General features: G+C 61.6%; 40 protein-coding genes. 14 read left to right on the top strand and 26 right to left on the bottom strand.

The annotated features are described in order from the left end of the window. Positions 1 to 1,013: 1,013 nt before the first annotated feature. The 3 genes from AB4Z38_RS21885 to AB4Z38_RS21895 all read left to right on the top strand — a co-directional run bounded on the left by AB4Z38_RS21885 (position 1,014) and on the right by AB4Z38_RS21895 (position 5,647). Positions 1,014 to 1,673 carry a response regulator transcription factor gene (locus AB4Z38_RS21885; protein WP_441431643.1) on the top strand — a complete coding sequence of 220 codons (660 nt, stop codon included), beginning with the start codon at positions 1,014 to 1,016 and terminating at the stop codon, positions 1,671 to 1,673. Further along, complete coding sequence (locus AB4Z38_RS21890; RefSeq protein ID WP_441431644.1) at positions 1,670 to 3,457, top strand: hypothetical protein; 1,788 nt, start codon at positions 1,670 to 1,672, stop codon at positions 3,455 to 3,457. Before AB4Z38_RS21885 ends, AB4Z38_RS21890 begins: the two co-directional genes overlap by 4 nt. A gap of 393 nt (positions 3,458 to 3,850) precedes the next feature. After that, positions 3,851 to 5,647 (top strand): hypothetical protein, encoded by a 1,797-nt coding sequence (locus AB4Z38_RS21895; protein WP_441431645.1) that lies wholly within the window; start codon positions 3,851 to 3,853, stop codon positions 5,645 to 5,647. A 258-nt stretch (positions 5,648 to 5,905) separates the two neighbouring features. Here AB4Z38_RS21895 and AB4Z38_RS21900 read toward each other — a convergent pair whose 3' ends face one another. The 3 genes from AB4Z38_RS21900 to pdhA are packed head-to-tail and all read right to left on the bottom strand — an operon-like array spanning position 5,906 to position 9,707. Then, complete coding sequence (locus tag AB4Z38_RS21900) at positions 5,906 to 7,348, bottom strand: dihydrolipoamide acetyltransferase family protein (protein WP_441431646.1); 1,443 nt, start codon at positions 7,346 to 7,348, stop codon at positions 5,906 to 5,908. Between the two features lie 2 nt (positions 7,349 to 7,350). Next, positions 7,351 to 8,478, bottom strand: a complete 1,128-nt coding sequence (locus AB4Z38_RS21905; RefSeq protein WP_441431647.1) for an alpha-ketoacid dehydrogenase subunit beta — start codon at positions 8,476 to 8,478, stop codon at positions 7,351 to 7,353. Further along, positions 8,475 to 9,707, bottom strand: coding sequence for a pyruvate dehydrogenase (acetyl-transferring) E1 component subunit alpha (gene pdhA / locus AB4Z38_RS21910; RefSeq protein WP_441431648.1), 1,233 nt, complete (start codon positions 9,705 to 9,707; stop codon positions 8,475 to 8,477). Before pdhA ends, AB4Z38_RS21905 begins: the two co-directional genes overlap by 4 nt. 171 nt (positions 9,708 to 9,878) lie before the next feature. Between pdhA and AB4Z38_RS21915 the strand changes: the two genes are divergently transcribed. Further along, positions 9,879 to 10,343 (top strand): Lrp/AsnC family transcriptional regulator, encoded by a 465-nt coding sequence (locus AB4Z38_RS21915; protein WP_441431649.1) that lies wholly within the window; start codon positions 9,879 to 9,881, stop codon positions 10,341 to 10,343. A 972-nt stretch (positions 10,344 to 11,315) separates the two neighbouring features. Here AB4Z38_RS21915 and AB4Z38_RS21920 read toward each other — a convergent pair. The 8 genes from AB4Z38_RS21920 to AB4Z38_RS21955 form a co-directional block, all read right to left on the bottom strand. Then, entirely contained in the window at positions 11,316 to 12,203 is an 888-nt protein-coding gene (locus tag AB4Z38_RS21920) for a glycosyltransferase (RefSeq protein ID WP_441431650.1), read from the bottom strand. Between the two features lie 10 nt (positions 12,204 to 12,213). After that, on the bottom strand, positions 12,214 to 13,383 hold the full coding sequence (locus AB4Z38_RS21925; protein WP_441431651.1) for a polysaccharide pyruvyl transferase family protein: 1,170 nt from the start codon (positions 13,381 to 13,383) through the stop codon (positions 12,214 to 12,216). Between the two features lie 49 nt (positions 13,384 to 13,432). Further along, complete coding sequence (locus AB4Z38_RS21930) at positions 13,433 to 14,620, bottom strand: Coenzyme F420 hydrogenase/dehydrogenase, beta subunit C-terminal domain (protein ID WP_441431652.1); 1,188 nt, start codon at positions 14,618 to 14,620, stop codon at positions 13,433 to 13,435. Positions 14,621 to 14,852: 232 nt separating this feature from the next. After that, positions 14,853 to 16,343, bottom strand: a complete 1,491-nt coding sequence (locus AB4Z38_RS21935) for a lipopolysaccharide biosynthesis protein (RefSeq protein ID WP_441431653.1) — start codon at positions 16,341 to 16,343, stop codon at positions 14,853 to 14,855. After that, positions 16,340 to 17,491 carry a glycosyltransferase family 2 protein gene (locus AB4Z38_RS21940; RefSeq protein ID WP_441431654.1) on the bottom strand — a complete coding sequence of 384 codons (1,152 nt, stop codon included), beginning with the start codon at positions 17,489 to 17,491 and terminating at the stop codon, positions 16,340 to 16,342. Before AB4Z38_RS21940 ends, AB4Z38_RS21935 begins: the two co-directional genes overlap by 4 nt. Then, on the bottom strand, positions 17,469 to 18,437 hold the full coding sequence (locus AB4Z38_RS21945) for an EpsG family protein (protein ID WP_441431655.1): 969 nt from the start codon (positions 18,435 to 18,437) through the stop codon (positions 17,469 to 17,471). The genes AB4Z38_RS21940 and AB4Z38_RS21945 overlap by 23 nt, the downstream gene beginning before the upstream one ends. 165 nt (positions 18,438 to 18,602) lie before the next feature. Continuing rightward, on the bottom strand, positions 18,603 to 19,574 hold the full coding sequence (locus AB4Z38_RS21950; protein WP_441431656.1) for a glycosyltransferase family 2 protein: 972 nt from the start codon (positions 19,572 to 19,574) through the stop codon (positions 18,603 to 18,605). A 256-nt stretch (positions 19,575 to 19,830) separates the two neighbouring features. Beyond that, entirely contained in the window at positions 19,831 to 21,306 is a 1,476-nt protein-coding gene (locus AB4Z38_RS21955) for a polysaccharide biosynthesis tyrosine autokinase (RefSeq protein WP_441431657.1), read from the bottom strand. Between the two features lie 272 nt (positions 21,307 to 21,578). Here AB4Z38_RS21955 and AB4Z38_RS21960 point away from each other — a divergent pair, with 272 nt between their 5' ends. The 6 genes from AB4Z38_RS21960 (at position 21,579) to AB4Z38_RS21985 (ending at position 27,942) form a co-directional block, all read left to right on the top strand. Beyond that, positions 21,579 to 21,737 (top strand): hypothetical protein, encoded by a 159-nt coding sequence (locus tag AB4Z38_RS21960; protein WP_441431658.1) that lies wholly within the window; start codon positions 21,579 to 21,581, stop codon positions 21,735 to 21,737. A gap of 315 nt (positions 21,738 to 22,052) precedes the next feature. Next, positions 22,053 to 23,495 carry a sugar transferase gene (locus AB4Z38_RS21965; RefSeq protein WP_441431659.1) on the top strand — a complete coding sequence of 481 codons (1,443 nt, stop codon included), beginning with the start codon at positions 22,053 to 22,055 and terminating at the stop codon, positions 23,493 to 23,495. 385 nt (positions 23,496 to 23,880) lie between these two features. Then, the gene (locus tag AB4Z38_RS21970; RefSeq protein ID WP_441431660.1) at positions 23,881 to 25,767 is read left to right on the top strand and encodes a DUF4012 domain-containing protein; all 1,887 of its coding nucleotides are present in this window, start codon (positions 23,881 to 23,883) and stop codon (positions 25,765 to 25,767) included. A gap of 185 nt (positions 25,768 to 25,952) precedes the next feature. Then, the gene (locus AB4Z38_RS21975) at positions 25,953 to 26,564 is read left to right on the top strand and encodes an LPXTG cell wall anchor domain-containing protein (protein WP_441431661.1); all 612 of its coding nucleotides are present in this window, start codon (positions 25,953 to 25,955) and stop codon (positions 26,562 to 26,564) included. Positions 26,565 to 26,806: 242 nt separating this feature from the next. Further along, positions 26,807 to 27,259 (top strand): VanZ family protein, encoded by a 453-nt coding sequence (locus AB4Z38_RS21980; protein WP_441431662.1) that lies wholly within the window; start codon positions 26,807 to 26,809, stop codon positions 27,257 to 27,259. Positions 27,260 to 27,339: 80 nt separating this feature from the next. Next, on the top strand, positions 27,340 to 27,942 hold the full coding sequence (locus AB4Z38_RS21985) for an arsenate reductase/protein-tyrosine-phosphatase family protein (RefSeq protein ID WP_441431663.1): 603 nt from the start codon (positions 27,340 to 27,342) through the stop codon (positions 27,940 to 27,942). On the opposite strand, the gene galU is transcribed toward AB4Z38_RS21985, so the two are convergent. From galU to AB4Z38_RS22015, 6 genes are all read right to left on the bottom strand, one after another. After that, a complete protein-coding gene (gene galU / locus AB4Z38_RS21990) occupies positions 27,939 to 28,829 on the bottom strand; it encodes a UTP--glucose-1-phosphate uridylyltransferase GalU (protein WP_441431664.1) in 891 nt (296 codons plus the stop codon). The genes AB4Z38_RS21985 and galU overlap by 4 nt on opposite strands. Next, complete coding sequence (locus AB4Z38_RS21995; protein ID WP_441431665.1) at positions 28,804 to 29,046, bottom strand: hypothetical protein; 243 nt, start codon at positions 29,044 to 29,046, stop codon at positions 28,804 to 28,806. Before AB4Z38_RS21995 ends, galU begins: the two co-directional genes overlap by 26 nt. Positions 29,047 to 29,609: 563 nt before the next feature. Beyond that, positions 29,610 to 30,092, bottom strand: a complete 483-nt coding sequence (locus AB4Z38_RS22000) for a carboxymuconolactone decarboxylase family protein (RefSeq protein WP_441431666.1) — start codon at positions 30,090 to 30,092, stop codon at positions 29,610 to 29,612. A gap of 117 nt (positions 30,093 to 30,209) precedes the next feature. Next, a complete protein-coding gene (locus tag AB4Z38_RS22005) occupies positions 30,210 to 30,680 on the bottom strand; it encodes a hypothetical protein (protein ID WP_441431667.1) in 471 nt (156 codons plus the stop codon). 262 nt (positions 30,681 to 30,942) lie between these two features. Further along, positions 30,943 to 32,313: an LCP family protein gene (locus AB4Z38_RS22010; RefSeq protein ID WP_441431668.1), complete on the bottom strand. Its 1,371-nt coding sequence runs from the start codon at positions 32,311 to 32,313 to the stop codon at positions 30,943 to 30,945. A 138-nt stretch (positions 32,314 to 32,451) separates the two neighbouring features. Then, positions 32,452 to 33,183 (bottom strand): hypothetical protein, encoded by a 732-nt coding sequence (locus AB4Z38_RS22015; RefSeq protein WP_441431669.1) that lies wholly within the window; start codon positions 33,181 to 33,183, stop codon positions 32,452 to 32,454. A gap of 88 nt (positions 33,184 to 33,271) precedes the next feature. Here AB4Z38_RS22015 and AB4Z38_RS22020 point away from each other — a divergent pair, with 88 nt between their 5' ends. After that, positions 33,272 to 33,775, top strand: coding sequence for a DUF2127 domain-containing protein (locus AB4Z38_RS22020; RefSeq protein WP_441431670.1), 504 nt, complete (start codon positions 33,272 to 33,274; stop codon positions 33,773 to 33,775). A 37-nt stretch (positions 33,776 to 33,812) separates the two neighbouring features. On the opposite strand, the gene AB4Z38_RS22025 is transcribed toward AB4Z38_RS22020, so the two are convergent. From AB4Z38_RS22025 to AB4Z38_RS22035, 3 genes are all read right to left on the bottom strand, one after another. Further along, positions 33,813 to 34,034: a hypothetical protein gene (locus AB4Z38_RS22025; protein WP_441431671.1), complete on the bottom strand. Its 222-nt coding sequence runs from the start codon at positions 34,032 to 34,034 to the stop codon at positions 33,813 to 33,815. Positions 34,035 to 34,558: 524 nt separating this feature from the next. Continuing rightward, complete coding sequence (locus AB4Z38_RS22030; protein ID WP_441431672.1) at positions 34,559 to 34,717, bottom strand: hypothetical protein; 159 nt, start codon at positions 34,715 to 34,717, stop codon at positions 34,559 to 34,561. 258 nt (positions 34,718 to 34,975) lie between these two features. Beyond that, positions 34,976 to 35,626: a cation diffusion facilitator family transporter gene (locus AB4Z38_RS22035; RefSeq protein ID WP_441431673.1), complete on the bottom strand. Its 651-nt coding sequence runs from the start codon at positions 35,624 to 35,626 to the stop codon at positions 34,976 to 34,978. A gap of 389 nt (positions 35,627 to 36,015) precedes the next feature. On the opposite strand from AB4Z38_RS22035, the gene AB4Z38_RS22040 reads away from it, so the two are divergent. The 3 genes from AB4Z38_RS22040 to AB4Z38_RS22050 all read left to right on the top strand — a co-directional run bounded on the left by AB4Z38_RS22040 (position 36,016) and on the right by AB4Z38_RS22050 (position 38,699). After that, entirely contained in the window at positions 36,016 to 36,435 is a 420-nt protein-coding gene (locus tag AB4Z38_RS22040) for a hypothetical protein (protein ID WP_441431674.1), read from the top strand. A 349-nt stretch (positions 36,436 to 36,784) separates the two neighbouring features. Continuing rightward, positions 36,785 to 37,087 carry a hypothetical protein gene (locus AB4Z38_RS22045; protein WP_441431675.1) on the top strand — a complete coding sequence of 101 codons (303 nt, stop codon included), beginning with the start codon at positions 36,785 to 36,787 and terminating at the stop codon, positions 37,085 to 37,087. A gap of 37 nt (positions 37,088 to 37,124) precedes the next feature. Beyond that, entirely contained in the window at positions 37,125 to 38,699 is a 1,575-nt protein-coding gene (locus AB4Z38_RS22050; protein WP_441431676.1) for an HNH endonuclease, read from the top strand. Positions 38,700 to 38,741: 42 nt separating this feature from the next. Here the strand turns inward: AB4Z38_RS22050 and AB4Z38_RS22055 are convergent, their stop codons facing one another. The 6 genes from AB4Z38_RS22055 to paaA are packed head-to-tail and all read right to left on the bottom strand — an operon-like array spanning position 38,742 to position 43,607. Beyond that, positions 38,742 to 39,521, bottom strand: coding sequence for an enoyl-CoA hydratase/isomerase family protein (locus AB4Z38_RS22055; RefSeq protein ID WP_441431677.1), 780 nt, complete (start codon positions 39,519 to 39,521; stop codon positions 38,742 to 38,744). Between the two features lie 11 nt (positions 39,522 to 39,532). After that, entirely contained in the window at positions 39,533 to 40,768 is a 1,236-nt protein-coding gene (gene paaE / locus AB4Z38_RS22060; RefSeq protein WP_441431678.1) for a 1,2-phenylacetyl-CoA epoxidase subunit PaaE, read from the bottom strand. A gap of 10 nt (positions 40,769 to 40,778) precedes the next feature. Further along, the gene (gene paaD, locus AB4Z38_RS22065; RefSeq protein ID WP_441431681.1) at positions 40,779 to 41,318 is read right to left on the bottom strand and encodes a 1,2-phenylacetyl-CoA epoxidase subunit PaaD; all 540 of its coding nucleotides are present in this window, start codon (positions 41,316 to 41,318) and stop codon (positions 40,779 to 40,781) included. An 8-nt stretch (positions 41,319 to 41,326) separates the two neighbouring features. After that, the gene (paaC, locus tag AB4Z38_RS22070) at positions 41,327 to 42,229 is read right to left on the bottom strand and encodes a 1,2-phenylacetyl-CoA epoxidase subunit PaaC (RefSeq protein WP_441431682.1); all 903 of its coding nucleotides are present in this window, start codon (positions 42,227 to 42,229) and stop codon (positions 41,327 to 41,329) included. 56 nt (positions 42,230 to 42,285) lie between these two features. Continuing rightward, positions 42,286 to 42,615, bottom strand: a complete 330-nt coding sequence (gene paaB / locus AB4Z38_RS22075) for a 1,2-phenylacetyl-CoA epoxidase subunit PaaB (RefSeq protein ID WP_441431679.1) — start codon at positions 42,613 to 42,615, stop codon at positions 42,286 to 42,288. Continuing rightward, complete coding sequence (gene paaA, locus AB4Z38_RS22080; protein WP_441431680.1) at positions 42,612 to 43,607, bottom strand: 1,2-phenylacetyl-CoA epoxidase subunit PaaA; 996 nt, start codon at positions 43,605 to 43,607, stop codon at positions 42,612 to 42,614. Before paaA ends, paaB begins: the two co-directional genes overlap by 4 nt. Between the last annotated feature and the right edge of the window lie 134 nt (positions 43,608 to 43,741).

The following is a 43,741-nucleotide window of genomic DNA, read 5'->3' on the forward strand; positions in this document are numbered from 1 at the left end:
CCGGCCACCGGAAACGCAACCAGGCAAAATAAGCACTCCCCGGTCACCTGCACCCCGTGATGCAGGGTATGGGGCATCCACCAAACGGCGGATGCCCCATACCGCTCCCGCCCATCAAAGCAAGAGGCCCCAATGACCCAAACCCTCAAAGAAATCATGGAGGGTCCCGGCATTGAACCAGTCGATCTCTGATTCAGCGGGCATCCAAATCATCGTCATGGCATTGCTAGTCACGGCAACAGGTGTCGTCGCCCTGGCCGGGGTCGTCATTATGTTGCTGATCGCTCCACTCGCTACGGTCGCAATCCGGTGCCGGCGCATCAAGAGAGCGCAAAGCAGATATCGGCTGCGACGGACTCCCGGAAGTTCCACGCGAAATGCGCAACACGATTCGTCCCCCAGCGACACATAGTTAGTGTCCGGCATGCGAGGAAAGAGACTCCTGGCGGACCCATTGGGAGGCCGCTAGGAGGCGTCCGTCCCCCACGGATCGTATGCCAGACCGTGCCCCTTGCAGTTGCGTGCCCCCACGCGACCGGCAGGCCGGGGCACGTGCAGGGACCAAAGGATTCCTGCCCGGCGTGCGGCTGGGCGTGAGACCCCCGGCCGTACGCCACTTCCTTACCTCAGCGAGCCGAACCGCCCCCGCGAAACATGTCAAGGACGAATCCGGTCGCAATACCCGAACCCCGGGACCCCAACGGAAATTCAGCGACGATATCCTCCCGGCATGGGGAACTTCAGAACGGGATATCTGGCCAGGGATGAACGACGCGAGCGTCGAAGAAGTATTCAGCGGAAGCTGTCTTACGTCGGATTAGGGGTGTTGGCTGCCGCCACGATTTTCATTGTCACGATTGCCCTCCGCCACTGAGGCCGACTCCTGAGGCAAGCACCCCAGCAGGCGGCGTCGCGAAACCCACCGCGAGCGCGCCGCCGTCGTAATCCATCCTGAGTCGTAACCAACAGGCGCCGCTGGTGAATCAAAGGGCGTGCTCGGATAGCCTTCAACCATGGGGGACATGGGGTGGGTTCGGCGGGTGCTGGTTGTCGAAGACCAACCATTCATGCGCGGGCTTGTCGCCGAGGCCTTGAGGGGCGCGGAATTCGACGTGCATGCCTGCGCGTCCGCGTCCGAGGCCGTATCCATGTTCGCCGCCGTCGATCCCGATGTTCTTGTGACTGACATCGACCTGGGAACCCGGCCCAACGGCGTCGAACTGGCGCATGTCGTGAAGTCGCTCTCACCGGGGTGCGCCATCGTTTTCCTCACCAACTATCCGTCGGAAGCTCCCTTTTCCGAGTTGCCGGCGGGATCAACCTTCGTCAATAAGTCGTCCCTTGACTCCGTGGACGGCCTCATCAGTGCAGTGAACTCGACCCTCGTGGAGCTTCCCGTCACCGTGGCTCCCCCTGTAGCGTCGGACGCGGCGAAGATCGGCGCGCTGACCCGCGTACAGCTGGATATCCTGCGCATGATCGCGGAGGGCTGGTCGAACGCTGAAATCGCCAAACAACGGGGAAGCAGCATGCGCTCCGTGGAGAAAGCCGTTTCGCGCACGTTCGAGGCCCTTGGCCTGAACCGCAGTCCGAGCGTCAATCCGCGGGTTGCCGCAGCAACGCTGTACACGCGCACGTTCGGGTGGCCGGACCCTGCCGATAGCGAAGAATGAGCGGACGCTCCCCTGCGCTCTGGGCCCGGGGTATCGGCGGAAGCAATGCCCTGAGCCTCTGGTCGTGGCTTCTGACCTTGCCCTTGGCGCTGACGGTCATGAACATGTTCGCCGGGTCGATCACGCTGGCTGGGACGGGATCGGTCACGCTGGCTGCCGAAAGTTCCGGCACGGCGATCGTGTTTCTGGTGCACGTCGTGCTTGGCCTTTTGGGGATGTTCCTTCGCCCCTTGATCACGGCACGGACGGGCCTCAAAGGCAGAATCACGACGGCGTTCGGCACCTTCGCGTTCCTGGGCGCCTGCCGCCCCCTCCTCGTGGCGTGGTCCGCGCAGGCCTTGAATATCGCGGACTTGAGCGAAGATCTCTGGGCCCGCGTCCTCATCAACATCGGGGCGGCCCTGGTCTTCCTCTCGGCGATCGCGATGCTGGCAGACTCCATCCGCGGGCACGCCGTGCTCGAACCCCGGCTCCGCGCTGCTCAGGCCGCGATCGAGGCGCAGCTTGGATTCGATGAGCACCGCTTGCGATCGATCCGTTCCGACTATGTCGCCGAACTCTCCAAGCGTCTTGACACGGTCCTCGCTGTCCGGATGACGACAACCCTCGACAGATCCGAGGCCTCACGCCTGCTGCGGACGATCTCCGAGGACGTCGTCCGCCCGATGAGCCACCAACTCTTCCACGACCACACCCCTTGGCCGTATGAGACAGCCCCTCCGCGGCCACCTTCCCGCACAGAACGCATCCCGGGACTCGCGCATTTGATCCAGGCTGCGCCGATCGGATTGCCTGTCCTGCTCTTTTTATCATTCATCGCAGTCCGTCTGCTGACGGAATATGGCGTCGTCTTCCTGTTGGTTCAGTGGGTTGTCGGCGGGGCCATCTTGCTCCTCGGGAACGCCGCGACGGCCCGGACCGTGCGGAGGGTTACCAGTCCCCCTCGGCGAATTTCAGCCATGGCCCTCTGCTACGCGGGCACGGCCGCAGTTTCCGCGTCGGTGACCTGCCTGCTGCAGGGCGCGTTCGGCTATGCCCCGTTCTTCTACTGGTCCGCCGTCTGGGCCTATCCGCTGACCGCGCTCACTGTGGCGGTTCTTCGAGCTGCCGAATGCCAACGACGGCGGCATGAAGTCAGGCTGGCACGCTCGCTCAACGAGCAACTCAAGCTAGCCGACCGCGCGCACCAAAAGCTGCTCCACACCCGCCGGCGGGTCGCCAGGATTCTGCACACCAGCCTCCAGGGAAACCTGGTTTCGAGCGCCCTTGCTTTGGCTGGCTCCGGAGGGAATCGCCCAGAAGAGGATCTTTCCCCGCACAACGTCACCGACATCCTCGCGCGTGCCGTGGCTACTGCGCAGAATGAGATCTTGGACGAGTCGCCCGGGCAAGCAGGGAGCGCAGCATCGAGCATCCGGGACCTGCTGCGTACTTGGGGGCGCGTGCTGAAGCTTGCATGCGACATTGAGCCCGGAGTGTGGGGGTTGTGCGACGAGGACCCCGCCAGGGCTGAGGCAGTCATCGAAGTGCTCTCAGAAGGCTTTACCAACGCCATCCGCCACGGTGAGCGAAACAATGTCCGGGTCACTGTTTCGGCCCACGAGCCGCGCCCGGCGCGAACGGCGGCGGACACCGGAGCAATTCACATAACCATCAGTTCCCCTGGCCGGCTCCGAGCCCAGATCCGTCCCGGCCTCGGGATGACGACGCTTCAGGCCCTGTGCAAGGAAGTGACACTCAGCGAGGAAGGCGAAAACGTCGTCCTCCGGGTGGTCCTTGCGTGAGCCTTGCGTGAGCCAGCGCTGCAGCGTCCCGACTTGAAACAATGGAGAGAATCCTGCCGCGCCTTCGGGTCCTTGGCCTGTCCCCCACAGTCAGATGGTTTGGCCGGCCACAGACTTGCGTGGGCCGGTTCCCAGATCAAAGTCTAACGCCCGACACGATGCGCCCATTTTGCACGGCCCCGCAATGACCCCCGAGCTTAGGAGCAATAAGTCGCCGGCCGAGCCCGCGGCTCTCTTCCCGGAGTAGCACCGCCAGCCACAGACTACCAGTCAGTTTCGCCGATCTGGAGGCGAATACCTGAGTAACGGGGTCTTTGAATCGAGTACTCAGTAGCCAAAAGCGCGTAGCCTCCACGGTAGTTAACGCATCTCTCGAGGAAATAGCTTCTAGTCATGGTTAGCGAGATTGGAAAGAAGGATGAGCCGGCGTCCAAAAACGACGCCGGCGTAGAGCGGCGCCGGCTCCTCAGATTGGGAACACTAATAACTGCGTTTACTGGTGCTTCCGCAATATCCGCTCTGGGTGCCAGCAGCGCCAAAGCCGCATCGGTGGACAAATACGTTCCCGAGGCGGAAAAGGGCGCTCCATCGGGAGTGGCAGCCTTGGACGTCACGGCGAAGATCCCGCCAACCCAGATTCCTGACCTCTCTGCGACTTACGCCCCCGCGTCCGGGTCTGCCACATACGCCACTAAGACTGAACTGCCCGCAACCGTTGGCACGCAGATCAGCACCGCCGGCAGCCCAGCGAACGTTGCCCTGGCAAAGCGCAGCACCCTCAACATCCTCGACTTCGGCGTTGTGACCGGCACGGCGTCATCGCAGACCGCAGCCATCACGGCCGCGCTTTACGGCAACCCTGGAAAGGCATTCTATTTCCCGCCCGGTGATTACCGGCTCGACACGGGATTGATCATCTCCCAGGCGAACAGCCTGCGCCTCGACGATGATGCCCGCCTCTACGCCGGAGCGGCCATGACGACCATGATCACCTACCTCCAGAGCGCTGCTGGCTATGCCGAAGACAAGGCCCTCACCGGCGGCCTCCTCGACGGCAATCTCAAAGCACAACGCATCCTCTCCATTGGCAAGGTCATCCGGTTCACCCTCACTCGGACCAACTTCAAGGACGGCATCAATCGGGGCCTCGTCACCGAGGCGGGTCTCGGGGCGGAGGTTTTCGCATACGACCTCCGGTTCTACAACAGCGGCATCAGCAACGTCACGGACAATATCGCCATCGAGGCGAACATGGGAGATTCCCACTTCCGTGACATCGTGATCCGCGACTGGACGACCGCGGTGAAGGACACCTCAGCGAACCGCTGGGACCGGGTTCACCCGTGGATCAGTCAGGACTCGGGCGCGGTCACGCAGATGGCCAGCCGTTACCCCACGTCAATCGGTTTCGACCTGACCGGTTCGTCGGACCTTCAGGCGTGTGTGGCCGACACCTACCGCTATGCCTACAAGTTCCGCACCAACGGAACCGGCTACACCCCGCCCCCTCGGCTGCTGAACTGCCGTGCTATGTGGGCAAACGACCCGATTCTCCCAACCGCGCTTGCCACGGCGAATCCCGCCTACGTCTTGGACAACACGGACGGCATTGGAGTCATTAGTGATCGGCTCACCACTACAGGCCACACCACCGCCCCCGGCAACTTCCTGACCGGCCCGACAACGAACCTCATCACCCGTCGCACCCATTCCTACGGTTACATCAAGGGCAATACGGGCTCAACCTCGGACCCACTGGACTACATTAACGGCATCCTGAACGGGACCTTCAGTTTCACCCCCACGATTTATGGCTCCAGCAACGCCGGGACGCATACGTACAATTCCCGCTCCGGCCGCATGGTTGTCAACGGCGATGAGGTCACATACTACATTCGCATCAACGCCACACTGGATGCTACAACCGCATTCGCGGGGGCGTTCCGTGTCGGCGGCATTCCACTCCCGCCTGGCGCGACCAATGTGCGTGACGGGGCCGGCGTGGTCGGGTACTGCACCAACGTCCAAGCCGCCACCGTGGCCATGTTCGCCGGGACCGCCCCCTACGTCACCATCCTGGCCCCTGCGACCGCTACTGGCACCGCAGAGGTTGATATTCCAGGGCAGTCGCTTCGGGGCAAGACTGTCGACGTTATACTCGCCGTGACCGTGACCCACTTCAAACCGTAGGGCAAATAGGATCGGCTAGTGACCCAAAACGGACCGCCGCCCTCGCATCTCGGATCTGGTAATCAGTCGAACGCCTCGACCGATGCTTGACAGGCCGGCGGAAGCCGGCTCCTTAAATCGCCGCCCAATCTTTGTAACCAACATGACACTCACTCTCGGACGCTGCCCCGCTAAAGGCCTATCCGCCGACCGGGGTGAGTCCGGCGGACGATGCAGGTTCCGCGGTGTGCTGAGAGCAGGCAACTCGCATTGCCGAGCCTACAAATCCGCCAGTACCGTCCCGGGGTTCTCGATCGCGTCCGCAACGTACCTCAGGAACCCGGCAGCCGTTTCCCCATCGCAGACCCGGTGATCGAACGCGAGCGTCAGCTCGGTGACCTTGCGAACGGCGAGCTGGCCATCCACCACCCAGGGCTTGTCGATGATGCGGCCCACGCCGAGCATTGCTACCTCGGGATAGTTGATGATCGCGGCTGAACCGTCCACGCCGAATACGCCGTAGTTATTCAACGTAAATGTGCCACTGGCCAACTCAGCCGGGGTTGCTTTGCCGTCACGCGCAACGGCGGTGAGCCGGCGGATTTCGGCATCGAGTTCGCGGGCGCTCAACAGGTGGGCGTTGCGCACAGAAGGAACCACGAGTCCACGGTCCGTCTGTGCAGCGAAGCCAAGATTGATGCCATCGAAAGCAATGATCTCCTGCATTTCACCGCCGGACGTGTCCTCCGCCGTGACAAACCTGGTGTTCAACTCGGGGAATTTTTTTAGCCCGGCTGTGACAAAACGAGCGATGAAAGCGAGCAGTCCGGGAGCGCCCTGCGGATCCCGCTTCTTGAGTTCTGCACGCGTCTCGAGGAGGGCAGTGGCGTCGACATCCACCCAGACAGTCGCTTCCGGGATCTCGGACCGGCTGCGGGTCATGTTCGCCGCAACAGCCTTCCGTATCCCTCGGACCGGAGTGCGCGAAGCCACGGACAACCCGGTGCGGGCATCCTGGACACCGGTGGAAGGCTGGACAGTAGCGGGCGTCTCAACGGGCGCGGTCTCGCGCGTGGCCCCTCCGATGGCGGCCTCAATGTCGCGGCGCAGGATGAGCCCGCTCTCCCCCGAACCAGGCACGGCGTCCAGCGAGACCCCATGGTCCCGGGCCATTTTCCTCACCAATGGGGAAATCACGGCGGAGAGCTTCCCTGGAATCCGGGTACGGGACAACGAGAGTTCGGCAAAGTCGGGGGCCGAGGTCACAGCAACAGCGGAAGCGGGAACCTTCCGCGGTCGAGTACGACGGGCCTCGCCAGCACCAGACGTGCCGTAACCAATGAGGACGTTCCCGGATCCGGCCTTTTCCTCAGTCCGGTAGGCCTCGGCAGCTGCGGACACAGCGGGTGCCTCGGAAACAACTTCCGCGGGAGCGGCCTCTTCCACAACCGCCAGCTCGGAAGCAACCGAAGCACCAACAGGAGCAACCGAGATCAGGGGCTTCCCGACGTCGAGCGTCTGGCCGGCCTCGCCGTGCAGCACGGCGACGATGCCCGCGTACGGCGAGGGCACCTCCACCATGGACTTGGCGGTCTCAACCTCGGCGATCGGCTGGTCCACGCGGATCTCGTCGCCGACGGCCACTAGCCAATTGACGAGTTCAGCCTCAGTGAGGCCCTCGCCCAGGTCCGGAAGTAGGAACACCTGCATTTCTGCGCTCATGGTCAGTTCTCCCATTGAAGGTCGTCAACGGCGTCGAGGATACGGTCGACGCTTGGCAAGTAGTAGTGCTCCAGCTTCGGAGCCGGGTACGGGACGTCAAAACCCGTCACCCGGCGGATGGGCGCGGCCAGATAGTGGAAGCAGCGTTCCTGCACCCGGGCGACAATCTCGGAGGACACGGAGGCGAATCCGTGAGCCTCGGCGATCACAACAGCTCGTCCCGTCTTGCGCACCGACGCGCAAACGGTTTCGTCATCGAAGGGCACGATCGAACGGACATCGATCACTTCAAGGGAGCGGCCCTCTTCAGCGGCCGCGGCCGCGGCGGCAAGCGCGGTCGGGACCGAGGGGCCGTAGGCGATGAGCGTTGCATCGGTGCCGGGACGCGCGACGGCGGCGCGCCCCTCGCTGCTGGATCCTGTCGCAGCGTTCGTGGCGTGTTCGGCGCGCAGGTCGCCCAGGTCCACCTGGTCTTTCGACCAGTAGAGCTTTTTGGGTTCCATGAACATGACGGGATCGTCGGAATCGATGGCCTCGCGGAGCATGCGGTAGCCGTCCGCGACGGTCGCCGGTGTGAAGACCTTCAGGCCGGCGGTGTGGGCGTAGTAGGACTCGGACGAGTCGCAGTGGTGCTCTACACCGCCGATCCCGCCGGCATACGGGACGCGGATGACCATGGGCAGCTTCACGGCACCCTTGGTCCGGTTGTGCATCTTGGCGACGTGGCTGACGATCTGTTCGAAGGCCGGGTATGCGAAGGCGTCGAACTGCATCTCAATCACAGGACGCATTCCGTTCATGGCCATACCCACGGCCATGCCCACGATGCCGGACTCGGCCAGGGGGGTGTCGAAGCATCGTTGTTCTCCGAAGGTGGCCATGAGGCCATCGGTGATCCGGAAGACGCCACCCAGGCGGCCAACGTCTTCGCCGAATACCAGAACGGAGGAGTCGGCCTCCATGGAGTCTGCCATCGCGGTGTTGAGCGCTTTGGCCATGGTGATGGTCTGCGGACCGGAGGCTTCAGCGACTGCTGCCGCGCTGGCTGCCGCGCTGGCGGTGGCGGAGCTGACGTCGCCAGTTGCGGCGCGCTCGGCGGCGTCAGAGGATGTGGTGACGGCGGGGCTCATTTGCCTGCCTCCTTCTGGCTGGATGCCTCACGGGCGAGTTCATCGGCGAGCAGGGCGGACTGCTCCTTCAGTTGGGGGGTGGGTGTGGAGAAGACGTAGCGGAAGAGATTCTGCGGGTCTACCGGAACGTCCTCCCCCAGTCCTTCGCGAAGCTGGGATGCAACGGCTTCTGCCTTCGCGGCGATTCGGGTGGAACCTTCGTCGTCGAGGAGTCCACGGCCCGTGAGGTACGCCGTCATGCGGCTGATGGGGTCCTTGGCGGTCCATTCGGCCACTTCGCTGTCCTCGCGGTACCGGGTGGCGTCGTCGGCGTTGGTGTGGGCCTGCATGCGGTAGGTGTGGGCCTCGATCAGGAGCGGTCCGGAGCCTTCGCGGGCAAGTTTCACGGCGCGGTCCAGCACTGCGAGCAAAGCGACCAGGTCGTTGCCGTCGACGCGCTCACCGGCCATGCCGTAACCGACGGCCTTGTGCGCCAACGACGGCGCCACGGACTGTTGACTCAAGGGCACCGAGATCGCGTACTTGTTGTTCTGTACGAAGAAGATGACGGGCAGGTGGAAGACGGCGGCGAAGTTGAGGGCTTCGTGGAAGTCCCCTTCGCTCGTGGCACCGTCGCCGCACATCGCCAACACCACGGTGTCTTCGCCTCGTAGTTTGGCGGCATGGGCAACCCCCACGGCGTGCAGCAACTGAGTGGTCAGCGGCGTGCACTGGATGCCCACCTTGTGCTTGGTGGGGTCGTACCCGCCGTGCCAGTCACCGCGGAAGATGGTCATGGTCTCCACAGGGTCCACTCCGCGGGACATGACGGCGACGGCGTCTCGGTATGTAGGGAACAGCCAGTCGTCTTCACTCAGGCACAGGGCTGCGGCCACCTGGCAAGCTTCTTGGCCGTGGCTGGAGGGGTACACAGCCATGCGGCCCTGCCGGACGAGGGCGGAGTTCTGGTCATTGACGCGGCGCCCCACGACGAGTTGTTCGTAGGCTGCCATGAGTTCGGCATCGCCCGGGATGGGATATTCATGGCCGGGTTCCGTGCCCTGTTCAGCTTCGGGCTTGAGCACACCAGAAGGATCGACCATCTGGATCTGGTGGCGGGCAGGCAGCATGTAGTCTTCGACGCTGATGCCGAACTTGCGTCGCACTTCGGAAGCTTGGTCGTTTGCCTCTGTGTCGTCCGGCCGAGCGTCAGCCAGACCCTGGGTCTCATGGTCCGCGGAGATCGTCATTGGTCCGTCCTTCTGTATCCACTATTTGTCACCAGTATGTTCCCTGGAGAAGTTTCGTATCCAGCTCTGGCCAGAATCGTGGAAAAGCTTGCCGGAAACCTCTAGTCTGGAAGACAAATCGCAAATGTGAGCTGGCTAACTGGCCCACGCTGAAGACGAATTGGAGAGGCGATGGCCGAAGTCGAAGCGGATAAGGCAGAGGTTCCCCTTGACCAAGTGGACAGGGACATCATTGCCGAGCTGACGCGGGACGGCCGTATGTCGGTGACCCAGGTGGCGGAGAACGTCCATATCAGCAGGGCACACGCGTATTCGAGAATTTCGCGGCTGACGGGCGAAGGGGTGCTCACGAAGTTCACGGCGCTGGTGGACCCCATCAAGGCCGGCCTGAAGTCATCGGCATACGTCACGCTCAAGGTGCAGCAGCATTCCTGGCGCGAACTCCGTGAAGAGCTTCGGCTCATTCCGGAGGTGCAGCACATTGCGCTGGTGGGTGGCGATTTCGACGTCATTCTGCTGGTACGCGCCACCGATAATATTCATTTGCGCAGGGTCATTTTCGACCAGCTGCAATCGATGCCAGGCGTGCAGGATACGCAAACTTTCCTAGTGTTCGAGGATCTGGATACGCGGTAGGACCCTGAGTGCTCGACCCGGTTGCGGGGTCATTACGTGTGAGTCCCGCGGGCGTTCACCCGACGTCGTCGGACGGACGCACATCATCGAGGGAGCGCAACAAGCAGGACGAGTCGGCTTGTACTTTCTCCGCATCCGAAGGGCGAGGATCAGCATGCAAACTGCTCCTAGGACGCCCAGAGTGCCCAGCATCGTAGCCAGGCCTTCGACGTAGTGCTCAGGGGACATCGAGCGCTACCGAGACAAGGCCAAATAGGCAACCGCTGCAGTGGCCAGCAGCAAAACGATCAAACCACCGAAATTGAACCGTTTACGGGTGGTCTTTCGGTAAGGGTTGATGTCCACATAGTCGGGCAAAGCGTCCTCCGTTTTGACGTTCCTGAATGTCCCCTTTACAAGTATCGGCCGGGCGTCAAGTCACCTAAGCGGAAGGCCGAAGTTCGAATTCAGACGGAAAGCGTCGAAGTCGAGTCCGTCTCGAAGGAAACGGACTCGACGAAGAACTGCGAGGCGGACGTGAAGTCGATTGCACGGTGATGAACCCCGGACAGCATAGCGGCTCCAAGGAGCTCCGGAGCGCTGAAGGAGGATATATGGGTCGCTCGTAAAGGCCGCGTGAGAACGGTTGGACGAGTTCGTTCGAAGAAGTCAGCCGGTATTCGGTGTGACCAGCGCGATCGAGCGCCAGGATGCCAGGTAGGGGCGCGCCGCGAACCCACGAGTCAATTGTCCGACTGCGCTGGCTGCGCCAAGCACCTTGGTCTCGCCACCTGATCCTCGATTCGTCCGGTGCCGGAGACCCGATCGAGAATGGTCTGGAATTCCGCTTTAGACGCCTTCGCCACCAGTTCAAGCGACCGATTTCTATCCCAGTACTCCTTAAAACACGCCGGATGCACCGATCAGGAGGTTGCCGCAGGACAAGCTAGGGAGCCGAGTCGGCTACGTTGATGGTGCCTGTGCGCGCCAGCTCTAGGTTAGAGGAACCCTGAGCCCGTCACGGATTCCGCGTACAAAGCCCTTCAGTTTGGCAAGGCGTTGACGCTCGAACATGAGTGTCAACGCGATTTGCTGCGGAATCTGCCAAACGCCCTCGTGTGTGAGTCCCAGCTTGCGCCCGTGCTTCCGAGTGAAGATAACGCGATTGCGGGCCTTGTAGTAGCATCGGAAGGGGCTGTGCCCAAAGGCGAAGAACCGTTCGATACGCCAACGACCGGAGAGGTCTTTGCGTGGAACCCGTAGCCAAGTGAGTGTTGCTCGTCCCACTTCGTGGAGCAGAGGAGCAGCATTAACGCGAAGGATCGCGTAGCCGGCGTCCATCAGACGCTGATTGAAGTCGTAGTCGACGTAGTCGATGAAGAATAGTTCGTCGAACCCACCAACGCGCCTCCACGCCGTGAGATCGACGATAGCACCCGAGGTGATGGCGCCCCTCCGCGCCGGTTGCCGGTACCGCTCGACGCGGGGCAGATTGAGACGATGGTAATCCTCGAGGGTTTGTTTGTTCCGATCAATTATGTACGGCGTGACCATACCGATACCTTCGCCGAGCTCCGTGGCGAGTTTTGAGACCATCGTGGGGAAGCAGACGCTGTCTTGGTCGAGGGTGAGAAGGAAATTCGCGCCGTGGTCGAGCGCGGCCTCGGCGAGGCGGTTAAGCGCCGCGGCAATGCCATCGTTGGTTTTGTTATAAATGACCGAGACGTTGGTTGAAGCATCGGCCAGATTCGAGATCGCTTCGCTGTTGGTCGACCCGTTGTCAAAGATGAACACGTGAGGTACTTGCTGGGAGACCGCTACTAGATTCTCCTGGAGTCTGTCGATGTCTGGCTCGAACGTAACGATGCCTGCAATGATCATTCGGGTGCTCTCAGTTGGTGGGTGAGTTGCGGTCAAGAACGCGTGTGCGGTGTATTCCATGGCGGGTCAGGTACGCCCAATACTCATTGCGGTACCGACTAAGCGCTCCCATGCCTGTGGCGTAGTCGTGGTCCAGGGCGTCATCGATGGTGAGGCGGTTCATGTATCGGCTGGTCAGATCGAGGCGTTCGGTGAGGGTCCGGGTCCTGGTATTCATCGCGCCGGCGAAACCGTGGCGTTCAAGTAGGACCAGGGGCTTGTCGAAAAGGAATGCGAATATCGCACCGTGGTAGGAGTCGGTGACTACGCATGAGGCCGTCTGAATCATGCCGAGAAAATCGGCGGCGTTCGTCTCCCACTCGGCTCCGGCAACCGTGTCCGACAGATGCAGGATATCGAGCGAATGGTGTTGGGCGAGCTTCGACACGTATTCGGCGTGCTGCGGCAGTAGTTCTCCGAGGTGGTAGAGCAGGATCTTCCCCTCCGCGTCGCCAGACGTAGTTGCAATCGACGTCCAGAATTCACGGTCGAACATCAGTGTGGGGTCGACGAGCAAAGTGAAGCGGGGCGCGCCCGGTCGGGATTTCAGCGAAGCGGTCCACTCTATTTCCCGAGTTCCGACCTCGTTAAATCCGGAGAGCCACCTCTGGTAGGAACTTAGCCATTCAGAGGGGATGCTCTCGTGCCCGACGCTGGGAGAGAGCGTGACAACGTTGCTCGGAGGCGTGAAGTCAGCGAAAAGGCTCCCGCTGATGCCGTAGTCGTAGTTCCAGATCTGATCGCTCCCAATGCCGATGCGAGAATATTTGTCCATCAGGCCTGAAATAGACCGCCGATCTATGTACAAAGGCCGCAAGTAGGTGTGATCGAATGTCGCGAAGCGTTCCCGCCGTCTCATTGCGGAGGCTGCGTTCGGTGATGATAGTGGTCTCGCCGTCGTCCGGCGTCGCACGCGACCGAGCAGACGCGTGGCTGCCCCGCGTAGGCCAAGCCGGAGGAGCTTGCGGGGCAGCCGCCTAAGAGCGGCGAGCCGCGTCGTCTCATGCCCTTCGACGACGACGAGGTCGACCTCGTAACCGCACTCCTCAAGGATGTTTCGGGTGGCGTAATTCACTAGATGATTGCCGTAGTTTGTCGTGCTGTGGTGGATAACGACGCCGATGCGTTTATCAAGTGTCATGAAGCGCCTCTCGTTCTCAAATAGGGTGTCTATAGTGTGCGGTGGGCGGTTAGCGTCCGCGGCGGCCAATCTTTTTCCCGCTCAACCGATCGAGGAGTCTCCGACCTGAGCGCTTGACGCCGTGCACAATGCGCTGTGGAAGGGGCACGTCGATGCGACGGTAACGTGCAGCTTCTCGCCGATAGGAGCGCAGATAGATATCCAGATCATTGCTCTCGAGAGCCTCGCGGAATGAGTCATGGCTCAGGGCGGCCATTTGACGTCGTTGGCGAATAAGCTCGGCCCGTTTCGCCGATACCTCGACAGCCTGAGCGGGGGAAACGCGCTTGGCCGGGACCGAGAGCCCGATTGCTATGTCATCTGCGAGTCGAACGGCAAGCCCCTCACGGCGATGACGGAACCCGCCTGCCTGCGAGGCTGCGACCCTCTCCGGGGAGGCGTCAAATACTGTGATGGCCTGTTCTGCTGCACCGGCGTCAAAGATTCTGTCGATGATGCGGTTGCGGCTAACGACCACGTTCGTCCCATAGGGGTAGGAGATAAACTCGGGCAGCCAGGCGTCGCCGAAACTCACATCTGCGGTCTCGCCAACAACATCGTCGCAGAAATTGCAAGCCTCCGGTTGGAAGGCGCTGTGGCCCCAGTTGCCCCCCTCAAGGGTGCGCATCGGGGCACTAACCGAGTTTCCGGTACGAGCTGAACGGGCCGAAAAGTCGTAATCGTTCGCGGTCCGATCGCCGTCCTTGACACGGAAATCGACCGCGGCGAGGTCGTGCGGATGAACGCCAAGCTGCCACGCAAGGGAGTCCGCGAATGCGTGCGTTTTATAATGACCGCAGACGAGGGCAACGAAGAAGGTCAAACGTTCTTTGAAGAGGGGGTTCTCCCGGCAGAGCGCCCGGGCTGCGCGAATGAAGCAGGGGACGCCGACGACTATATAGCGCTGCGGCAGGTCTGCAACCATGCGGAGCGCGTCGGCCATAGTCGTGGCGTAGTATTGCGACTTGCGCCGGATGCTCGCGTTGTCGCTATTCGAGATCTCCTGTCGAAACAACTCGCCGTTCACGCCGGTGGACGCTCCGACGTGAATGACGGCATCGGCGTGCCCTTCGGCGATAAGCCTGTCGACGAGCCACGACGCCATTCCGCCAGAACTTGATCCCATCAGGTAGGCTTCATCGGCGACACGTCCAGCGAACGTTCGGGAATGAACGCCAAGGCGGGTGTCGGTAATCATCGCAGGGTCGGCGTGAGGTGCGCGGAGCTCGTCTTCATTCGGCGACTCGTCCGAGAACGGACATACCCGGCTCGCCGCCCGAATTTGGGGTTCCGGCACGTCATCAAGGACGGCTTCGTAAAGGCGGGTCCGTCCCAGCTGAACACGCACAGCGCCGCCGGTCGCGGCGGAACACGCTCCGCAGCCTATGCATATGCCTCGTGCGACAGTCTCTTCAATCCGGTGCATTAGCTCAACTAACCTTTCTTAGGGGAAGGAGTGAGGATCGCATCAGGCGCATCCACTCGATGAGAAGTGGTCGGCTACCAGGCAGCGCAAAGAGCACGGCGGCCATCGCGGCCGTGCCAGCCAGAGTACCCACAGTGACGCCAACCAGCGGAGGGACAGGCGCAAGCAGGTTGTAAGCAATGAAGGACGCCGCGCCTCCGAAAGCTCCACCAAGCAGGATCCGACAGCCATTGGCGAGAAAGCGCCAACCTGGAAGATCCGCGGTGCGAGCGAGCCAGAGCAGGTTCAGCGGCCACGAGAACCCCATAGCTACTGCATAACCCCAGGCAACCCCGACCAGCCCGAATTGGGAACCGATGTAGATGCTCGCGATTGCGAGGGGTTTCGAGACAAGGTTGTACGAGAGTAGCGCGTTCGGCTTCTCCTTGACGATGAAAGCCCAGTAGCTGACGTGACTGAAGACCCATACAGACCCGCCGGCCGCTAGAACTTGGAAAATAGGAACCGCCGGTCCCCATTGATCGCCAAGGACGAGCGGGATGAGGATAGGGGCGGTGCCTGCGGTCACGGCGAACAGCCACACGATTAGGGTCCCTACGCCAAACTGGATCTTGTATAGGAGTGCATCCGGGTCTCGCTGTGTGGCCTTCGCTTTATTCAAGGTGGTGACCACGACCTGCGTCAGCGGATCGAGGAATCGGCCTGCGGGCGCGGTCAGCAGTTGGTAGGCGCGATTGTAGTAGCCAAGCTGAGTGGCGCCTAGCTGGGCGCCGACTAGCAGGGTATCAACGTTGCTTTGCGCGAACGTTAGCATCTGAGCCGTGCCGTATGTCGCGCCGGTCTTCAAGAGTCTCAGCGCGTCATGTCCTCTTCTGGGCGCCAATGGCATCCATCGGCTGGCAACCCAACGGTGTATAAAGGTCAGCAACGCCGCGGCGAGGCTTTGAGCGACCAGCGCCCAGTAGCCGGTCCCGGCGATCGCCAATGCGATCGCGACAGCGAGTCCGACAAGCTGCCCGACAAGGTCGCTGGCAACCAGTGCACCGAACCGCATGCCGCGGGCCAAGTGCACCTGAAGCTGAGAAGACACACCGCCAATGAACACCACGATGGCGAGAGACGGCACAATCATGGTCAGGCGTGGCTCGTGGAACAGTGCGACCAGTACCGGCGTTGATACGGCCAGCAGGATCGAGCAGACGGCGGCGATTGCCGAGCTCATCCAGAACAGGTTCGAAGCCTGCTGTCGGCTGAGAGACTGTTCTTGCAGACCAGCGAGCGGTAGCCCAAAGTCGCGGAGGAGGTTACCGAGCGCGACGAAGATTGTGACCATCGCCACCACTCCAAAGTCGGAAGGCGACAGGAGCCTGGAGAGGATCAGCAGGGATGCGAGTTGGATCGCGAAGCTTGCCCCACTCCCCAGGAGGATCAATCCGCCTCCCCGTGCTCCCCGGACGGAAAGACTGACGTCTACTTGCGCGGACCCGTTAGTCATTGTCGTGCTTTCCTTTCACGTGGGCTTCTGCTGGTGCGCTCGACCGACATCTGAAATCCGCCGCGTGTGCGCGCCCACAACCATCCGAGGAGCAGCAACAGGTCGATTTGGCCATGGCGGGCCGCAGAGGCAAAGATTTGTCCCTGCCACCCTGTCTGTGTTGCGCGCGCGGTCGCCGCGATGACGGACGGTTCCGAGAGTAGTTGACGCAGCTGCATTCGATTCGTCCGCCGCCGGCCCACCGCAGCCATCACGCCGCTCAGGATCTTGAGGTAATTGAGGACACCATCTGCAGCAGCCTGTGCGATGCGGCCGTGAGCATCGTCGGGAAGTTCAGACTGTGGGCCAATCGCTCCACCAACTCCAGCGAATTCGCGAACGGTGCGAGCGAGTGCTGTCACCGTTCGAGTCGTCGCGCGGCGAGTCGCGCCCTGATCGTGCGTCGCGTCGTACGCATACCAGACATCAGAGCAAAACACCACGGAGGCGGCGCCGAGAAGGACGTGTACGTTGTGCAACCGGTCCTCAGCGTGGGAGACCCCCTCGATAAAGGGGTGACGTCGGGCGATATCCGCTCTATATAAGCAGGACACCACGTTCGTAACCGACAGAAGAAGTGTTGGGTGAAGTGGAGACGGCGAATCCGAGAGTGCACGAACGCAGGCGCTTACGATCGTGTCCGGCGTCCCAACCAGCGGTTCCTTCGCGGACGGGCCACCGGTCCGCCACTCCACGGCGCCGCCTCTGTGAAGGACGCGTATGCCCCCAAACACAACATCTGCGGCCGTGGTCTGTGCGGCTGCCAATGCAGCCGCGAGGAATTCGGCCTCCAGATAGTCGTCCGCGTCGAGATAGGCAATGAAATCTCCGAGCGCGTACTCGACCCCGGTGTTTCTCGCTGCGGAAACCCCGCCATTCGGCTGATGCACGACACGGATCCGCGAGTCTCGTTCGGCGAAACGGTCGAGGAACTCCCCGATGTCCTCGGTAGAGCCGTCATCCACGATCAGAAGCTCTAGATACGAATGCGTCTGGTCGAGCGCACTGACAACCGCGCGTTCGACGAGTTCCGGAGCGGTGTTGAACACGGGAACGATAACGGTGACGAGGATGTCACCGTGGGGCTCAGCGGGAGAAAATCGAGTCATAGGGAAGGACACCATGAGCATTCCAAACTAAGAATTGGAAGACGAAACTCGTCATGTAGGCGGACATGAAGGCAACGATGAGTAAGTGACGGGCAAGCCGTCCCCGGACAAGAGATAGAGCCAAGGGAACAGCGAGCAGCTCAGTGGGAGCGAAGTAGTAGACAAGCCGTGAGAAAAGGTAAGCGATAGTGGTAGTGGCCACCAGAACCGCAGTGCTCACTGCGAGTACGTTCACCAGTGCGTCCGCGTATCGATCCCCGCGTCCTGCTTTGCCGACCTTGATCACGGTGAAGACGAAAGCGGCAACGGAGACAGCGACAACGGCGGGATGTATGCTCCGCGTCACCCCGTAGTTCGAGTCAAAATACCATCCGTACTGCGGTGCGACCTGCTCCACGAGCCGCGACACGATCTGCGGGACCAGTAGGACAACTCCGATCATCGCCAGCGCGATCGCAATGCGAGTGGCGCGACTGACCCGGATCCACATGAGCGGCCAGACCGCGAACCACACGAGAGCACTCTCATGGAACGACGCGGCGAGCAGCGTGGCGAGCACAAAAGCTAGATGCTTCTTGCGGAGGGCGAACTCAAACGTGTTCACCAGGATCGCGATCGCAAGTCCCTGCTTGACGAGGTTAAAGTCCTCGAGGTAGAACCCGCCGAAGGCGTAAATGAACACCGACAGTGCGGGATTGATCGACATCCGCAGGAAAAACCGATAAAACAGAGCGATAGTGAGGAAAGATGTGACGACGAAAATCCACTGATAGTCGTCTGTTATCAGCCCCACTGCTTTGTTGAGCAGAACATAGCCGATCTCCTGTCCCTCGACGTCTCCCTGCTGGATTTGCTCGAAGAGTGGAGCGTAGCGAGGCCAGTAATCGGTGCCAACGCCATATCGCAATGCGGCGATGAGAAATAGGACAGCAAAGCTTACGGTCACCCCGAAGTAGCTCGCGATCCTGTCTCCCGTCGGCTTCAACCTCGACGTGACGGTGGAGGATCCGAGAGTAACTGCCCAGAGCGGGCTTGTTCGGGGCGGAGGTCTGCGGTATAGAAGCATCGCGGCGCTCGCGACTAAACCGCCGAACAGGTAAATCACTGCAAATCACGCTCGCAACATCTGGTAGGCGCGCCGACCGACAGTCTGTTTCAGGGTCCCGTGCTTCAGAATTAGCCGAATACGCTCGAACTTGTTGCGATCGTGGAGTGAAGCGAATGCACCCATCTCCTCACGAACGGTGGGATCGAGCAGATCACTGTAGGTTCCAAGGAACGCAGCGGCCTGCGCGTATGTTTTGAGCGCAGCCGAGCGATCCCCTCGGAGCAGTTTTGAGAGGACGAATGCGAATCCCGATCTTTCCACACTTCCGAGAGTGTTCGTCGCGTGCTGGCGGTAATTTACGAGCGCAGTCGAGACATATGAGATATGTCCGATGGTTGCCGCGAGGAGCGCGATCCACCAGTCGTGCATGATCGCTCCTGTTTCATCGAACTCGCGGGCGCGGAACACATCGGCGAGTGCCGCATTGAACAGCATTGCGCACCCAGGGATCGCGTTCTCCGCGAGGAGAGTCTTATAAGTGATGTCATGGGGACGGGCACGTACCTGGTCCATGAAAGAAGGGTTTAGGAGGCCGAGATCCGCGTCGACGACCGTAAGGTCTGAGTAGACCAAGCACGGTTTCTCGTGATGCAGAGCCTCGATCTGCCGGCATCGATGCACGAGATGCTCGAGCTTGTCAACGCTCCATACATCGTCCTGGTCGCAGAACGCATAATACGGTGCGGGTTCTGCGACGCGCAGGAGGCGGAAGAAGTTGTCACGTGCCGACCCGACAGGGCCTCCTCGCACCATGGTGACCCTGTCCGGATGGAGTTCCGAGAAACTCTGGACAATCTTGAGCGTGTCGTCCGCAGAACCATCGTCGGCGACGACGAGTCGCCAGTGCCGGTGGCTCTGCGCGGCGATTGAGTCCAGCTGTTGCCGGAGATAGCGCGAACCGTCGAAGGTCGCTAGAAGCACGACGACCATGTGAGCCGCAGCGGTGTGCGTAGTGGCCTTCACTGGGTCATTCAAGGGCTTTCCATTTCTGTACGGCGTGTCCTCAGGACTTCGCGGGGCTTTTTGATGCCGCTGTAGATGTGAGCGGTGGGTATAGTCATAACCAGTATCGTGACCGTGCCACCAGCAATGTCAGTCGGAGATCTAGACTTGGGTCTCGTCTAGCCCGACGCCGCCACAAGAACGCTCACGTAGTTAGAATCACCGGTGGCGCGTCCAGAGGCGCTAAGTCGAATAATCTGAGCTCACTTTCGGGACGCCCATCGTAGATCTATTTACCTCTGCGGAAATGACCTTCAACTCGCATTGGCGCTTCATTAAGGTCTTCGACAAAACGCGAGTTCTGAGCTTCCATGTTTTGCGAGAAGCTGCGATTCTGCTCTTGCGGAGGGGAGACAGATTCATAGGAGTAATAGTTGTATGCGTAAGCATCCGGCCCTTTTGTAGGCAGCCGATTCAGAACAACCCCGAGTACTTTCGCATCGACGAGCTCTAGAGCGCTCAGTGCTCGCTCCAAGTCGTGGCGTTTCGTTCTCTCGGATCCGACGACGACTACTACGCCTCCCACATATTGACTCAGGACCGCCGCGTCCGTCACTGGAAGTAGCGGAGGTGCGTCTATGACAATGGTGTCAAACACCTTTTCGAGCCGACTCAGCAAATCGCGCATCGTTTCTGAGCCGAGAAGTTCGCTGGGATTTGGTGGGATCTGACCAGAGGTCAGAACGAATAGATTGTCATCGCCCCAGGGCTGAAGGAGATCGTTGATGTCCGCTGAGCCCACGAGTGCTGTGGTGAGCCCGGAATTTCGCTCTAGCCCCAGATATTCATCCAACATCGGCCTGCGGAGGTCCGCGTCAATTAGGCAGACGGCCTGACCTGCCTGCGCAAGTGTAATTGCCAAGTTTGCCGCCGTTGTGGTTTTGCCTTCACCGGGCAGTGAGGACGTAAGCAAGACGGTCTTGGCAAGGCCACCCACATTAGCAAATTGAAGATTAGTCCGCAGTTGACGGAATGACTCCGCCCGAGGGCTTTGAGTTGCCGTTTGAGTGAGGAGGGGTTTCTTGACGGCGTCTTGATCAAAGGCGATTCCACCCAAGAGCGACGCGGTCGTAATTTTCCCCAGGTCCGCTTCACCTCTGATGCGGTAATCAAGTGTGCTTCGTAGCATCGCTATCACCAAGCCGAGTAACAAGCCGCCAATAAATCCAAGGAGCAAGTTGAGCACTGAGTTAGGCGCGGAAGGGGACGACGGCGCTTCAGCAGGGGTGATGATGGACAGGCTCACGGGGGAGCTGCCCCCATTTTTGGGTCTTTCCAGGCTGTCGACGACCTTGACCAAGCTGTCCGCGACTGCCCGGGCGATGGCAGCGGCTTGGACGGGGGAACTGTCGGAAACGGAGATGTTGATGAGCACGGTATTCAAGTCCGTGCTGGCCGTGACCCGCCGGCTAAGTTCATCTACAGACGTCGACAGGCCGAGAGCCGTAATGGCTGGCTGAAGGACAACCGGGGTCGTAACGGTTTTTACGTACGATTGCACCCTTGCCTGGCTGAAAGTGTTCCCCTGTTGGAGATCCGCTAACGTACCTGACCCCTGAATGGCCACGAAGAGCTGGGTCTGGGCCTTGTAGGTGGGACTAATTAACACCGATGCGGCCCCGCCGCCCAACACTCCAACCAAAGTCACGGCGGCGACAAGAATCCAGTTCCGGCCAAGAATGCGCAGATAGTCGCGTAGATCCAAAACAACTCCCCCTCTTGTGTCTACAGCTTGGAAACCGCCTAGGGCAGGTCACCAAAACGGATCTTCCGTACCGTCTGCGCAAGTCTACCCGGCAAATCCATGGGTCCTAGCACACGAGTCGTAGCATTCAGTCCTTAGTGGGTTCCTATGCATTCTGGCGCAGACAGTTCTGCGTTCTATTGCTTGCCGCCCTACTCCACCTCAACCTCAACTAACCCAGTCCGACACGCGGAATAAGGGCTCCGGATCCAACGACTTTGTGGAGTGTGGGCTTGGGCCTCACGGAGACGCCACGCAATCTGGCGGTCATTGGCAGGACTCTGGTCATCGAGAAGTACGCGGCGATTCCCGGGACCGGCGCATTCGCCCGCGTACAGGGCAAGAACGGTGAGAGCGGCCAGGCGACCTGCGGGCCGCATTCGATCGAATAACAGCGCCGCCTTCGCCAGATCGATACGGCCGAGACTGCCAAGGATGGCGACAGTTCTTCGAGGTTCGTAACATGGCCTGTGACCTAGGCGCCGTCGTCACGGCTCACACGCTACTCGCGCAACTGCACTAAGCCGACTATACGCAAGCGGAGGCAAGCATCGTCTGTTCACCTCAAGGGTACCCAGGAGGCCAGTAACTTCGATTCGTGAGTGGGTAGGCGATGCTGTCATCTAGCAGCCATATTGTTGCGAGACGACTAGGATCAAGGCGGGTCCGAAGCGGGCTCGGTTGGGGACGTAAGGTTTGGGGGAATCGTGGTTAATGCTGGTCGTGCCTGGCGTTCCAGATATGCTAGGACGCTAAGGCTGGTCGATGGCTTTACAGTCGTGTGGGCTATCGCTGGTGCTTATGGCGTACGATTCGGTTTTTCCGATCTTGGTGGCAGCACAACGAAAGACATTGATTATGTGTTGTTGTCTTGCACTCTAGTAATCGCGTGGTGGCTGATGCTCGAGTTTTGGGGCACTAGAGATGCGAAGATACTCGGTTCAGGTTCGGAAGAGTATAAGCGTGTCATTGCGAGTTCCGCTTGGTTGTTTGGTTTCGTAGCCATCGTTTCATATGGCCTAAAAATTGATACCGCCCGGGGATTTGTGGGATTGGCTTTCCCCGCGGGGGCACTTGGTCTGCTTGTGGCGCGGTGGCTCGTCCGCCAGCATCTGAGTCTTGACCGGACACGGGGCAAGAGCAATTCCCGGGTTCTAATAGTCGGAGGACCGGATTCCGCGGCTCATCTTGTAGATTCCCTCAAGAGCGTTCCAGCAGCAGGCTACTTTCCGGTGGCAGCCCATATTCCGGGGGCTATTTCCGACGCACATCCTCCTGCAGGCCTATCTGTCCCAGTGACAGGCGTCGCCGGGGACTACAACAGTATTCTTGCTGCGATTCTGGCGTCTAACGTGGACGCGGTTGCTGTTTCGGCGGGAGTTAACATTCACCCGTCGGATCTTAGGAGACTGGGCTGGGAACTGGCTGCGAGGGACATCGACATGATCCTGGCACCCGCCCTCACCGATATAGCGGGGCCTCGAATTCACATTCAACCGTTGGCCGGGTTGCCACTCATCCATGTCTCGACACCAAAACTCGCAGGTGGGAAAAAGGTAGCTAAGCGAGCATTTGATATCGCAATTGCGGGAATACTCATAGTCTGCCTCTCGCCTCTCCTTATGATTCTTGCCTTGATTGTTAGACTTACCGACCCTGGGCCGGTCTTATACCGACAAGAGAGAATTGGCCTGCGTGGGACTACGTTCCATATGCTGAAATTCCGATCGATGAAGGTCAATGCTGATGCCGAGCTCAGGGCGCTTCTCGAGGCACAAGGATCGAGCGACAAGCCGCTATTCAAAATCGAGAACGACCCTCGCATAACGACCTTTGGCCGCATACTTCGCAAGTACTCCCTTGACGAATTGCCTCAGTTACTCAACGTTCTGGACGGCAGCATGAGTCTTGTGGGTCCCCGCCCTCAACGCGAAGGCGAGGTTGCGCTCTACGATGACGCCGCACATCGCCGGCTGTACGTGAGCCCTGGCATGAGTGGTCTTTGGCAAGTAAGCGGTCGATCCAATCTGAGCTGGGAGGAGAGTATCAGGCTTGACCTCTACTATGTAGAGAACTGGTCACTCATGGGCGATATCGTAATCCTGTTTAAAACTTTCAAAGCAGTATTTACGAGTCACGGCGCGGTCTAACGATGAGCCGCCATGATCTCCGGGTCTCAGTACCGCGCATTTTGGGTTTCGGGAAGGCCCGGAAAGTCGCCCACGCCCGTCACCGGCTTTGGTTTTCTTCCCGCCATCTCCGTTGTGGTGAAGGGCTCCGCCGCACCCGAGTGGTCATTGATCATCCGACAGCCGAACTCGTCAAACTCGCAGCCCCGGTGTTTTTGGCCGCCAGAGTCTCCCCCACCGATGCCAGTGGGCTGCTTTCGCTCACCGAATGGCAGAGATACAAAAGCTTGTCCCAAATAGACACTGGCGGTAGTGGGCTCCGGATCCCGCACAGACTAAACGTCTCGAACGCCGCCCAATGGCGTACCGCCGTGGGCAAGTACCGCGGACTAGGAAGGCCATAAGCGTGAAAAACACCAGACACCCCAAAATCGTCTTGGACGACCCTGAGCTCCGCTCGACGACTCGAAAAACCGGCCCCGGCGGGCTACGTCGCCAATGGCTCACCGTTGCTATATGCGTTGCCGCTGCCTCGGTGCTCGGAGGGACTGCCACTGTATGGCTCGGCGCGAAAGGCAGCACTATAAAAACAGAGCTTGAGGCATCCACACAACTCGTGCCCAAACTCAAAGAGAGCATTCTGCAGAACCGACCAGGAGATGCCGCAGCTGTTGTCGACGAGCTTCGGCGCCACACAGCGGCCGCCCGCGACGCCGCCTCCGATCCACTCTGGTCCCTAGCCTCGGCTATCCCGTGGCTCGGTGCGAATTTCTCCGCCACTTCCGAAATAGCTCGCTCAGCTGACGACGTAGCCGCGCTGGGCCTCACTCCTTTGGTGAAGGTGTACGATTCCCTCAACTGGGACAAACTGATACCCAGCGGCGGCGGCACGGACCTTGACCCGATTCGAAAGGCCGCACCGTCCGTCGCCTCCGCCGGACACGCCGTCCGCGCCTCGGCCGAGCGGTTGAACGGGATCGATGCAAGCAACTTGCTGCCCCAAGTTGCCGGACCCCTAGCTCAAGCCAGACAACAACTTAGCTCCGTGGTGGATGAGTTGGACACGGCATCCGACGCAGCAGGCCTAGCCCCGGCTATGTTAGGCTCCGACAAGCCGCGGCATTACCTGCTGCTCGTTCAGAACAATGCTGAGGCTCGGGCCACAGGTGGCATTCCCGGCGCATTGGTGGTACTGACTGCAGACAGAGGCAAAATCAGTCTCTCCGCTGAAAGCAGCGCCACCGAGCTTGGAGTGTTTAACCCGCCAGTAGGTGTAGATGCTGAGCAGCAACGCATCTACACCGACCGCATGGGCACGTTCATGCAGGACGTCAACTTCACCCCCGATTTCCCCACCTCCGCTACTACAGCGTTGAAAATGTGGGAACAGAAAAAGGGAGAACAACTAGACGGAGCGATTTCAATCGATCCTGTGGCACTCGGCTACATTCTGGACGCCACGGGACCGGTCAGCCTTCAGGACCCGCAGATAATTACCCTGACTGAGGGAAAGCTGCCGACCCAGCTCACCGGCAAGAACGTGGTAAAGACCCTGCTCTCCGATGTCTACGCCCAAATCAAGGATCCAAAGGCGCAGGACGTCTACTTCGCTGCGGTGGCCAAGGAAATCTTCAGTGCCTTCTCTTCCGGCAAAGGTGAGGCGAAAAGCCTGCTTGCCGGAGTCGGGAAAGGCGTGGCGGAGCACAGGGTGCTGCTCTGGTCGGCTGACAACGCGGAACAGACCGTCCTCAGTAGATACTCGCTCAGTGGCTCCATTTCCGGCCCTAGCGTTCCCGCGGCACAGTTCGGCGCCTACTTCAACGACGGCACGGGCGCCAAGATGGACTACTACGTGAAACGCACGGTTCAGCTTATCCAGCAATGCACGACTCCCGACGGTTACGGGGCCGTCAAGGTTCGAATCACGAGCACCAATACCGCTCCCGCCGACGCGGCCACTTCCTTGCCGGCATACGTTACCGGCGGCGGAGCCTATGGAGTGCCGCCCGGCACTGCCCAAAGCAATGTCATCGCCTATGGTCCTGCCCAAGCCTATGTTGAAACGGCCACTCAGGACGGGAAACCGGTCCCCTTTGGTGCACAGCGCCACGACGATCGGCCGGTCGGCATCCTCTCCGAACAATTGGCACCAGGACAAAGCAGCACGATCGAATTCACTTTTATCAAAATCGTCCAGCACAGCCAGCCTGAAGTGGTGGTGACGCCAACCATCCAATCCATGGACAAGGTAATCCTCCCGACTCAATCGCAAACATGCGGAGCTCCGGGATAGACGGCACGTTAACCCTTTGTAACGTCTTTGGATTTACTTTGCCGTCAGCACCCTTAGGATGGTAACTTCTCTCTTGGGTGGGTCTCAGATTTCAGTTCACGTGTTCGTGGTGGATGAAATCACGTCATCACAACGAATTTCGTATCAGGTCTCAAGTACGTACCAAGGTCTCAGGGGGACAAAAATTGAAGAAAACACTTGCAGTGCTCGCGCTTGCGGGCAGCATCGCACTCGTCGGCTCTGCTCCGGCAATGGCCGTTAATTACCCGGCACCGATCGACCACGGCGCCGTCTCAGGTTCCATCGTCACACCTGGCGCAACCATTACCTTCTCCGGAACCGGCTTCGCCCACGGCGAAACCATCCACATCAGCATCGTCATCACAGCACCCGGCAACCCGCAGGGCGCAGCAGCACCCGGCGCAGGTGCCGCAGTCATGGCAGTTGGCAGCTCGCTTTCGCTCGCTCCAACCGAAGTGACCACTGTTGCCGATGGCAACGGCGCTTTCGCCCTGCCGGTCACACTTACCGAAGCAGGCACCTACCAGCTGACCGCCGTTGGTGCGACCTCCGGGCACACCGTCACGGCGACCGTCGTTGCGGCCGCACCGGCCGCGGGCCTCGCTAACACCGGCACCGGTCTTGCCAACACCGGTGGTACCGGCTTGGCCAACACGGGCGTCGATTCCAGCCTGATCCTTTGGGGTCTGGTTGGCGCTGGCGCACTCGTAGCCGGCACGGCCTCCGTAGTGGTGGTTCGCCGACGCGCAAAGAACGAAACCGTAGCCGCAGCCTAAACGCAACACAAAGGAGGGGTTGTTTCCGGTGATGCGGAAACAACCCCTCCTTGTTTGTGCGTACGGTACTTTATGACCATGGGGAGACATTGGCGACGCCGCAAGAGGCTGAGCTTCAGAGTGGGATTGCCTGTGATTCCACGGATTCCAGCCGTCCCGAGTCAGGCGTGGCCCGTCATTTTTCTGATCCTGCTGGCCGCGGTTTCCTTCGGCGTGGCTGCCTTCGCCCTGTTACGGCACGCGTGAAAACCGGCTCTTTCCAGAAATCGCTTGCCCGCGTTAGACCGCTCCGCTGGACCCTTTTGGGCTATTTCGTAGTGCTGGCATTGCTCGCTTTTTGGCCGACCCCAGTGGACAAGCCGGCAGCAGGGGACCTTTCAGTCCTCTTGGATTTGCTGCACCGAAACGGCATACCCGAATGGATCAACTACGGATTCGTCGAGGCCTTGGCCAACATAATCCTCTTTGCACCTGCAGGGCTTCTTCTTGCACTCACGCTTCAGCGCAAGCGATGGTGGCAGCTCCTGGCGCTCGGCGCGGCAGTGTCAGGCACAGTGGAACTCGGCCAGCTATTGTTCCTGCCAGATCGGTTTTCAAGCTTGCAGGACATCCTCATGAACACCCTTGGAGTCGGCCTCGGACTGCTGCTTGCGGCGGGGTTGAAACGGTTGCCGCTAAGAGCCGCCAGGCCTTGAATGAGGCCCGATGTCCGCCATGTTAAGTTGTAAATCACAGGTGTCACGCGCGCCTGCCCGCTAGTGAAAGAGCTACACCTTTGGAATCGCCCCAACCCATTCGGATATTGACCGTTTGCACCGGCAACATCTGCCGCTCCCCCGTAGCCGAACGTTTGCTCCAGGCAGGCCTGGACCAGGTTCTCCCCGGCGGCTTCGAAGTCCGCAGTGCGGGCACCCGCGCCATGGTGGGCAGCCCTATCCAACCGCTGTCAGCTAACATCATCCGTACATACGGCGGCACACCTGATGACTTTGCCGCGCGCCAGCTCACCTCGAAAATCCTCAGGGAAGCGGATCTGGTACTCACCATGGCGTCCCACCATCGCGGGGAAGTTCTGCAGATGGACGCCTCCTTGCTCAAACGGACGTTCACCATCCGCGAGTTCGCACGGATGGTGACGGCCCTTGAGGAACGGGGCGACGCGCCGCCCTCGGGCTCTGACTACACCCAATTATGGCGAGAACTGCCGGCACGGGCATCCTCAGTGCGTCACCTCGTCCTGGCGGCGAAATCCTCGGACAACGACGTCGCCGACCCCTACAAACAAGGCGCCGAGGGGTACCTTCGGATGGAAGACGAGTTGGCTCCGGCCATCCTCAGGATTCTGCGCTACGCCCGGCTAAGCATGCAGCGGTCCTAACCGAGGAATTCCTTCATCCAGCTTTTGAGGTCTTCACCGAACTCGGCCCGCTCGGACGCCAAGGTGATGACGGCCTTCAAGTAGCTGAGCTTGTCCCCGGTATCGTACCGGCGTCCGCGGAAGACGACCCCGTAAACGCCCGCGCCTTCTCCTTCGCCCTTTGCGAGGGTCTGGAGCGCGTCGGTCAGTTGGATCTCGCCGCCGCGCCCGGGCCCGGCCTCTTCGAGGACATCGAACACAGCCGGGTGCAGGACATAGCGTCCAATGACAGCCAAGTTTGATGGTGCTTCCTCAACAGAGGGCTTCTCCACAAGGCTGTTGACCCGGACGTAGTCCTCCCCCGCGATGGGCGTAATGTCGGCGCAGCCATACGCGCTGATCTGCGACGGCTCGACCTCGATGAGAGCAATCACCGAGCCGCCGGTCTTCGCTTGGACCTCGATCATGGTTGACAGGAGCTCCTCGCTCTCGTCAATCAGGTCGTCCCCCAAGAGCACAGCAAACGGTTCGTCACCCACGTGCTGCTTGGCGCACAGCACGGCATGGCCCAAGCCCTTCGGTTCGCCCTGCCGCACATAGTGGATTGGCCCAAGCCCGGAGGCATGCTGCACAGCGTCCAGACGGGTTTCGTCGCCTTTCAGCTCCAAAGTGCGTTCGAGATCAGGCGCACGGTCGAAATGGTCTTCAAGAGCGCGCTTGTTGCGGCCCGTGATCATCAGCACGTCGCTGAGGCCCGCCTTCACGGCCTCCTCAACCACATATTGGATGGCCGGTTGATCCACTACCGGCAACATTTCCTTCGGCATCGCCTTGGTGGCAGGCAAGAAGCGCGTGCCCAATCCAGCGGCCGGAATAACTGCTTTACGAACCAATCTCCCCATAGACATAGGCAAATCCTACGAATGGATGTTGAAAAGCGCGAATCTCTGAGGCAAGATTTCGGGCTCTCGGGTCAAGAAGTCCGTAGGTCAGGGCCTTGCGCACCGGATGCTCGCTCAGGATGGACAGGCGATTGAAGGCGTTGATGCCGATGGATGCCATGCACAGCACGCTGATCTGTTCCTCGGCACGCCAGCTGCTTGCCTGCGCTCCCAGGCGAATCACGCCAACTCACTGTGAGCAGTCTGCGCACCACTCAATTTGCTTGGGTTTGGCACTCAATTATTCAGATTTGGCACTCAATCCTGCGGAATCCACACCCGAAGGTGGAAACGACTGCTTAGGATCAGCACAGGACCGGCGCCGATCCTAATTCAAAGAGGAACAGTGCAATGCCAAAGACCAATCATGATCCTGAAAAACATCAACAAGATTGCAGTCGTCCTGGCTGCCAGCGCAAGCTTGGTGTTCGCCGGGCTAGCCCCCGCCCGCGCCGCGGAGCCCACGGTCAGTTGTGCCGGCTGGTAGCCCGCTTTCCTCCAAGAACTCACATCCGAAAGGCGGCCCGATGGCCAACAAGATTCCGAATCCTTGGATAAGCGCTTCGTTCTTTGCCTATGCAATCCTTTTCGCGTCTTCGCAACCCTTTGTCTGGTGGCGAGGCGTTGCATCAGCCATCGCCTTGGGCCTCGGATGCTGGGGACTTTACCTGTGGCGGCACAGTAGGCGGAAGAATTCAAGCGCCGGGCCTCCACGAGACTGAGAGGAATCGTGCGACCTCGCACGCTTCACGACGACGAACGGGCCTTGCGCACCGGGTGCTCGCTCAGGATGGACAGGCGGTTGAAAGCGTTGATGCCGATGCACGCCATGCACAGCACGCTGATCTGCTCCTCCGTGTAGACCTTCCGCGCGCGGGAGAACAGCTCGGCGGTGGGGCGGGCGCTGCTCATGCGCGTGATCTGTTCGGCAAGCTCCAGCGCGACCTGCTCGCCCTCGTCGAAGAGCCCCACCTCGCCATGCACGGACACCAGGGAAAGCCGCTGCTCAGTCTCGCCATAGCCAATGGCGCGGCGGTGATGCAGGTCCAGGCAGAAGGCGCAGCCGTTGATCTGCGAAGCCCGGAAGTTCAACAACTCGAGTGTGCGGCGCGGGATCCCGGTCCTGTCTGCCTCGGCAGTGACCTGCTCCGCGTAGCCGGACAGGGCCTGATAGAGTCCGGGCTGTTGCTTGTCCAGATAGCCTGCGAGCTTCGGGGTATTTTCACTCATCCGCCGAGCCTATCGGAGGGTGAGGCCTGCCAAAAAGAAGTCCTACCCCGCCACGACTTCACCAATACCGGGAGGGCACCAAGCTGGTGAAGTCGTGGACAACTGGATACTCCGCGCTCAGGGGGCGACCTGGAGCTGCGAGTTACCGACTGTCGACGGGATGGGGAACGGCACGGTCAGGAAGCTGCTGAGGCCTCCGGTGTAATGGCCATAGGTATCCGGCACGGTAATAGTGGTTGGGAAATCTCCCAAGCCCTTCAGAATGACGCCGTTGATCGTGAGGGTGTGTGTGGTGGTGTTGTCCGACCAAGTCACGTCTCCCGAATCGGCCACAGCGCCCTGTCCAGCGTGGCCACAGTCCGAACCCTTGTAGTCGCCTGTGTGGCTACTATCAAGTTCTATCCACAGCCAGGCGCCGCCGCCGTCATGGCCACTGAGATTGGCGGACAACTCGATCTGATAGACAGCCGTGTTGCCATAAGCGGACGCCGGCGCGGCGAATCCGAGGCCGCCAGCCACTAACGCGGCCGAGGCAGAGAGCGCGAAAACAGCCTTCCGGCTTAATGCAGTTGTTCCTAAGATCTTCATAGTTTGCTCCATCGCCAGTCGTTTCATACCTTGGGAAGCGCGAGTAGCTTCCGCATGTGGCGACGTTCCTGGGAGCGCAGCCGGACTCGATTGGGTACGGTCATGAGGGTAGGCATTCGGCGGGGCGCAGCATAGAGTGGCAGGCACTCGAAACCGGCCGGAATTTATTCGAGTACCTCGGCGAGGAAATAATGCAACAGGCGCTGATCGATGAGGTCCAGGGTCCGGTGCGTGCCCTGCCCCCTTGGATGTCGGTGCTGACCTATTTCACGCAAGCGATGGCACCGCCTTGGAGGGCCCCGGTGGAATCGGCGTAGACGTTGCTTGCGGGTGCTGACGGAGCGGCTGGTGCTTGGCTTGCGGCTTCCGAGGCGGGTGCTGGAGGCGGTGCCGCTGCCGCAGGTGAGGCGGCCGCCGTCGTCGGGGTCGCCGTCGGGGTCGTTGCAGGAGCCGGCGGGACCGGGGTGAGGAGTTCCTTGACGGTGGCCTGAACCTGGTTGACGTTCACGGTGTTGATGGAGGCGCCATCCGGGGAGGTGCCGAAGCCTGTGATCGGCAGGGTGCTGAAGGAGATGTTGCCCCCGGTCAGGGACGTGGCCTGCTGGGCAAGCTGGATCAAGTTCAACTCCGAATCAACCACGATGTTCTTGCTCACCGCGTCCAGGACACCTTGCATTTTGCCGATATCGGTGAAGGTCCCGGCGTCCTTGAGCTGGTGGGAGACCGAGGCGATGAAGGCCTGCTGCCGGCGTTCGCGGTCCAGGTCCGAGAAGAGGTACGTCGGGTCGGACGTGTCCCGGCGCTGCCGCACGAAGGCCATGGCCTGTTTGGCATCGATCTGCTGCATACCCGCTTTGAAGTCGGCCCCGGAGAAGGTGTCCTGGGTGGCCCTGTTGACGCACACGGTGATGGGTGCGATGGCCTGGGCCGTCTGGTAGAACGCGGCCATGGTGACTTCGAGGAAGTGGTCGATGTGCACGCTGCCCAGGAACTTGGTCACGGTCGCTATTTCGGCCTTGCGCCCGGCGTCGCGGGCCGCCTGGTAGGTCGTGTCGTCGTCGGGCTTTCCCGCGTTGATCAAGGAGGTCTTCTCCGCCGCGAAACCGTAGCCGGGCGCCTCTTTGATTTTGGCTTTGAAGGGCCCGCTTCCCGGTATGCCGTCGACCTGGACGTAGTCATCCCGGGGAATGGAGATGCCCGCGGCTTTGGAACCGTCCGCGGGGATATGGATGAGCATCAGGACGTTGGAGTTGTAACCGCCGATATTCTCATCCCCCGCGTGCAAAGCGTCATACATCTCCGGAGGAAGGGGCTTGCCCTTCTCATCAACCCTTGTATCGAGGCCCATGATCAGGATGTTCGTGTCCTGGCTCAGCTTCGGCACCGCCGCCGGCAGCGTTTTCAGATCCTTGAGGACATCCGAGCGGTGGACGTTGTTGTTGACCGCAACCGCCGTCGCGCCCACATAGGTGACCCCGACGGCGGCGGCCAGGGCCACGGTTGCAGTCACCGCGGTGGTCGAGATCAGGATGACGGACTTGCGCCGGGACTTGCGCCGCATATGGCGAGGACCTGGAGAGGTTGGCTCCGCGCCGGATGATCCGCCGCGCTGGCGGCGGGGCCCATCATTCATGAAATTCTCCTGTCCCCGCCGGCGTTGGCGTGGTGGCTGGATTCGCGGCGCAACCAGAGCGTAAGCAGATTGTAATCGGCCATCCGGGTAATGGCCCCAACGACGCGGGCTCGGTGCTGCGGGTTGTTACTTGCTCCCCTAGCGGCGCTTGAGCATCACCGCGACCGCGGTCCCGATGCTCACTGCGACGGCGAGGACCCCAGGTCCGGTCACGCCCTGACCACGCCATCCCTCCCATGGCGCGGCAGTCGGCAGAAGCAGCACCGCAGCGATCGCGGCCAGAACGAGCACCGCAATATTGACGGCGAGCCGCATCCGGCGTCCCGAAGGCTCCGGTGCGGTCCCGTTCCTTCGCTTCGGCCGGAGGGGGCTGCTGCGCCAGTCTTCGGCTATTAACCGGGGTACCCGCCTCACGTACGCGAAAACGTGCACCGCGAGGGTGGCGAGCCAGACCAGGAAGCTGACAACGTGCAGCCGGATCAGGATCTCGGGGGCAGGCCCGGTGATGGCCAGGGCGATGCCGCTGCCGATCAGCACGAGTGTCGAGACGACGAGCACCGGAGCTATCACGCGCAGCAGCGTCCGGGGCGGACCCTTACGGCGGTAGGCGGGATCCCGCGAGTAGTAGCGGATGAACCGCCAGCCGGTGCTGACCGTCTTGGCCACGACCGGGCCCGCCAGGAGCACGCCAACGAAGAAATGCGCCACGATCAGGCTGCCCAGGGTCGGAACGGTGGCGATCTCGGCCACCGATAGCACCAGCACCACAGCCCCGATCAGTGCGGTCAGGCGCTCATTGCCCACGACGCCGGAGGGCTCACCTCCCGCGCGGGGCGCTTCCGCCTCCGGCCCGGAGGAAATGTCCCTCATCGCTTACCCTTGCGTTTCAGGTTGCTGCCCGGAGATCGCGTGCTCCACATAAGAATGAATGTATCTTGAGGTACCGAAGGGAAGTGTCATGGGAACGAAACCGTCTGAAACTACCCTGCTCGACCGGACATTTCGCGTGAGCCTCGTGCTGAAGGGCCTGGACGGCGTTCTGGAACTGATCGGCGGCGTCCTTCTCCTATTGGTAACGCCGCGGCAAATCGGCGATCTGGTCCGGTTCCTCACCCAACACGAGCTCGCCCAAGACCCCCACGACTTCCTGGCTAACAGCCTGGTGCACCTGAGCTCCAACCTCTCAGGTTCGGCGACGCTGTTCGGGGCGATCTACCTACTCCTCCACGGCCTGGTCAAAATCGTCCTGGTCTGGGCCGTCCTGAAAGACAAGCTCTGGGCATACCCCTGGATGATCGCATTCCTGCTGGTCTTCATCCTTTACCAGGGCTATCGGATCGCCGTGGCCTTCTCGTGGGGCCTCGTGCTCCTGACGGCTTTCGACATTTTCATCGTCTGGATCACCGGGCGTGAGTACCGCATCCATCGGGCACGGAATCAACAGGTCTCCCCCACGTCCTAGGCGGCGGGTTGAGGCTCGTCATGCCGCTCATGCCAGCCTACGGAGCGCTTTCGGAGTTGTCGCGCTGCCGGTTCTCATCGACGACGATGTAGGTGATGTTTTTTCTGCGGCCGTTTCTGGAACGGGCCGGGACGGGTCCGGCGGGCGGCAGTCCGCGAGCCTTTCGCCTGCGGGAGAGGCGAAAGTTTGCGTAGATCAAAAAGAGAAAGAATCCCAGCGACGGGACCAGCATGATGATGATCCAAGGAAAGTTCTCCACGTGCGCCTCCTCTAGGAAAGAAACCGTTCGACTGATCTCGTTCTTTTCTCTTGCTCCTCACGGATGGCAGACACTAAGCATGCTTACTGCCACCGGTTGGTCATAACTTTAGAGCAAAAACAGGTCAGCGGTGGGTTTCGGCGCATCTTTTGAGGAGGCCAGCGACGAATATCAGCGGCCTGGAAACTCGCACGTGCTGAAACGAGTATGGACGCTGACCTAGACGAGTAGTTACCACTCAGGCGCTGCGCGATCTCAGTCCCTACCCTCAAACCATGATCACTCTGATGCATGGAGGCCCAAGGCGGCCGGAACCACCCAAGCGGTCGCCGCAGGACGTCCTCCAAGACGCGGCGTGGACCATGTTGTCCATCACCGTGGGCCTGGTACTGATCCCGGCAATTGCCATTGATGAAGCCGGACGAGCTCTTTTCCCACGCAGAAGGCGCGACCCCGAGGCAGAGTTCGGCCCGTACATTACTTAGTACCGGCCACGGGAACCAGAGCAGGGAGCCGCTAACTCCTCAGGCCCCGGGCCTGCGTCGCGGGACAGCCATGGCTCGAGCTGCAGGCAGGCTGCCGACCAGCAACAGGGTAAGCGCGACGACGCCGACGGCGGTGCGGCCGCCGTCGTGGAAAGCGAACGCGGCGATCGTGAGAGGGCTTTGGCGATCATCGCGCACGCCGCCCAAAGCGGTATGGCCCCCGCCCGGTACAGCCCAATTCCGAACAGGACATAGGCCGCAAGATGACAGACCACGTAGACCACGAGGTACGTGTTCATGACCGCGTCATTGGTGAACTGATCCAACAACCCGGCGTTGCCGTTCCGGAGGTGTGAACGGCCGGTGCGAGCAGCCCGCCGACGAGGTAGCCCAACGGGCCACCGACGATCGCAGTCGCCAGGACGATCCGCAGCACCCGCTCAGTCCCGTGCATTCTCATGGCCGAGCCGCATCGCGCATATGGGCCCGCAGGGCGTGGAAGATTTCGATCAGTAAGCGGACCGCGTGATATCCCACCACGCCAGCAATGATCGCTGCGACAACAGGATCAAGCCAGTAAAGGCCCTTCGTGACGTAGATGACGGCACCGGCCACGGCGACCCCGGCCGCCGCCGCGGCATCGCCGGCGGTATCAAGAAGGACGGCACGCATGTTCAGATCGCCACCGGCCTTGTTGTCTCCGTCACCGTTGTCGCCGTCGAGGATGAGGGCACCCACGAACATCACGACGGCGGCAATTCCGCTGACGATGAGCACTGGCAGCCCGTGAACCTCACCGGTACCGGTGAGGAAGCGCCCGGCCGCGCCCACCAGAATCGCGACGCTCAGGACGAGCAGCCAGCCGGCATTTACCCCGGCGGCCCACGTGGTGGCCATCGGATATCCCTGCGGACGCTTTGGGGTCGGCGGCAGCTTGGACACCCGCACAGCAAACAAGGACACCCCGATGGCGGCAGCATCGGCCAGGTAGTCCGTGCCCTCGGCGAGCACGCCCAACGAGTTCGCCGAGATTCCCACAACAACCAACCCGGCCACCAGTGCCAGGTTCAAAACCAGGACGACGCTCAGCCGACGAGTACGAGTCACCCCTTCAGGGTAACCAGCCCGGCGCTCTACCCCTTGAAGACCGGCGCCCGCTTCTCTTGGAACGCACGGAAACCTTCGGCCAGACTCGTCACCCGCCGCCGTGCTGACCTTTGGCCTGGCGAGAGTGTAGTTATCTCACAGGGCCACCGTTATCCCCAGTGGCCCGACTCTAGAATGGCGGACTTGCCTTGGGAAGGGCCGCTCGTGGCTTCGGATTCGGTGAAACCTTTTGGGCTTTGCCGGACACTAAAAGGCATGGGGGACAAAGGAGACAGCGAAGAGGGGTTGTGGCACAAGAGCCTCCTTCAGCGGCTCAGAGCCGCCCTCGACGGTGATGCATCGACTAACCCGCCCACTGCTCCAACCCCGGTGTTGGAAGGAGAACGACCATGAACGAGTTCCACGTCGATGATCTCTTCAGTGATGCCCTCCGCGCAGAACTTGTCTCCCAGGTCGAGAAGGAATCACCGGCCGCGAAACGGAGGCGCACCGGGGTGTGGCTTGGTTCCGGCGTTCTAGCCGGGGCGGGACTGCTTGGTGTCGGAGCGGCAGCGGCAGGGCTCTTCTTCGTTCCCGGAGGCGAAAAGGTGACACCTTTGGCCTCGCCCGTGACCACCACCTACACCGGCACAGCAACCGTTGAACTGGACACTCCGCCCCAGGGTTCCACGGGGATTCAAATGGAACTCACGTGCCTTACTCCGCCTACGCCAGCAACCTGTACGGCGGACCCGTGCCCACCAGCCCCGAAGACGCCGTCAAGAACTTCAACACCCCGCGCCCGCCCCGCGAGATTCCTGTCTTTTTGAGTGATGGTGAAACCGAAATCGGTGTCTTCATGGCAGCCGGCTCCGGCGGAGGGATAGCCTCCTACCTAACACGAAGTACCCCGCCAGGGTGAGCGTCCACTTATGAGGGAGCACAATGAAACGCATTAGCTCGCGGCGATGGCTGATTCCATCCCTACTTCTCACCATCTTGCTGACATCGTGTGGCGACAGGTTGACGGGCGGACCGGGAACTGCGGAACCCACGGCGAACGCCACTAGCTCAATCCCTGGTTCTACCAGCAGCCCCGTTCCAGGCGGTGGCCCGGTAGCGTGCGTTGACTGGGTCCGGTTCGAGAACCCTCAGGACCAATACGATAAGGCCGCCGTGGTGCTCATCGGAAAGTCTGTAAGCCAGGCCGGCGAGACCACAATTTACGGTTCCAAGGCCACGACCCACCTTGTTGAAGTCGAGCAGGTTCTCAAAGGGAATCCCGGAGATGGGAACCTGCGCATCTCATCCATGCCCCAGACCTGCTCTGGAGGCGAGTCCTACCTCGACGGCGATCCGCTCGATACCGGTCAGAGAGTTATCATTTTTGCGACAAGGCAGGGCGGCGAGTGGTTCACCATGACGCCGGAACAAGGAGTCTTACCTTTCCCCCAGGGCTCAGAGCTTCCCTTTCACGAGTGAGCCCAAAAAAGTCGTACCCCTCTGCGATGCTTTGGTTATGGCCGGGAACCGGGGAACACAGCTGATCGGAGCGGGCGCGCCGTCCGGCGGCACGGCTCCGGATGCTCCGGTGTCGGATGCATGGGTGCGGGATTTGATCGATACCGTTGCCTCGTTCCGGCCCGAAGCCGGCGGCACCGAGTCGGCCGGTGGCACCGAGTTGACCGACCGTGCCGAATTGATTGACCAACTGCGCGCCCTGGAGGACCTGAAGTCCGCGGCCGCCGGGGCACAGGCGAGGATCGCTGTCGCATTCGATGCCGCCCAACGCAGCGCGGACGCGGCGGCGGATGTCCCGGCCGAAGAACGTGGACGCGGCGTCGGAGCCCAGATTGCCTTGGCCCGGCGGGAATCCCCCGCCCGCGGATCCCGGCTCCTTGGACTGTCGAAGGCGCTCGTCACGGAAATGCCGCACACCCTCGCCGCCCTGGACACCGGGCAGCTGAACGAATGGCGCGCCACCCTGCTCGTGAAGGAAACAGCCTGCCTGTCCGCCGAAGACCGGTGCGCCGTGGACGAGGAACTCGCCGCCGACACCGGAACCTTCGACGGCGCCGGAGACAAGGCCATCATCGCCGCGGCCCGGACCGCGGCCTACCGGCGGGACCCCCGCTCCGTCACCCAGCGCGCCAGCCACGCCGCCACCGAACGGCACGTCAGCCTCCGCCCGGCCCCCGACACCATGACCTACCTCACTGCCCTGCTCCCCGTCGCCCAAGGCGTGGCCGTTCACGCTGCACTGGGCCGGCACGCCGACACGCTCCGCAACAGCGGAGACACCCGGACCCGGGGCCAGATCATGGCCGACACCCTCATCGAACGCACCACCGGCACCCCTGCAGGGATCAGCGGGATCGAGGTTCAACTCGTCATAACCGACCGCACCCTGTTCCAAGGCGATGCCGAACCGGCCCGCCTCCCCGGCTACGGCATCATCCCCGCAGGTTGGGCCAGGACACTCCTCGCCGGGAACCACGACAGCAGCAATGAACCCGGCCAACCCGGGCTGGCCCAAGCCGGCCAAGTTGGCCAGGATCAAGACCAGGGCCTGAAGCTCTGGCTCCGGCGCCTCTTCACCGCTCCAGGGACCGGGGAGCTTGTCGGCGTCGATTCGAAGGCGCGGCTCTTCCCGCCCGCGCTGCGCCGCTTCATCCAGGCCCGCGACGACACCTGCCGCACCCCCTACTGCGACGCGCCCATCAGGCACTTCGACCACATCATCCCCTGGCACCACGGCGGCACGACCAGCCTGGTCAACGGGGCAGGGGTCTGCGAAGCATGCAACCACACCAAAGAACTCCCCGGCTGGACAGCACAAACCCGGACAGCACAAATCGGCCCCGGGACACGGCATGTCCTCGACATCCGCACCCCCACCGGACACACCTACCGATCAACAGCCCCGCCCCTGCCAGGCAGCGGGCCGCCAGGCAGCAATCCACCAGGCACAGGGTCAAGCAGCACAGACCCACCCGATACCGCGGCACCGCACTCCAGACAGCACCGGCGCAAACTACGCCATCAAGCCAAGGCGCTGAAATACGCCCATCTCACGGAACTCCAGGCCGCTTGATCTACCCCGCCGCGTACGGTGCGTCACTGGCAGGCACACAAGCTACCCCTTGAAAACCGGTGCCCGCTTCTCCTGGAACGCCCGGAAACCTTCGGCGTAGTCCTCGGTCTTGCACAGTCGCGCCTGCTCGTCGTTCTCTTCGGACATGGCGGCCCACAAGCCCAGGCGCTCATCGCGGATATGGGCCACGAGCTCCTTGCTGGCCGTGAACGCACCGGTTGCGCCCGCCGCGACCCGTTCAACGATGGCCCGAGTGCCGGGCAGCAAATCGTCGTCAAGCATGACCCGGCTGAACATACCCTGCGCCACAGCCTCGGCGCCGCTGATCAGGTCCGCGGTGTAGATGAGGTCCAAGGTCCGGTGCATGCCGAGGCGCTCCGTGAAGTACCAGTGCCCGCCCGAGTCCAACGTGGCGCCCAGCTTGGCGAACGGTGACCCGAACTTGGCGTTCTCCGCCACGTACACCACGTCCGTGGCGAGCAACAGGCCGAGCCCGACGCCGAGGCACGCGCCGTGCGCGGCCGCGAACGTCGGGGCGGGGAAGGCTGCCATCTTCTTGAGCAGCGGCTCCACGAGCCCGTTCAAGTACGCCTTCGCATCGTCGCTCTCCGGCGTCACGCCGGCAATGTCGCGCCCCGCGCAAAAGGCGCGGCCCTCTCCGCGGAGGAGCAGCGCCCGCACCATCCCGCGGGAGGCGGCGGCAGCGGCGTCGTCGTACGCTCTATCCAGTTCCGCAAGCGCTGCCTCGTCAAGCGAGTTCAGCTTTTCCGGGGCATTGAGGACAATTTCGGCGATGCCGTTGGCGATGGAGAGCTCGATCATTCGTTTATTCCTTAGACGTCGAAATCGACCGTGACGGATTCACTGGTGGGGTGGGACTGGCACGTCAGGACGTAGCCCTTGTCCAACTCATCCTGCTCCAAGGCATAGTTCTCGTCCATGCTGACCGTGCCCGAGACCAGTTTGGCGCGGCACGTGCCGCAGACGCCACCGGCGCAGGCGAACGGGACATCCGGGCGAACGCGCAACGCCGCGTTGAGGATGGATTCCCGGGCGTGGGTGGGGCTGGCGACATCGCCGGTCAAACCATCCAGCTTGAAGGTGATCTTGAACGTGTCCTTCGACTCGTCCTCCACAACGGGCCGGCCGGCGTTGCCCTCGGGGCGGTCCGGGCGGCCGGTAGTGAAGAGCTCAAAGCGGACGTGTTCGGGCTCAACGCCACGCGCAGCGAGGGTGTCCCGGCACAGCTGGACCAGCTCGAACGGCCCGCACAGGAACCATTCGTCCACGTCCTGCGCGTGGATGGCGGTGCCGAGGAGTTGCTGGAGCTTCTCGGCGTCGATACGGCCCGTCATGAGGGGTGCGATGCGCTGCTCGCGCGACAACACATGGTGCAACGCCAAGCGCGAGGGGTACTTGTCCTTCAGGTCCGCCAATTCCTCGAGGAACATGACGTCCATCGCGGCCTTGTTGGCGTAGATCAGGTCGAAGCGCGTTTCCGGGTTCGCGGCCAGCAGGGTGCGGGCGATCGCGATCACCGGGGTGATGCCCGAACCGGCGGCGATGGCCACGAAGGATCCGGCGTCGTCGAACTCGCCCGCCATGTTCTGCGGATTGTTCATGGAGTTCATGACGTTCTGCTGGACAGTCTTGCCATCCTTGCCATGCTTGGAAATGAACGCTCCCATGGGACTCATGACGTCCAGCGTGTCGCCGGCCTTGAGTTCCGCATTCGCCCACGTGGAGAAGATGCCGCCCAGGTCCTTCTTGATGGCCACGCGGATCTCGCTGCTGCCGTCCGCGAAGCTGCGCGGCTCTGCGCAGATGGAGTAGCTGCGACGGGTCTCTTTCGGCTCCCCGCTCTCGTCGGGAAGCGTGGTCCGAAGAGCCACGTACTGGCCGGGAAGGTAGTCGTACTGGCCGGCGAGCTCCGCCGGGACGTCGAACGTGACCTCGATGGCGTCTTCAGTCAGGCGGCGGACTTCCGAAACACTGAGGGAATGAAAAGACGCACGACGGCGGCCGGTGGCCTGCGCTTGTTCGGCTGCGGTCTGGCGGACAACGGGCATGTCGGATTCCTTACAGGACTTTGAAGTAGTCGAACGGTTCCTTGCAGTCCTGGCAGACAAAGAGCGCCTTGCAGGACGTGGAACCAAAGCGGGTGAGTTCCTTGGTGTTCAGCGAAGAACACTGGGGGCATTTCACGGAAAGGCTGAGCCGCACTTTGCCGGCATGGCCGCCTGCGGCTGCCCTGCCACTTGGAGGTGCGATGCCGTACTCCTGCAGCTTGGCCTTGCCGGCGTCCGTCATCCAGTCCGTGGTCCACGCCGGGGCCAGGACGAGCTCGACGTAGACGCTCGGGTAGCCCGCTTTGTGGAACGCGGTCTTGAGGTCGTCGCGGATGGCGTCCATCGCTGGGCAGCCCGAGTAGGTCGGCGTAATGGTGACCTGGACAGCGGGGACCAGCCCGCCGTCGTCGAACAGTTGAACGTTACGCAGGATCCCCAAATCCTCAACGGTGAGGACGGGAATCTCGGGATCGCAGACCGTGGCCGCAATCCCCCAGGCCATCTGCTCGGCGGTTTGCTTGGTCTGGTTTGGTGTCTCTTGAAGGAACATGTCCACGGTCACCAGCTTGCGCCGGGATGTTCGCGGGCAAGTACCTGCATCTCGGCGAGCAGGTAGCCCAGGTGCTCGGAATGCTTGCCCTGGCGGCCGCCACCCAAGGATTGCGGGATGCGCTCAAGCTTGAGCTCCTCATCGAGGCCGGCTTCGCTCAGGATCGCGCCTGTGAGCTGGTCGAAGTCCGCGCGGATGCTGGAGGGCTGAACGCCTGCTCCGCTTTCCGCGACGCGGGCCGTGAGTTCGTCGTCTTCGAAGAGTTCTTCCACGTACGGCCAGACGAGCTTGAAAGCCTGGACGATACGACGGCGGGACTCTTCCGTGCCGCCGGCAAGCCTGAGGACCCATTGGGCGCTGTGGTCGCGGTGGTAGTCGACCTCTTTGAGGGCCTTCGCCGCGATCGCCGCGATGGTGGCATCCGTGGATCCGGTCAGCCGCTTGTAGAGCTCGAACTGGTAGTAGCTCACGATGAACTGCCGTGCGATGGTGACGGCGAAGTCCCCGTTGGGCTGCTCGAAGAGGTGGGCGGAGCGGAACTCGTGCTCGCGGCGGAAGTACGCCAGATCGTCCTCGGACTTGTCCCACGCCGCCCCGGCGTAGGTGAGGAAGGAACGGGCGTGGCCGAGCTGGTCGAGCGCGATGTTGCCCAGGGCGACGTCTTCTTCAAGCTCGGGGGCGCGAGAGATCCAGTGACCAAGGCGCTGGGCGAGGATCAGGCCGTCGTCGCCGATGCGCAGAGCGTATTCCGCGACGTCGTTTGTCGGCTTGACTTGTCCCTTGCGGATCTCCAGGGCTATGTCTTCGGGGCGCAGGGCGTTCCCGGGGGTGATTCGCGTGGCGCTTGCGGAACCGTCTCCGGAAGCACCCGCTCCCCTGACGCCGACGGAGATGTCCCCGTGACCCTCGATGGCGAAGTCCGTGTTGTTCTGTTCGTTTGCGTTGTTTTCTGCGTTTGCGGGCGTGCTCACAGGTGCTTCACGCCTTCGCTCTTGGTGTAGTACGTCGCGTGGCGGTAGTCCTTGCCCTGCGGGGACTCGAAGAAGGAACCCTTGGAATCCGGGTCGCTCGAGAAAATGGCGTCGGCCGGAACCACCCAGATGGACACGCCTTCGTTGCGACGTGTGTACAAGTCGCGGGCGTTGCGCAGCGCCATCGCCGCGTCAGGAGCGTGCAAGGATCCCGCGTGGACGTGGGACAGGCCGCGGCTGGAGCGAACGAAGACTTCCCAGAGGCTCCAGGGAGTTTCGTGGGGTTCGTTGGCTTCGTTGGCCGGGGTTGCCGGGGAGGTTGTCATGCTGCGTATTCCTTCTCTGCTTGCTTGCGGGCGTACTCGGCGGCCGCTTCGCGGACCCAGGCGCCGTCGTCGTGCGCTTCACGGCGGCGCTCAAGCCGCTGCGCGTTGCAGGGACCCTTTCCGGCGAGAACGTCTTTGAACTCGTTCCAGTCCAGGGGGCCGTGCTCCCATTTCTTGGTTTCTTCGTTGAAACGGATGTCCTTGTCCGGGAGCGTGAGGCCCAGGACCTTGACCTGCTCCACCATCATGCCGACGAAGCGGTTGCGGAGCTCATCGTTGCTGAACCGCTTGATGTTCCAGGCCATGGACTGCTTGGAGTTGGGCGAATCGTCGTCCGGCGGGCCGAACATCATCAGCGCCGGCGCGTACCAGCGGTTAACGGCGTCCTGGGCCATCTGCTTCTGGGCGGGCGTGCCGTTGGACAGTTCAAGGAGGATCTCGAAACCCTGGCGCTGGTGGAACGACTCTTCCTTGCAGATGCGCACCATTGCGCGTCCGTAGGGGCCGTAAGAAGCACGACACAGGGGAACCTGGTTGCAGATCGCGGCACCGTCCACCAGCCAGCCGATTGCGCCCATGTCCGCCCAGGAAATCGCGGGGTAGTTGAAGATGGACGAGTACCGGGCCTTGCCGGCGATCAAGTCGCTCGTCATCTTGTCCCTGCTTTGGCCGAGGGTTTCGGCGGCCGAGTAGAGGTACAGGCCGTGGCCTGCCTCGTCCTGCACCTTCGCCATGAGGATGGCCTTGCGTTTGAGGCTCGGAGCCCTGGAGATCCAGTTGGCTTCCGGCTGCATGCCGATGATCTCCGAGTGCGCGTGCTGCGAGATCTGGCGGAGCAGGGTCTTGCGGTAGGCCTCCGGCATCCAGTCCCGGGGTTCGATGCGCGAGTCCTCGGAGATAATGCGGTCAAAGTACGCCTGACCGGCCTGTTCCCGCTCAAGCTCTTCGGGGGACAGCTCAGCGGGCACAGACTGCAGATTCTGCGATGCCATGGTTGCTCCTAAATATTTACCGACCGTTCGTTCAGAATATGCGGAAGGCGCAAGATGCGTCAAGCGTTCGGGTCGGCGCGGGCCGGCGGGGGCGAGGGGCGCGGGCGGGGCGAGGGGCGCGGGCGGGGTGGGGA

The organism is Arthrobacter sp. 2RAF6 (assembly GCF_052115205.1).
Lineage (GTDB): Bacteria > Actinomycetota > Actinomycetes > Actinomycetales > Micrococcaceae > Arthrobacter.

Excerpts from the sequence above, each read along its gene's own strand:
- galU (WP_441431664.1), bottom strand. The coding sequence starts at position 28,829 with ATGTCTATGGGGAGATTGGTTCGTAAAGCAGTTATTCCGGCCGCTGGA.
- paaD (WP_441431681.1), bottom strand. The coding sequence starts at position 41,318 with ATGTTCCTTCAAGAGACACCAAACCAGACCAAGCAAACCGCCGAGCAG.
- AB4Z38_RS21930 (WP_441431652.1), bottom strand. The coding sequence starts at position 14,620 with ATGATTACCGACACCCGCCTTGGCGTTCATTCCCGAACGTTCGCTGGA.
- paaA (WP_441431680.1), bottom strand. The coding sequence starts at position 43,607 with ATGGCATCGCAGAATCTGCAGTCTGTGCCCGCTGAGCTGTCCCCCGAA.
- AB4Z38_RS21925 (WP_441431651.1), bottom strand. The coding sequence starts at position 13,383 with ATGACACTTGATAAACGCATCGGCGTCGTTATCCACCACAGCACGACA.
- AB4Z38_RS21895 (WP_441431645.1), top strand. The coding sequence starts at position 3,851 with ATGGTTAGCGAGATTGGAAAGAAGGATGAGCCGGCGTCCAAAAACGAC.
- paaE (WP_441431678.1), bottom strand. The coding sequence starts at position 40,768 with ATGCCCGTTGTCCGCCAGACCGCAGCCGAACAAGCGCAGGCCACCGGC.
- pdhA (WP_441431648.1), bottom strand. The coding sequence starts at position 9,707 with ATGACGATCTCCGCGGACCATGAGACCCAGGGTCTGGCTGACGCTCGG.
- paaB (WP_441431679.1), bottom strand. The coding sequence starts at position 42,615 with ATGACAACCTCCCCGGCAACCCCGGCCAACGAAGCCAACGAACCCCAC.
- AB4Z38_RS22015 (WP_441431669.1), bottom strand. The coding sequence starts at position 33,183 with ATGAGGGACATTTCCTCCGGGCCGGAGGCGGAAGCGCCCCGCGCGGGA.
- AB4Z38_RS22020 (WP_441431670.1), top strand. The coding sequence starts at position 33,272 with ATGGGAACGAAACCGTCTGAAACTACCCTGCTCGACCGGACATTTCGC.
- AB4Z38_RS21905 (WP_441431647.1), bottom strand. The coding sequence starts at position 8,478 with ATGAGCCCCGCCGTCACCACATCCTCTGACGCCGCCGAGCGCGCCGCA.
- AB4Z38_RS22040 (WP_441431674.1), top strand. The coding sequence starts at position 36,016 with ATGAACGAGTTCCACGTCGATGATCTCTTCAGTGATGCCCTCCGCGCA.
- AB4Z38_RS21900 (WP_441431646.1), bottom strand. The coding sequence starts at position 7,348 with ATGAGCGCAGAAATGCAGGTGTTCCTACTTCCGGACCTGGGCGAGGGC.
- AB4Z38_RS22000 (WP_441431666.1), bottom strand. The coding sequence starts at position 30,092 with ATGAGTGAAAATACCCCGAAGCTCGCAGGCTATCTGGACAAGCAACAG.
- AB4Z38_RS21920 (WP_441431650.1), bottom strand. The coding sequence starts at position 12,203 with ATGATCATTGCAGGCATCGTTACGTTCGAGCCAGACATCGACAGACTC.
- AB4Z38_RS21890 (WP_441431644.1), top strand. The coding sequence starts at position 1,670 with ATGAGCGGACGCTCCCCTGCGCTCTGGGCCCGGGGTATCGGCGGAAGC.
- AB4Z38_RS22050 (WP_441431676.1), top strand. The coding sequence starts at position 37,125 with ATGGCCGGGAACCGGGGAACACAGCTGATCGGAGCGGGCGCGCCGTCC.
- AB4Z38_RS22010 (WP_441431668.1), bottom strand. The coding sequence starts at position 32,313 with ATGAATGATGGGCCCCGCCGCCAGCGCGGCGGATCATCCGGCGCGGAG.
- AB4Z38_RS22055 (WP_441431677.1), bottom strand. The coding sequence starts at position 39,521 with ATGATCGAGCTCTCCATCGCCAACGGCATCGCCGAAATTGTCCTCAAT.
- AB4Z38_RS21935 (WP_441431653.1), bottom strand. The coding sequence starts at position 16,343 with ATGACTAACGGGTCCGCGCAAGTAGACGTCAGTCTTTCCGTCCGGGGA.
- AB4Z38_RS21940 (WP_441431654.1), bottom strand. The coding sequence starts at position 17,491 with ATGACTCGATTTTCTCCCGCTGAGCCCCACGGTGACATCCTCGTCACC.
- AB4Z38_RS21915 (WP_441431649.1), top strand. The coding sequence starts at position 9,879 with ATGGCCGAAGTCGAAGCGGATAAGGCAGAGGTTCCCCTTGACCAAGTG.
- AB4Z38_RS22005 (WP_441431667.1), bottom strand. The coding sequence starts at position 30,680 with ATGAAGATCTTAGGAACAACTGCATTAAGCCGGAAGGCTGTTTTCGCG.
- AB4Z38_RS21885 (WP_441431643.1), top strand. The coding sequence starts at position 1,014 with ATGGGGGACATGGGGTGGGTTCGGCGGGTGCTGGTTGTCGAAGACCAA.